Source organism: Methylobacterium sp. J-072, assembly GCF_022829425.1.
Classification (GTDB): domain Bacteria; phylum Pseudomonadota; class Alphaproteobacteria; order Rhizobiales; family Beijerinckiaceae; genus Methylobacterium.
On sequence record NZ_JAKSYK010000150.1, the window covers coordinates 1 to 56,361 of the forward strand.

The 56,361-nt window shown below is 69.2% G+C and carries 52 protein-coding genes and 3 pseudogenes (1 of these 55 only partly in view); 20 read left to right on the plus strand and 35 right to left on the minus strand.

The window, feature by feature from the left end:
• On the minus strand, positions 1-1,055 hold a 1,055-nt coding region (locus tag MKK67_RS17355), incomplete at its 3' end, for a glycosyltransferase family 4 protein (protein WP_243966444.1).
• Complete coding sequence (locus tag MKK67_RS17360) at positions 1,055-2,095, minus strand: glycosyltransferase family 4 protein (protein ID WP_313899027.1); 1,041 nt, start codon at positions 2,093-2,095, stop codon at positions 1,055-1,057. The genes MKK67_RS17360 and MKK67_RS17355, both read right to left, overlap by 1 nt.
• Positions 2,096-2,155: 60 nt before the next feature.
• Between MKK67_RS17360 and MKK67_RS17365 the strand changes: the two genes are divergently transcribed.
• The 5 genes from MKK67_RS17365 to MKK67_RS17385 all read left to right on the plus strand — a co-directional run bounded on the left by MKK67_RS17365 (position 2,156) and on the right by MKK67_RS17385 (position 8,497).
• A complete protein-coding gene (locus MKK67_RS17365) occupies positions 2,156-4,210 on the plus strand; it encodes an HAD-IIB family hydrolase (RefSeq protein ID WP_243966446.1) in 2,055 nt (684 codons plus the stop codon).
• Positions 4,200-5,102, plus strand: coding sequence for a glycosyltransferase family 2 protein (locus MKK67_RS17370; protein WP_243966447.1), 903 nt, complete (start codon positions 4,200-4,202; stop codon positions 5,100-5,102). The genes MKK67_RS17365 and MKK67_RS17370 overlap by 11 nt, the downstream gene beginning before the upstream one ends.
• An 8-nt stretch (positions 5,103-5,110) precedes the next feature.
• Positions 5,111-6,247 (plus strand): glycosyltransferase, encoded by a 1,137-nt coding sequence (locus MKK67_RS17375; RefSeq protein WP_243966448.1) that lies wholly within the window; start codon positions 5,111-5,113, stop codon positions 6,245-6,247.
• Positions 6,248-6,503: 256 nt separating this feature from the next.
• Positions 6,504-7,421 carry a glycosyltransferase family 2 protein gene (locus MKK67_RS17380; protein WP_243966449.1) on the plus strand — a complete coding sequence of 306 codons (918 nt, stop codon included), beginning with the start codon at positions 6,504-6,506 and terminating at the stop codon, positions 7,419-7,421.
• Positions 7,418-8,497, plus strand: a complete 1,080-nt coding sequence (locus MKK67_RS17385) for a glycosyltransferase (RefSeq protein ID WP_243966450.1) — start codon at positions 7,418-7,420, stop codon at positions 8,495-8,497. Before MKK67_RS17380 ends, MKK67_RS17385 begins: the two co-directional genes overlap by 4 nt.
• 533 nt (positions 8,498-9,030) lie before the next feature.
• Here the strand turns inward: MKK67_RS17385 and MKK67_RS17390 are convergent.
• The 9 genes from MKK67_RS17390 to MKK67_RS17430 form a co-directional block, all read right to left on the minus strand.
• Positions 9,031-10,575: an ABC transporter ATP-binding protein gene (locus MKK67_RS17390; RefSeq protein ID WP_409568409.1), complete on the minus strand. Its 1,545-nt coding sequence runs from the start codon at positions 10,573-10,575 to the stop codon at positions 9,031-9,033.
• Positions 10,572-11,285 (minus strand): cysteine hydrolase family protein, encoded by a 714-nt coding sequence (locus MKK67_RS17395; RefSeq protein ID WP_409568410.1) that lies wholly within the window; start codon positions 11,283-11,285, stop codon positions 10,572-10,574. The genes MKK67_RS17390 and MKK67_RS17395 overlap by 4 nt, the downstream gene beginning before the upstream one ends.
• Positions 11,282-12,310, minus strand: coding sequence for a formamidase (locus MKK67_RS17400; protein WP_243966452.1), 1,029 nt, complete (start codon positions 12,308-12,310; stop codon positions 11,282-11,284). The genes MKK67_RS17395 and MKK67_RS17400 overlap by 4 nt, the downstream gene beginning before the upstream one ends.
• An 11-nt stretch (positions 12,311-12,321) precedes the next feature.
• Positions 12,322-13,245 (minus strand): ABC transporter permease, encoded by a 924-nt coding sequence (locus MKK67_RS17405; protein WP_243966453.1) that lies wholly within the window; start codon positions 13,243-13,245, stop codon positions 12,322-12,324.
• A gap of 10 nt (positions 13,246-13,255) precedes the next feature.
• Positions 13,256-14,413: an ABC transporter permease gene (locus MKK67_RS17410; RefSeq protein ID WP_409568411.1), complete on the minus strand. Its 1,158-nt coding sequence runs from the start codon at positions 14,411-14,413 to the stop codon at positions 13,256-13,258.
• A gap of 61 nt (positions 14,414-14,474) precedes the next feature.
• Entirely contained in the window at positions 14,475-15,587 is a 1,113-nt protein-coding gene (locus MKK67_RS17415; RefSeq protein WP_243966454.1) for a BMP family ABC transporter substrate-binding protein, read from the minus strand.
• Positions 15,588-16,039: 452 nt separating this feature from the next.
• Positions 16,040-16,297, minus strand: coding sequence for a hypothetical protein (locus tag MKK67_RS17420; RefSeq protein ID WP_243966455.1), 258 nt, complete (start codon positions 16,295-16,297; stop codon positions 16,040-16,042).
• 498 nt (positions 16,298-16,795) lie between these two features.
• Positions 16,796-17,638, minus strand: a complete 843-nt coding sequence (gene pucL, locus MKK67_RS17425; RefSeq protein WP_243966456.1) for a factor-independent urate hydroxylase — start codon at positions 17,636-17,638, stop codon at positions 16,796-16,798.
• Positions 17,639-17,670: 32 nt separating this feature from the next.
• Positions 17,671-19,074 carry a nucleobase:cation symporter-2 family protein gene (locus tag MKK67_RS17430; RefSeq protein WP_243966457.1) on the minus strand — a complete coding sequence of 468 codons (1,404 nt, stop codon included), beginning with the start codon at positions 19,072-19,074 and terminating at the stop codon, positions 17,671-17,673.
• Between the two features lie 191 nt (positions 19,075-19,265).
• Between MKK67_RS17430 and uraD the strand changes: the two genes are divergently transcribed.
• From uraD to MKK67_RS17445, 3 genes are all read left to right on the plus strand, one after another.
• Positions 19,266-20,150 carry a 2-oxo-4-hydroxy-4-carboxy-5-ureidoimidazoline decarboxylase gene (gene uraD, locus MKK67_RS17435; protein ID WP_243966508.1) on the plus strand — a complete coding sequence of 295 codons (885 nt, stop codon included), beginning with the start codon at positions 19,266-19,268 and terminating at the stop codon, positions 20,148-20,150.
• Positions 20,151-20,214: 64 nt separating this feature from the next.
• Entirely contained in the window at positions 20,215-20,448 is a 234-nt protein-coding gene (locus tag MKK67_RS17440) for a hypothetical protein (protein ID WP_243966458.1), read from the plus strand.
• 68 nt (positions 20,449-20,516) lie between these two features.
• On the plus strand, positions 20,517-20,783 hold the full coding sequence (locus tag MKK67_RS17445; protein WP_243966459.1) for a hypothetical protein: 267 nt from the start codon (positions 20,517-20,519) through the stop codon (positions 20,781-20,783).
• Between the two features lie 68 nt (positions 20,784-20,851).
• Here MKK67_RS17445 and MKK67_RS17450 read toward each other — a convergent pair whose 3' ends face one another.
• Genes MKK67_RS17450 through MKK67_RS17470 form a run of 5 tightly spaced genes read right to left on the minus strand, consistent with a single transcriptional unit; the run spans position 20,852 to position 26,622 of the window.
• On the minus strand, positions 20,852-21,913 hold the full coding sequence (locus tag MKK67_RS17450) for a BMP family ABC transporter substrate-binding protein (protein ID WP_243966460.1): 1,062 nt from the start codon (positions 21,911-21,913) through the stop codon (positions 20,852-20,854).
• 33 nt (positions 21,914-21,946) lie between these two features.
• Complete coding sequence (locus MKK67_RS17455; protein ID WP_243966461.1) at positions 21,947-22,873, minus strand: ABC transporter permease; 927 nt, start codon at positions 22,871-22,873, stop codon at positions 21,947-21,949.
• Positions 22,870-23,946, minus strand: coding sequence for an ABC transporter permease (locus tag MKK67_RS17460; RefSeq protein ID WP_243966462.1), 1,077 nt, complete (start codon positions 23,944-23,946; stop codon positions 22,870-22,872). The genes MKK67_RS17455 and MKK67_RS17460 overlap by 4 nt, the downstream gene beginning before the upstream one ends.
• A 15-nt stretch (positions 23,947-23,961) precedes the next feature.
• Positions 23,962-25,584 carry an ABC transporter ATP-binding protein gene (locus tag MKK67_RS17465; protein ID WP_243966463.1) on the minus strand — a complete coding sequence of 541 codons (1,623 nt, stop codon included), beginning with the start codon at positions 25,582-25,584 and terminating at the stop codon, positions 23,962-23,964.
• A 30-nt stretch (positions 25,585-25,614) separates the two neighbouring features.
• Positions 25,615-26,622, minus strand: a complete 1,008-nt coding sequence (locus MKK67_RS17470) for a hypothetical protein (RefSeq protein WP_243966464.1) — start codon at positions 26,620-26,622, stop codon at positions 25,615-25,617.
• A gap of 244 nt (positions 26,623-26,866) precedes the next feature.
• Here MKK67_RS17470 and MKK67_RS17475 point away from each other — a divergent pair, with 244 nt between their 5' ends.
• The 4 genes from MKK67_RS17475 to MKK67_RS17490 all read left to right on the plus strand — a co-directional run bounded on the left by MKK67_RS17475 (position 26,867) and on the right by MKK67_RS17490 (position 30,892).
• A complete protein-coding gene (locus tag MKK67_RS17475; protein WP_243966465.1) occupies positions 26,867-27,568 on the plus strand; it encodes a cysteine hydrolase family protein in 702 nt (233 codons plus the stop codon).
• Between the two features lie 302 nt (positions 27,569-27,870).
• On the plus strand, positions 27,871-29,220 hold the full coding sequence (locus MKK67_RS17480; protein WP_243966466.1) for an NCS2 family permease: 1,350 nt from the start codon (positions 27,871-27,873) through the stop codon (positions 29,218-29,220).
• Positions 29,221-29,227: 7 nt separating this feature from the next.
• Positions 29,228-30,568 (plus strand): guanine deaminase, encoded by a 1,341-nt coding sequence (guaD, locus tag MKK67_RS17485; RefSeq protein ID WP_243966467.1) that lies wholly within the window; start codon positions 29,228-29,230, stop codon positions 30,566-30,568.
• Positions 30,569-30,649: 81 nt separating this feature from the next.
• Entirely contained in the window at positions 30,650-30,892 is a 243-nt protein-coding gene (locus tag MKK67_RS17490; RefSeq protein ID WP_243966468.1) for a hypothetical protein, read from the plus strand.
• A gap of 152 nt (positions 30,893-31,044) precedes the next feature.
• On the opposite strand, the gene MKK67_RS17495 is transcribed toward MKK67_RS17490, so the two are convergent.
• Positions 31,045-31,704, minus strand: a complete 660-nt coding sequence (locus tag MKK67_RS17495) for a GntR family transcriptional regulator (RefSeq protein ID WP_243966469.1) — start codon at positions 31,702-31,704, stop codon at positions 31,045-31,047.
• Between the two features lie 161 nt (positions 31,705-31,865).
• Between MKK67_RS17495 and MKK67_RS17500 the strand changes: the two genes are divergently transcribed.
• Positions 31,866-33,218, plus strand: a complete 1,353-nt coding sequence (locus MKK67_RS17500; protein ID WP_243966470.1) for a nucleobase:cation symporter-2 family protein — start codon at positions 31,866-31,868, stop codon at positions 33,216-33,218.
• A gap of 80 nt (positions 33,219-33,298) precedes the next feature.
• Positions 33,299-35,122, plus strand: a complete 1,824-nt coding sequence (gene atzF / locus MKK67_RS17505) for an allophanate hydrolase (RefSeq protein WP_243966471.1) — start codon at positions 33,299-33,301, stop codon at positions 35,120-35,122.
• A gap of 561 nt (positions 35,123-35,683) precedes the next feature.
• On the opposite strand, the gene MKK67_RS17510 is transcribed toward atzF, so the two are convergent.
• Positions 35,684-36,082 carry a hypothetical protein gene (locus tag MKK67_RS17510; protein WP_243966472.1) on the minus strand — a complete coding sequence of 133 codons (399 nt, stop codon included), beginning with the start codon at positions 36,080-36,082 and terminating at the stop codon, positions 35,684-35,686.
• A gap of 397 nt (positions 36,083-36,479) precedes the next feature.
• A pseudogene (locus MKK67_RS17515) lies at positions 36,480-36,767 on the minus strand (DUF1236 domain-containing protein); the annotation flags it as partial.
• Positions 36,768-37,035: 268 nt separating this feature from the next.
• Between MKK67_RS17515 and MKK67_RS17520 the strand changes: the two are divergent.
• From MKK67_RS17520 to MKK67_RS17545, 6 genes are read left to right on the plus strand one after another with little or no spacing between them, the layout of a single operon-like run.
• The gene (locus MKK67_RS17520) at positions 37,036-37,884 is read left to right on the plus strand and encodes a transporter substrate-binding domain-containing protein (protein WP_243966474.1); all 849 of its coding nucleotides are present in this window, start codon (positions 37,036-37,038) and stop codon (positions 37,882-37,884) included.
• Positions 37,885-37,900: 16 nt separating this feature from the next.
• The gene (locus tag MKK67_RS17525) at positions 37,901-38,644 is read left to right on the plus strand and encodes an amino acid ABC transporter permease (protein WP_243966475.1); all 744 of its coding nucleotides are present in this window, start codon (positions 37,901-37,903) and stop codon (positions 38,642-38,644) included.
• Between the two features lie 56 nt (positions 38,645-38,700).
• On the plus strand, positions 38,701-39,423 hold the full coding sequence (locus MKK67_RS17530; RefSeq protein WP_243966509.1) for an amino acid ABC transporter permease: 723 nt from the start codon (positions 38,701-38,703) through the stop codon (positions 39,421-39,423).
• A gap of 17 nt (positions 39,424-39,440) precedes the next feature.
• On the plus strand, positions 39,441-40,235 hold the full coding sequence (locus MKK67_RS17535; protein ID WP_243966476.1) for an amino acid ABC transporter ATP-binding protein: 795 nt from the start codon (positions 39,441-39,443) through the stop codon (positions 40,233-40,235).
• A complete protein-coding gene (locus MKK67_RS17540) occupies positions 40,235-41,569 on the plus strand; it encodes an MmgE/PrpD family protein (protein WP_243966477.1) in 1,335 nt (444 codons plus the stop codon). The genes MKK67_RS17535 and MKK67_RS17540 overlap by 1 nt, the downstream gene beginning before the upstream one ends.
• Before the next feature lie 38 nt (positions 41,570-41,607).
• Positions 41,608-42,909 (plus strand): LLM class flavin-dependent oxidoreductase, encoded by a 1,302-nt coding sequence (locus MKK67_RS17545; protein ID WP_243966478.1) that lies wholly within the window; start codon positions 41,608-41,610, stop codon positions 42,907-42,909.
• A 127-nt stretch (positions 42,910-43,036) separates the two neighbouring features.
• On the opposite strand, the pseudogene MKK67_RS17550 reads toward MKK67_RS17545, so the two are convergent.
• The 16 genes and pseudogenes from MKK67_RS17550 to MKK67_RS17625 all read right to left on the minus strand — a co-directional run.
• Positions 43,037-44,072: pseudogene (locus MKK67_RS17550) on the minus strand (biotin-dependent carboxyltransferase family protein).
• Entirely contained in the window at positions 44,069-44,791 is a 723-nt protein-coding gene (locus MKK67_RS17555) for a 5-oxoprolinase subunit B family protein (RefSeq protein ID WP_243966479.1), read from the minus strand. The pseudogene MKK67_RS17550 and the gene MKK67_RS17555 overlap by 4 nt, the downstream one beginning before the upstream one ends.
• Positions 44,788-45,549 carry a 5-oxoprolinase subunit PxpA gene (locus MKK67_RS17560; RefSeq protein ID WP_243966480.1) on the minus strand — a complete coding sequence of 254 codons (762 nt, stop codon included), beginning with the start codon at positions 45,547-45,549 and terminating at the stop codon, positions 44,788-44,790. The genes MKK67_RS17555 and MKK67_RS17560 overlap by 4 nt, the downstream gene beginning before the upstream one ends.
• A gap of 52 nt (positions 45,550-45,601) precedes the next feature.
• Positions 45,602-46,309, minus strand: a complete 708-nt coding sequence (locus MKK67_RS17565) for an ABC transporter ATP-binding protein (RefSeq protein WP_409568412.1) — start codon at positions 46,307-46,309, stop codon at positions 45,602-45,604.
• Complete coding sequence (locus MKK67_RS17570; RefSeq protein WP_243966481.1) at positions 46,299-47,042, minus strand: ABC transporter ATP-binding protein; 744 nt, start codon at positions 47,040-47,042, stop codon at positions 46,299-46,301. The genes MKK67_RS17565 and MKK67_RS17570 overlap by 11 nt, the downstream gene beginning before the upstream one ends.
• 3 nt (positions 47,043-47,045) lie before the next feature.
• Complete coding sequence (locus tag MKK67_RS17575) at positions 47,046-48,086, minus strand: branched-chain amino acid ABC transporter permease (RefSeq protein ID WP_243966482.1); 1,041 nt, start codon at positions 48,084-48,086, stop codon at positions 47,046-47,048.
• Between the two features lies 1 nt (position 48,087).
• A complete protein-coding gene (locus tag MKK67_RS17580) occupies positions 48,088-48,966 on the minus strand; it encodes a branched-chain amino acid ABC transporter permease (protein WP_243966483.1) in 879 nt (292 codons plus the stop codon).
• Between the two features lie 40 nt (positions 48,967-49,006).
• On the minus strand, positions 49,007-50,251 hold the full coding sequence (locus tag MKK67_RS17585; protein ID WP_243966484.1) for an ABC transporter substrate-binding protein: 1,245 nt from the start codon (positions 50,249-50,251) through the stop codon (positions 49,007-49,009).
• A 40-nt stretch (positions 50,252-50,291) separates the two neighbouring features.
• Complete coding sequence (locus MKK67_RS17590) at positions 50,292-51,098, minus strand: putative hydro-lyase (RefSeq protein ID WP_243966511.1); 807 nt, start codon at positions 51,096-51,098, stop codon at positions 50,292-50,294.
• Between the two features lie 110 nt (positions 51,099-51,208).
• On the minus strand, positions 51,209-52,105 hold the full coding sequence (locus MKK67_RS17595) for a LysR family transcriptional regulator (RefSeq protein WP_243966485.1): 897 nt from the start codon (positions 52,103-52,105) through the stop codon (positions 51,209-51,211).
• Positions 52,106-52,452: 347 nt separating this feature from the next.
• Positions 52,453-53,652, minus strand: a complete 1,200-nt coding sequence (locus tag MKK67_RS17600; RefSeq protein ID WP_243966486.1) for an alcohol dehydrogenase catalytic domain-containing protein — start codon at positions 53,650-53,652, stop codon at positions 52,453-52,455.
• A gap of 68 nt (positions 53,653-53,720) precedes the next feature.
• Positions 53,721-54,020 carry a putative quinol monooxygenase gene (locus tag MKK67_RS17605; protein WP_243966487.1) on the minus strand — a complete coding sequence of 100 codons (300 nt, stop codon included), beginning with the start codon at positions 54,018-54,020 and terminating at the stop codon, positions 53,721-53,723.
• Positions 54,021-54,337: 317 nt separating this feature from the next.
• Complete coding sequence (locus MKK67_RS17610) at positions 54,338-54,661, minus strand: chaperone modulator CbpM (protein ID WP_243966488.1); 324 nt, start codon at positions 54,659-54,661, stop codon at positions 54,338-54,340.
• A gap of 13 nt (positions 54,662-54,674) precedes the next feature.
• Positions 54,675-55,550, minus strand: coding sequence for a DnaJ C-terminal domain-containing protein (locus MKK67_RS17615; protein WP_243966489.1), 876 nt, complete (start codon positions 55,548-55,550; stop codon positions 54,675-54,677).
• Positions 55,551-55,606: 56 nt separating this feature from the next.
• Entirely contained in the window at positions 55,607-56,215 is a 609-nt protein-coding gene (locus MKK67_RS17620; RefSeq protein WP_243966490.1) for a nucleotide exchange factor GrpE, read from the minus strand.
• 28 nt (positions 56,216-56,243) lie between these two features.
• A pseudogene (locus tag MKK67_RS17625) lies at positions 56,244-56,361 on the minus strand (AAA family ATPase) (its annotated part continues 374 nt past the right edge of the window); the annotation flags it as partial.

Here is a 56,361-nt window from a genome sequence, read left to right on the forward strand (position 1 = left end):
CGCAGGAGCGGGCGCAGGGCGTCGGCGAGCGCCGGACCGGTCGCCGCCTGCGCCAGCGGCCCCGCTCCCGGGACGCCCACGAAGGCCCGGGCGCTCGCATCCTCGGCGCAGGCCACCACCGGCCGGCCATAGGCCAGGGCCTCCTGGTAGACCAGGCCGAAGCTCTCGTAGCGCGACGGCGCCAGCACGACCTGCGCGGACTCATAAGCCTCGGCCAGCGCTCGCGAATCGACCCGGCCATGGGCGCGGATGCCGCTTCGGACGGCCTCCGACAGGTCCGCGGGCAGGTCGCCCTGGGGCACGCCGACGAGGTCGAGCGCGAAGGGCGGCAGCGCGCCCCGCGCCTGCTCCCCGGCCAGGATCGCCACCGCGTCGAGCAGGGCGTCAAAACCCTTGCGCGCCTCCGCCCGGCCGACGAACAGCAGGCGCACCGGCCCCGGCCCGTCCGGGTAGGGAGCCGCCCGGGCGGCGGCCGCGATCTCCGGCGGCAGGCTGAGGCCGATCACCGCCTCCGGTTGGCGGCCCGGCAGCCCGTACGCCCCGGCGATCACCTCGGCATGGGCCTGCGTGTTGGCGATCAGCCCGGCGCTGCCCCGGGCCTGCCAGCGCTCCAGGTGATCGGCGGCGGCGCCGTCGAGGCGGTCGCGCAGGCCGGGGCGCCCGTCGCGGGTGAAGGCGGCGGGTGTCGAGTTGCGGGTCACCAGGGGCAGGTCCCGGCGCCCTGTGAGCAGGCAAGCCGGGGCGTACCAGTTCGTCGCCTCGACCACGGCGAACGGCGTCCGGGCATGCTCGGCCAGGACTGCCCTGCGGAAGGCCAGCGGCGCCGCGAGATGGCCGACCGTTCCCCACCGGCGCAGCCGCGCCAGACCACTCACCGGCGGCAAAGCGATACCGACCACGGTGACGCCGCCGAGCCGCTCGCGGCCGGTTCGGTCGAGGGTGAACACCGTCACGTCGGCGCCGACCCCGACGAGGCTCTCGGCGATCTCGCGGGCCGCCGTCGACAGGCCGCTGGGTGCCGGCGGGTAATCCCAGGCGACGAGGGCGGTGCGCATCAGGCGGCGAGGAGGCGGTGGTAGAGGGCGAGGTATTCGCGCGCCATGCGCTCGGCGGTGAAGCGCTCTTCGAAGCGCCTGCGAATGGCCGCGCGGTCCAGGCTCCCGACGCGGCGCAACGCCGCCACCGCCGCGACCTCGGATTCGACGACGAACCCCGTGACGCCATCGTCCACGATCTCCGGCACGGAGCCGCGGTTCCAGGCGACCACCGGTGTGCCGCAGGCCATCGCCTCGATCATCACGAGGCCGAACGGCTCGGGCCAGTCGATTGGGAACAGCAGCGCACGGGCGCTGCCCAGCAGTTCCCCCTTCTGAATGTCATCGACCGGCCCGAGATAGGTCGCGTCGGGCCCGAGCAGCGGACGCACCTGCCGGTCGAAATAGTCCGGGTTGCCGACATCGATCGTGCCGCCCAGCCGAATCGGCATCCCGGCCGCCCGGGCGACGCGGATCGCGGTGTCCGGGCGCTTCTGGTCGGTCATGCGCCCGACGAAGGCGAGATGCGCCTCCGGCTCGGCCTGGAAGGCGTAGCGGTCCCGAGCGATACCGTGATGCACGATCCCGGCCCGGTTGGCGGCCGGGATGCCGGCTTCCTGCGCCGCCGAGATCGCCGCCACCGGCAAGTCTGGGAAGCCGGCAAAGAACAACGCCCGGTCGAGCTCGTCCACCCGCCAATGCACCGTGGTCAGGCTGCGCCGCCGGGCCGCACCGAGCAGCGCCGCGTGGGCGAACTCGCCATGGCAATGCACGATGTCGAACTCGGGCAGCCGCAGCCGCAGCGCCTCCAGTTGCAAGGCATCCAGGGCGGCCGGAACCCCGGCCGCGACGCGCCCGTGGCGCTGCTCGAGAGCCGCGAGACTCGGGTAATCGCCGACGCGCGGTAAGTCTGTCGCACTGTCCGAGGGTGCGAACAGTGTTACTTCCACGCCCAAGCTTCGCAGCGCCGTGCTGAGATCATGCACAACCCGCTCGGTGCCGCCGTGATGGTTTGGGGGAACGGGAAAAATGTTCGGTGCGACCTGGGCTACACGGATCACGGCGCTCTCTTCACATACGTTAATTTTGCGGGAGCGGCTGACAGCTTCAGCAAACGCCTGATGTTCGTCCTGCACGTCGCCCTGCAGGGCTGCCTGCGCGGGCGCGATGTCGTCTACGGCCTCACCGCCGATACCGGCGGCCACATCCGCTACCTGCTGGATCTCGTCGCCGCCTCGGCGCAGGATTTCGGCGTGGCCGAGATCGTCGTGGCGACGCGCTTGTTCCACGGTCCGCCCGGCCCGGATTACGCCGTGCCCGAAGAGCGGATCTCCGACAAGGTCAGGCTGGTGCGGCTCCCGAGCGCGGCGCCGGGCTACCGATCCAAGGAGGCGATGCATGAAGAGGTCGCGCGTTTCGCCGAGAACCTCGTCGCCTGGATCGGCACTCAGACGCGCGCCCCTGACCTGATCCACGCCCATTACGCCGACGCCGCCGCGGTGGCGGCGATCGTCGAGGCGCGGCTCGGGATCCCGTTCGTGTTCACCGCCCACTCGCTCGGGCGGGTCAAGGCGGCGATGCTCGGCGGGGACGCCGCCGAGGCCCCCGACCTAGCGCGCCGGATCGCCACCGAGGAGGCGGCCCTCGCTCAGGCCACCCTGGTCATCGCCTCCTCCCGGGACGAGGCCGAGGTCCAGTATGCCGGCTACGACGCCTACAATCCCGGCCGCGTCCGCGTCGTGCCGCCGGGCAGCGACCTCGCGCGCTTCGCCGCCGCCGAGCCGCATCCCCGGGTCGATGCCCTGATCGACCGCTTCCTGGACGATCCCGCCAAGCCGCCGCTCCTGGCCCTGGCCCGGCCGGTGGCGCGCAAGAACCTCGCGGCCCTGGTCCAGGCCTACGGCGAGAGCCCGGAGCTCCAGGCCCGGGCCAACCTCGTGATCGTGGCCGGAACCCGCGGCGACATCGACGCCCTCGACGGCGACATGGCCGCGACGATGCGCGACCTGCTGGTGCTGATCGACCGCTACGACCTCTACGGCCGCGTGGCCTACCCGAAGACGCACCGGCCCGACGACGTGCCGGCGATCTACGCCTATGCCCGCGCGCGTGGCGGCATCTTCGTCAATCCGGCGCTCAATGAGCCCTTCGGCCTGACCCTGCTGGAGGCGTCGGCGGCCGGCCTGCCACTGGTCGCCACCGACAGCGGCGGCCCCAACGACATCGTCGAGACCTGCGGCAACGGGCTGCTGGTCGATCCCCGCGACCCGGAGGCGATCGCGCGGGCCTGCCTGCGCATCCTGGCCGATCCGGCGCTGCGCGCCCGCTATGTCGCGGGCGGGGCCCGCGCCGCGGCGGCCTACGACTGGGACCGGCACGCCGCGCGCTACCACGCCCTGCTGCGGGCACTGCTCGCCCCGGAGCCGCCCCTCCGGACGCCCTGGCAGCTCCTGGTCTGCGATATCGACAACACCCTGGTCGGCTGCGAGGCGGCGCTCGGCATCTTCCGGCGCTGGCGCAGCCAGCAGGCCGGCCTGGCCTTCGGGGTCGCCACCGGCCGCTCGTTCCACAGCGCCATGGCGGTACTGGAGCAGCAGGCGAGCCCCCGGCCGCAGGTGATGATCACCTCGGTCGGCTCCGAGATCTACCATCTCGACGCCAACGGCGTGACCTACACGGCCGATGCCGCCTGGCGCGCGGCCATCGCGGGCGGCTGGGACCGGGAGGCTTTGCGCGCGGCGCTCGCCGGCATCGACGACCTCCTGCCCCAGGGCCCCCTGGAGCAGCGCCCGTACAAGCTGAGCTATTTCGGCGGGGCCGCCGCCGCCCGCCGGGTGAGCGCGCATCTCGCCGAGGCCGGCCTCGGCGCCCGGGTGATCCACAGCCACGACCGCTACCTCGATGTCCTGCCGCCGGCGGCCTCGAAGGGCACGGCGGTGGACCATGTCCGCGCCCTCTACGGCCTGCCCGAGCGGGCGGTGTTCGTGGCCGGGGATTCCGGCAACGACGTCGAGATGCTGCGCGCCCGGGTGCAGGCGATCATCGTGGCAAACTATTCCGACGACCTCGCCAGCAACGCGGCGCTGCAGCACTCCTACGTCGCCCGGGCCTCGCATGCCCGCGGCATCATCGAGGGCGTGGCGCATTTCCGCCGGATGCTGGCCCATGCCTCCTGACATCCGGCCTCCTGAGCCGCCCTCTGCGAGCGTGCTCACCCTGGTGCGCGGCCGGGCCGGATGCCTGCGCAACCTGATGCGCGGTCTCGCCCGCCAGACCGTGCCGCCGCGCGAGTTGGTGATCGCCTGGATGCAGCCCGAGCCGGCTCCCGGCCTGCCCGATCCCGGCTGCCCGGTGCGCCATCTTCACGTCCCGGGCGAGCCGATGCCGCTCGCCGCCGCGCGCAACCGCGCCGCCGAGGCCGCCGCCGGCGACCTGCTGATCTTCCTCGACGTGGATTGCATCCCGGCTGCCGGCCTGGTCGGCGCCTACGCGGCGGCCGCCTCCGGGGCGGAGGGCCTGTTCCTCGGCGAGGTTCTGTACCTGCCGCCGAAGGCCGGCCCCGATCTCGACGATGCCCGCCTCGACGAGCCGGCCCTCGACCGCCTCGGCCGCCCCCATCCGGCTCGGCCGCCGGTTCCGGAGACGGGCCTGCGCCGGGAGCCCGATCCTGGCCAGCTCTGGGGGCTGTCCTTCGCCCTGCATGCCCAGGCCTGGCGCTCGGTCGGCGGCATGGACGAGGAGTTTGCCGGCTATGGCGGCGAGGAGACGGACTTCGCCGCCCGCCTCGCCGCCACCGGGTTGCCGACCTATTGGGCGGCGGGGGCGCGGGCCTACCATCAGCACCATCCGGTCCATGTGCCGCCGTTGCAGCATTTCACGCCGATCCTGGCCAACGCCGCGCGCTTTCGCGCGCGCCACGGGCGCTGGTGCATGACCTACTGGCTCGACCAGTTCCGCGCCGCCGGGCTGATCGACTGGAACGACGACGCCCCGGCGATCCGCCTGATCCGCCCGCCCACCGCCCCGGAGATCGCCGCGGCGCTTCGGCCCGGCGCCCTGTTCTCGTGAAGCAGACCATGAAGAAGCCGATCGCGTTCTTCGTCCATCACCAGGGCCGGGGCCACGCCAACCGCACCATGGCGGTCGCCGCCGAATTCGCCCGCGATCGCCCGGTCTCTGTGCTGACCGCCGGCCCGCACCTGTTCGACGGCTTCGCCCGCGACATCGAGATCGTGCCGCTGCCCGACATGATCGGCGCCGCCGTGCCGACCCCGCGCCTCTACGCCGAGCCGACCCCGCAGGTGATGCATTGCGTGCCCCTGGGCCTCGCCCCCATGCGCCGGACCATGCGGACCATCCTCGACCATCTCGACGACCGCGCGGTCGGCCTGTTCGTGGTCGACGTCTCGGCCGAGATCGCGCTGCTCGCCCGGATCGCCAGCGTGCCGGCGGTGCAGATCCGGATGCACGGCGACCGCTCCGATATCGGCCATGTCGGCGCCTACGAGGCCTGCGTCGGGATGCTGGCGCCGTTCGATGCCCGGCTGGAGCAGGCCGACTACCCGTCCGCGCTGCGCGCCAAGACCTTCTACAGCGGCGGCCTGTGCACCAGCCTCGACCGCATCCCCGACCGCACGGAGGCGCGGGCGAAGCTCGGCCTCGACCCGCAGCGCGAGATCGTCGTTGCCGTGACCGGCGGCGGCGGCAGCGGCACCCCCTACGCGCCGCTCACCGTGGCGGCCCGCGCCGAGCCCGACGCCCTGTGGCTGACCCTCGGGCCGACCCACCGGGAGGGCCACGAGACCGATTTCGCCAACCTGCGCGAGCTGGGCTGGGTGCCCTCCGTCACCGACTACCTCGCGGCCGCCGACATCGTGATCGCCTCGGCGGGTGACAACACGGTCCACGAGGTCGCCCGGGTCGGCGGCCGCCTGATCGTGATGCCGGAATGGCGCTATTTCGCCGAGCAGACCCGCAAGGCCCAGGCCCTGGTCCGGCTCGGGGCCGCCGTCCAGGCCCCCGCCTGGCCGGGCGACCTCCAGGGCTGGCGCGACCTCCTGGCCCGCGCCCGGGCGCTCGACGGCGCCGAGCTGCGCGGCCTCTACGCCCCGGACGCCGCCCGGCGCGCCGCCGGCTGGCTCGAAGGGCTGACCGACGAACTCTGGCAGGGCGCCGAGGAGCCCGGCACGCCGCGCGTCGCCGCGCCTCCGTGATCGGCGCCCCTCTGGGATCTGCAGCCGACATAGGTTCGAGGCGCAATCGCCTTTGCAGGTCTCGACGCGCCCCCTCTCCCGCACGGGAGAGGGTTGGGGTGAGGGACCAGGTCTTTCCGGAAAACGCGCATCCCTCTCCCTGTCCCTCTCCCGCACGGGAGAGGGGACCGGCGCCCTTCCTGGGCAACGTCAAAGCCCGATCGACGACGAAAACCCGTATCGCCCCCGTACCCATCAGCCGGAGCCCGACCGTCGCATGTCCACCGTTTCCGTCGTGACCCTGGCCAAGGGTCGGCCGGCGCATCTGCGCAACGTGCTGCGCGGCCTGGAGCGCCAGACGCAGGCCCCCGCCGAGTTCATCATCGCATTCATGCAGGACGAGCCCTACGACCTGCCCGAGACGGCGTTCCCGGTCCGCCAGATCCGGGTTCCGGGCCGCGAGCTGCCGCTCGCCGCCGCCCGCAACCGCGGCGTGGACGCGGCCATCGGCGACGGCATCGTCTTCCTCGACGTCGACTGCATCCCGGCCCCCGACCTCGTGGCCGACTATGCGCGCGGGCTCGCCGAACTCGACGGCCTGCTGATGGGCGAGGTTCTGCACCTGCCCGAGCGCGCCACCGCGGGCGCCTGGCGCTACGCCGACCTCGCTGCGAGCGCGGAGCGGCATTCCGACCGCCGCGGCCCCCCGGCCTCCGGCATCGAATTGTGCAACGATTACCGCTGCTTCTGGTCGCTCAACTTCGCGATCCGGCGGGATACCTTCCGGGCGCTGGGCGGCTTCGACGAGCGCTATACCGGCTATGGCGGCGAGGACACCGATTTCGGCAAGATCCTCGACCAGAGCGGCACCCCGATCGCCTGGATCAAGGGCGCGCTGGCCTATCATCAGTACCACCCGCACCACATGCCGCCGATCCACCACCTCGACAGCGTCGTGCGCAACGCCGAGCTGTTCGAGGCCAAGTGGGGCTACCGGACCATGGGCCACTGGCTCTACGCGTTCCGGGTCATGGGCCTGATCGACGACACGCCCGACCGGCCGATCCGGATCCTGCGCCGCCCCGATGCCGACGACCTCGCCCTGACCGGGCAGCAGAGCCACCAGCCCTACACCAACTCCGCCTCCGTCATCCGGTATCTGGAATCCCGGGTCGGCGCGGCGGCGACCGCGTGAGGATCGCGCTCTTCGCCCATATCCGCCACCCGGTCGCGCCGCCCTTCACGGGGGGCATGGAGGCCCATAGCTGGCACCTCGCCGAGGGTCTGACGGCCCGCGGCCACGACGTCGTGCTGTTCGCCTCCGGCGACAGCGATCCGCGCTTCGCGATCGACGCCGTGGTCCCGGTGCATCACGAGCGCGTCTTCCCGGGCCTCGAGCATCGCGGCGATCCGGGGCTGCGGGCCCATGTCGATGCCGGCTACGCGGCGGCCTGCGACCGGATCGCGGCGGGCGGGTTCGACGTGCTGCACAACAACAGCCTGAGCCGGCTGCCCCTGGAGCGCCGGCGGACCGGACAGGTCCCCACCGTCACCTCGCTGCACGTGCCGCCCTACGACGCCCTGCGCGGCTTCGTGCACGCCAGCCCCGCCCCCGGGCACCGGATCACCGTGACCTCGCAGGCCCAGCTCCAGACCTGGTGGCCGGAGGGCGCACCGCCGGAGGTGTCGGTGCTCCACAACGGCGTCGACCCCGCGGCCTGGCCGTTCCGGGACCGGGGCGACGGCAGCGCCGCCTGGTCCGGGCGCCTGGCGGCGATCAAGGGCGCGCACCACGCGATCGCGGCGGCCAGGGTGGCCGGTATCCCGCTGACCCTGTACGGCCCGATCGAGGAGCCCGATTACTGGGCGGATCGGATCGCCCCGCAGCTCGGCGGCCCGATCCGCTACGGCGGCCATCTCGACGGCCGGGCGCTCGCTGCCGCGATCGGCAGCGCCTCCGTGTTCCTGTTCACCCCGTGCTGGGACGAGCCGTTCGGGCTGGTGGCGATCGAGGCGATGGCCTGCGGCCTGCCCATCGCCGGCCTCGCCAACGGCGCCGCGCCAGAGGTGGTCGGCGAGGCCGGATGCCTCGTTCCGGGAGGGGATGAAGCCGATCTGGCCCGGGCGATCGGCGTGGCGCTCGCCATCCCGCGAACGGTCCCGCAGGCCCGGGTCCGGCGCTTGTTCAACCGCGACCTGTGGCTCGACCGTTGCGAGGCGCTCTACGCGCAGGTCCGCGCCGGAACCGCTCCGGCCGCGCGGGTCGGCTGAAGCTGCCCGGATTGCGTTACAACGTACGATCGCTCTTGGGCATCGGGGACGACAGTCGGGATGACGAGGTTGGGCGCGAATCCGTCATGCGTCGCGATCTGAGCGAACGTCCGGTTTCTTGACTTTGCTTCCCGGAAGCGGACTGGCGGAAAGCCACCCGACCCAGCCATTTAGAAGCGCCCATCGACTGAACTGGAACTCGCCGAGAGCGGAATGGCAGCTTCAGCGCAGATCAACCAGAAAAGAAGACTTGATAGTTGGGCCGCGACGAAGCCCGAAGACTGCGCCGGCGGAGATGCCGGCGGGTGCGGTATAGCACTGAGCCTCGGCGGCCGTGTTGGCCGCTCATGAAAAGGCGAGGACGAAGGCGGCGAGCAGGCAGTTCAAAGTAAGCTCCATCGATCCGGTGGGTGACGGCCCGTCGCCGTGATCTGATGCCGTCACGATGGTCCTGTCCCAGCCCCGCCAGAACCCGAAACGAATGGATGGACACGTTCGAGAACATCGAAACGCCGGAAGGCGCTCCTTGCGCCTCAATGGTGCCCGGCCATGTGTCGGCCGATCGTTCCGATCTCGGCCGTCGCGGCCGCCGTCTCGTAGACCAGGCGCCCGTCCGACATCACGACGATCCGGTCCGACAGTTCCAGGATCTCGTCGAGGTCTTCGCTGATCAGGAGGACCGCCGCGCCGGCATTGCGGGCGGCCACGATCCGCGTGCGGATCTCCGACACCGCCGCGAAGTCGAGGCCGAAGCAGGGGTTGACCACGATCAGGAGATCGACCGGGTCGGTCAGCTCGCGTGCAAGCACCGCGCGCTGCACATTGCCGCCTGACAGAGTCGCGATCGGCGCCTCGGAGGAGGCGGTCTTCACCTTGAAGCGCGCGATCAGATCCTTGGCGCGCCGGGTCATCGCCCCCCTGTCGAGCCACAGGGTCGGCGGTCCGGACGGGTCCTCGCCACGCCGGTCGAAGGCGCGGAAGGCGAGATTCTCCGCTACCGACATCCGCGGGGCGCAGGCGTTGCGCAGGGGCTCCTCCGGGATGAAGCGCACGCGCCGCGCCCGGCTCTGCGCGCGCCGGCCGGTATAGGGCTCGCCCGCCACCGCGACGCGCCCGCCGGCTGCGCGGATCTGGCCGCCGAGCACGTCGGCGAGCTCCTTCTGGCCGTTGCCGGAGACGCCCGCGATGCCGACGATCTCCCGCGCCCGGACGCGCAGGTCCGCGATCGCGATGCGGCGCAGGCCCGAGGCGTCGGTGGCGTCGAGCGCCTCGATGCGCAGGATCTCCCGCGCCGCGTCCGGCTCGCCGATCCGGGCCGCGATCGGGCGCACGACCCGCTCCCCGATCATCATCGCCGCCATGTCGTCGCGCGAGAGATCGCCGACCGCGCCGCCGCCCACGAGCCTGCCGCGGCGCAGGACGCTCAGCGAGCGGGCGAAGGTCTCGACCTCCCGGAATTTGTGGCTGATCATCAGCACGGTGAGGGCGCCGCGGTCGGTCATGGCGCGCAGGAGACCCAGCACCTCCTCCGCCTCGTCGGGCGTGAGCACCGAGGTCGGCTCGTCGAGGATCAGGAAACGGGCCTTCAGATAGAGCTGCTTGACGATCTCGAGCTTCTGTTTCTCGCCTGCGGCAAGTTCCGCGACCGGCCGGTCGAGGTTCAGCCGAAACGGCATCCCGGCCATGAAGGCCGAGAGCGCCGCGCGCTCGGCCTTCCAGTCGAGGATCGCCGGCGCGTCGGCGCGGCTGATCACGAGGTTCTCCGCCCCCGTCAGAGACGGCACCAGCGTGAAATGCTGGTAGACCATGCCGAGGCCGCGCGCCTGCGCACCCTTCGGATTGGTGATCTCGGCCTCGCGCCCGTCGACCAGGACGCTGCCGGCGGTCGGCGCGTAGAAGCCCATCACGCATTTGACCAGGGTCGACTTGCCGGCGCCGTTCTCGCCGAGCAGGGCGTGGAAGCCGCCGGCCTCGATCTTCATCGACACGTCGTCGAGTGCCGCGAAGGCGCCGAAGCGCTTCGTCATACCGATCGTCTCGACGCCGATGGCGCCGGGCGTGGTGTCCATCGCGCTCACCCCATGGCCTGGAGGATCGCCGCGGAGGCGGCGACCGCCCCGAAGACGCCGCCCTGCATCGTCACCATCCGCAGCGCCGCCTCGTGGTTGCTGCGATCGGTGGCGGCGGTGCCGTCGGAGACGATCACGCACTCGAAGCCGCGGTCGTTGGCCTCGCGCATCGTGGTGTGGACGCAGACGTCGGTGGTGATGCCGGTCAGGATCAGGTTGCGGATGCCGCGCTGGTTGAGGATCAGTTCCAGGTCGGTCGCACAGAACGAGCCCTTGCCGGGCTTGTCGATGACCGGCTCGCCGGGCAGCGGCGCCAACTCGGCGATGATCTCCCAGCCCGGCTCGCCGCGCACCAGCACCCGGCCGCAAGGGCCGGGATCGCCGATCCCCGCCCCGATCCGGCGCGAGCGCCAGCGCTTGTTGGCGGGCAGGTCCGCGAGGTCCGGGCGGTGGCCCTCGCGCGTGTGGATCACGTGGTAGCCGTGGGCCCGCGCCGCGGCGAGCAGTTCCGCGATCGGGCCGATCGGAGCGCGGGTGAGCGCGAGGTCGTAGCCCATGGCGTCGACATAGCCGCCCGGCCCGCAGAAGTCGGTCTGCATGTCGATGATGACCAGCGCCGTGTTCCCGGAGCGCAGGTCGCCGTCATAGGGCCAGGGGTAGGGCTCGGACGCCACGTAGGTGCCGGCGGCGGTCTCGCTGGCGAGCGGGATCACGCTCACTCCGCCGCCTCCCGCGAAGCCGGCGTCTGCGCCGCGCCGTAGGAGCGGGTCGGCGCCGGGAAACCGCAGCCCGTGCCGTCGACGACCTTCACCGCGTCCTCCCACGGCAGCGCGTACCGGCCCGCGGCGAGGTCGTGCATGTAGGTGTAGGGGCAATCCTGGGCGCCGCCCTTCACGGCCGTGTAGCCGCGATGGCCGAGCTGGTAGATGTTGTTCTCGACTCCCCAGTGAATGCGCGCCTCGCGCACGAGATCGGGCCGTACCTCGGCCGTGATGATCTCGTCGACGCGGCCCGTGGTCCCGTGGGCGATCACCGACCCGTCGAAGTTGCAGATCATGCCTTCGCCCATCGAGTCGAAGGCACCATCCGAGCCGCACATGCAGACGCTGGCGGTGATCATCAGGTTGCAGAAGGCGTTCGACTGGTTGGTGAAGCGCCAGGATTCCCGGATCGGCGCCGTGTAGCCGGCCGTGCGGATCATGATCTCGGCGCCCTTGTAGGCGCATTCGCGCGCCATTTCCGGGAACATGCCGTCGTGGCAGATGATCAGGGCGATCTTGGCGCCCCGGGGACCCTCGATGACCGGGATGCCGATGTCGCCGGGCTCCCACGGCTCGACCGGCACCCACGGATGCATCTTGCGGTAATAGAGCTTCACCGCGCCGGCATCGTCGATGATCAAACCGGAATTGAACGGGCTGCCGTCCGGGTTGGCCTCCATGATGGAGAAGCAGCCCCAGATCCGGTTATCGATGCAGGCCTGCTTGAAGGCCGCGACCTCGGGACCGTCGAGACGGCACAGGATCTCCGGATCGGTGTCCATCGACAGGCCGTGCAGGGCGTATTCGGGGAAGACGACGAGGTCCATCGTCGCGAGGTTGGTCCGCGCCTTGGCGACCATGGCGACGATGCGGTCGGTCTGGGCGGCGAGGTCGGCCTTCGTGGCGATCCGCGGCAGCTGGAGCTGCACGAGACCGATCACGACGCCGTTGGGGGATTTGTTCAGTCCGCCGAGTCCGTTCATGGCGGCGCTCCTCACTTCGACAGGGACAATTCGCCCGGAGCGCCGGCCAGCGCCCGGTCGGGCGAGGAGGTCGCCACGAGGAGGGCGAGGGTGAGCACGTAGGGGGCGGCGTAGAACAGGTAGTAGCCCTGCGAGACGCCAACCGATTGCAGCGCGGGACCGAGCGCCCCCGCACCGCCGAACAGCAGGGCGGCGCCGAAGCAGGCGAGCGGGTTCCAGCGGGCGAAGATCACCAGCGCCACCGCCATCAGGCCCTGACCGGACGAGACGCCCTCGTTCCAGGAGCCCGGATAGTAGAGCGAGAGGTAAGCCCCTCCGATGGCGGCGAGCACGCCGCCGATCCCGGTCGCCAGCAGCCGGACACGGTCGACATCGTAGCCCATGGCGCGGGCCGCGTCCGCGCTGTCGCCGACGACGCGCAGGACCAGTCCGGCCCTCGTGTTGCGCAGGCCCCACCACAGGGCGACGGACAGCGCGGCGCCGGCCAGGAACAGCACGTTGACGCGAAGCGCCGCCTGGACCTGCGGCAAGTCCGACCACGCGCCGAAACCGATCGCCGGCAGCGGTGGGGCCGAGGGCTGGATGAAGGGCTTGCCGAGGAAGAAGGCGAGCCCCGACCCGAACAGCATCAGCGCGATGCCGATCGCGACGTCGTTGACCCGGGGGAACTTGCAAACGAAGCCGTGCAGCAGGCCGAACAGGCCGCCCGCGAGCCCGGCCACCGCGACACCGGCCCAGGGCGAGCCCGTCATCACGGCGGTGGCGTAGGCCGCCATGGCGCCGAAGACGAGCGTCCCCTCCAGTCCGAGGTTGATCCGGCCCGAGCGCTCGGTGATCGTCTCGCCGAGGCTCACGAACAGGAACGGTGTCGAGACGCGGATCGCTCCGCCGATCACCGCAAGCGGCACCGTCCAGAGGCCGAGATCGTCGCTCATTTAGCGATCCTCATGCCGGGACCGGCCCTTGGGGCACCGGCGCGCGCTTCTCGGCCCAGAGATGCGGGTTGAACAGCTTGAACCGGCCGTAGAGCGTCTCGCTCATCAGCACGATCAGGAACAGCAGACCTTCGAGCACGAGCACGGTGGCGTCCGGCAGCTGCATCCGCCGCTGGATCAGCCCGGAGGACGCCTCGATGCCGCCGAGCAGGAACGCCACCGGCACGATCGCGATCGGGTTCTGCCGGGCGAGGAAGGCGACGAGGATGCCGGTGTAGCCGTAGCCTGCGGCGAGGGTGCCGTTGGCGGTGCCCTGGACGGCCACGACCTCGAAGAAGCCCGCCAGCGCCGCGAAGGCGCCCCCCAGCGCGGTGAAGCCGACGATGAGCCGGCCGACCGGCAGGCCCTGGATCTGGGCCGCGCGGACGTTGCCGCCCGCGATCCGGGCGGCGAAGCCCAGCGTCGTGCGGTCCATCAGCCCGTAGGCGATCAGGCAGGCGATCACGCCGCAGCCGAGGCCCCAATGCACGCCGATCACCGGCATCGGCCCGAGCATGAACGCGTCGCCCACGGGCAGGGTCGAGGGCTTGTTGAGGCTGGTCGAGTCGCGCAGCGGCCCCTCGATCAGGTGGTTGGCGAGCGCGATCGCGATGTACGACAGGAGCAGGCTGGAGATCGTGGCGTTCACCCCGCGATAGGCCTGGAGCCAGCCGACCGATCCGATCCAGACGGCGCCGACCAGGGCGGCGGCGCAGGCCATCAGCGGCACCGCCAGCAGGGCGGGCAGCGCGGCCAGCGGCTGTGCCGCCGCGGCGGCGGCGAGGCCCCCCAGCACGATCGCGCCCTCGCCGCCGATTACCACGAGGCCGAGCCGGGCGGGCAAGGCCACGCAGAGCGCGGCGCACAGCAGGGGCGCCGCCCGCTGCAAGCTGTTGCCGAGCGCGAAGGGTGAGCCGAACCCGCCGCGCCAGACGATGTCGACGAGCTGCACCGGCGACTTGCCGAGCGCCGCGAGGAACAGGCCGAACAGGAGGAAGCCGAGCGCCGCGGCTCCGACGGGGATCGCCACGGCCTCCGAACGGCGCGCAAGCCACGCGCGGATTCGGAGGAATGCCGAGGATCGCGAAGGCGCGACGGTCAGGCTCGATGGGGCTGTGTCCGCGACCACGTCTCAGGGCCCTCCGGATGGGTCGGCGCCGAGCGGCCGGCAGAAACCGTGCCAGCGCGGCTCAAACGGAGCCCTTCACCCCGGCGACGAGGTAGTTCGTGCTCTCCAGTTCCGCCGCCTTCTCCGGGTAGGCCTTGCCCGCCGGCAGGACCTCCTTGCCGGCGTTGTCCTTGAGCGGGCCCTTGATGATCGCGTAGCCGCCCTTCAGCATCTCGGCCTTGACCGCGTCGGCGTTCTTGCGGGCCGCTTCGCCGACGCCGGGCCCGTAGGGGCTCATCTTGACGTAGCCGTCGGCGAGGCCGCCGCGCACGAAGTTCTCGGGGGTCTTGCCGGCCTGCATCGCCTCGATGAAGCCCTTGTAGATCGGAAGCCAGTTCCACTCGGCGCCGGTGAGATATTTCTGCGGCGCCAAAGGCGACTGGTCGACGTGATAGCCGCACACGAAAGCGCCGCGGCGCGCGGCGGTCTCGACCACCACCTTCGGGCTGTCGACATGGCAGGTGATGACGTCGGCGCCGCCGTCGATCAGGGCGTTGGTCGCCTCCGCCTCCTTGACCGCGAGCGACCACTCGCCGGTGAAGATCACCTGGCAGGTCATCGCCGGGTCGACGCTCTGTGCGCCGAGCAGGAAGGCGTTGACGTTGTTGAGCACCTGCGGGATCGGCTTGGCCGCCACGAAGCCGATCTTCTTCGACTTCGACGCATGGGCGGCCACGATGCCGTTCAGGTATTGCCCCTGCGCGATGTAGCCGAAGTAGGAGCCGGCGTTCTTGGGATCCTTCTCGGTCCAGAGGCCGCCGCAATGGCGAAACTGGATCTTCGGGTTCTTCTTCGCTTCTGAAAGGAGATAGGGGCTGTAATAGCCGAACGAGGTTGGGAGCAGCAGCGTCGCCCCGTCGAGGTTGATCATGCTCTCCATGGTCTTCTCGACGGCGTTCGTCTCCGGGACGCGCTCTTCCTCGGTGATCTCGACGCCGGGCAGGCCCTTCAACGCCTTCGCGGCCTGGGCATGCGCCTGATTGTATCCGTAATCGTCCTTCGGGCCGACATAGATGACGCCGACGGTCAGGGGGCCGGCCGCACGTGCGCGTGACCCCGTGGCGACGCCGAGCCCGAGGAGGGCGCCCGCGCCGAGAAGACGCCTGCGCGTGAGGGGAAGATCTGCCACAGGCATCCGCTTGCTCACGCCATCCGGTCGATGACGCGAGTCAATCTAGAACTTCGTTAGACAGACGGTGAAGCCGATATTTTCAGCATTCGCCAGGATGATTGCTACTACACAGACGGATACGAACCCGCGCGGACGCACAAGAATCGGTCGGTTCGTGCGCGATCGTGCGCCACGGGTGCGTTGCTGTCGCTAATCCTTGACTCAACCGGGAAGCCTTCATCGGAGGCCTGCCGTCAAGCCGATCGGCGGTCGGGAATAACGAACGCCGCCCAATGCGAGAACGCATTGAGCGGCGTTGAGCTGTCCTGTTTCTGAGCCGACGCGAGGAGCCACCTCTTTTGCAAGGAGGCTTGCGACCGAGCCGCTCACGCGGCGCTCGAGCGAAACCGGGCTTTGCTACCGTGAAGGGATCAGCCGGTGTTCGTGTGCGTCGCGTTGCGCGTCGGCGGGCGCCGTCAGCGCGCGCCGCCCGTGTAGTTCTGATGCGGGCGGCGCAAGGCGCCGGTAACCAGATCGTCCGTGGTCTCGTAGGACCGACCGATGCCGACCGTGCGCCCGCGGTCGTTCAGGAGATTGGGTAGGGCCGCGCGCCCTTCCAGGCCGCCCGGCGCGGTGGTGGCGGGGATTCCGGCGGGGGCGGTGTAGCTCTGCGCGAACGCGGCGGTGGACAGGGTGAGGCCGAGAACGGCTCCGAGAAGGATGCGGGTGGTCATGACTCAGGATCCGATGGCGAAGGTGCTGAGCATGGGCTGCCCGCCTTCTGTAGAGTCAAAATTGTGCAGCGCTGCCGAGAAAAACAACAACGCCTGTCCGCTATTTGTGCGCTTGCGCACGATGTGACACCCGCGCCGGAGGCTAGCTCCGCGGGCGGGCGATCGACGCGTCGTAAAAAGATTTACTTCGTCATTGCCTTAGCCGATACCTTCGGATCTGCCATCGCGGTTTGCGCGGTGGCACGTTTCTTTCGCCGATAGACTTCAGCTTGGCCCTGGCAGTCACAGATGCTGTGCTTGTCGAGCGTCGCCTCGATCTGCGCGGCGACGCGATGTGCGGCCGGGTCGAGCGGTGGAATGGACGCGCCGCACGGGCGAGGCGATCTGTGTGACGGCAGCGGCCTGGCCGGGAGGCGTGAAGGCAAGGCTGCCGCGGGCGATCTCCGCGCGGACGTGGGCCAGATCCAGGACGGCGATGTTGGGACCGTGCGCGGCGCCTCAGCCCGTCCGGCGGATCGTCGCCTCGATCTGGCCGTGCGGCTCGTCCGTGGGCAGGAACACGGTACCCGGGTTCTCCAGGCCGAAGGGCTGCAGGTTGATCGGGATGTAATGCTTGTTCGGCATCGCGAAGCCGATCTCGTCGATCTCCGGCACGGCGGCCAGCGCCGCCTCGCCCATCCGGTACATGCTGTCCTGGACGCCGTAGCTGTAGGTGGTGCCGAACACCTCGATCAGGAGCGACAGGATCCTGGCGTTGGCCGCGGCGTAGTCGCTCGGGGCGCCGGCCCATGTCCAGGTGGCGTCCATGCTGGTGGCGGCGATGCGGTCGGTCGTGTCGGGCAGCGTCCGGTAGGCGTCGTCGACGAAATCGGCCCAGCCCGATTGCGTGGTCTTCATGAAGGTGAATCCGCGCAGGCCCGAGCGCAGCACCGAGCCGCCCCGGCTCGCCGCGAGTCCGACATAGCCGAAGCCGTTGCCGTCGAGGATGAAGGTGTGGCCGTGCGGGGTGCCACCGATCTCCTGACGCAGCCAGCGCGTCTCCGTGGCTTCGATCGAGACGTCCTCCACCTGCGGGTAGGTGTCGAGGAAGACCTTGGCCACGGCCTCGGCGAACGCCTCCTTGTCGAGCGAGAGGTTCTTCGCCGCGGTGACGTTGACGATGTTCTTCACGCTGTCGGTGGCCACGCAGGCCCGGTTGTCGCCCGCAGTCCAGGCGGCGTCGAACCCACCCCTCATCAAGACGGTGAGCGTCAGTTCGCGCGGGGTATGGTGGTCGCCGTCGCGGGTCAGGCGCATCACCCGCACCCGGCCCTTGCCGTATCGCGATGCCGTCAGGGCCATGGGGATCTCCGGAAAAGGGCCGAAGGCGTCTCTCAATGCGCCTCGGCGGTCTTGGCTTGGCGGATGGCGGCCTCGCGCGCCTCGTCCGTGCTGCCGAGCCCGTTGAAGAACAGGTTCAGGAGCACCGCCGAGAGCGCGCAGAGCAGGATGCCCGATTCGAGCAGCGGATGCAGCGCCTGGGGCATCTGCCGGAAGAAGCCCGGCGCCACCAGGGGGATCATCCCGAAGCCCACCGAGACCGCGACCACGAACAGGTTGTTGCGGTTGTTGGCGAAATCGACGGCGCCGAGGATGCGCGTGCCGGTCGCCCCGACCATGCCGAACATCACGAGCCCCGCGCCCCCGAGGACGCATTGCGGCACGGCCTCGACCAAGGCGGCGAGCTTGGGAACCAGCCCGAGGCCCAGCATAATGATCCCGCCGACCACCGCGACGTAGCGCGTGCGCACGCCGGTGACCCCGACGAGGCCGATATTCTGCGAGAACGAGGTGTACGGGAAGGTGTTGAAGATGCCGCCGATCACCGTGCCGAGGCCGTCGCCGCGCAGGCCCCGGGTCAGGCGCGCCGCGTCGACCGGATCGGCGCAGATCTCGCTGAGCGCGAGGAACATGCCGGTCGACTCGATCATCACGACGATCATCACGATGCTCAGCGTGACCACCGAGACGGGATCGAAGCTCGGCCAGCCGAACGCGAAGGGGCGCACCACGTCGAACCACGGCGCGCTCGCCACGTGGCCGAGGTCGACCAGCCCGAAGAAGCCGGCCACGACCATGCCGACGATGATGCCGATCAGCACCGAGGCCGAGTTGACGAAGCCGGTGCCGTATCGGGTGATCGCCAGGATCACGCAGAGGACGAAGGCCGCGATGGCCAGGTAGACGGGCGCGCCGTAGGCCGGGTTTCCAACCCCGCCGGCCGCCCAGTTCACGCCGACCCGCATCAGCGAGATGCCGATCACAAGGATGATGGTGCCCGTCACCACCGGCGGGAACAGCGGCAGCAGCCGACCGACCAGCGGCGCGACGAGGAGCGCGAACAGGCCCGCGGCGATCACCGCGCCGTAGATGCCGGCGAGCCCGATCTCGGGATTGCTCCCCATGGCGATCATCGGCGTGACCGCCGCGAAGGTGACGCCCATCATCACCGGCATCCGCACGCCGATCCCGGGCAGGCCCCAGCTCTGGACCAGGGTGGCGAGGCCGCCGGCGAACAGGTCGGCGCTCACCAGCATCGCCACCTGCTCCGGCGCCAGCTTCAGCGCCCGCCCGACGATGAGCGGCACCGCCACCGCGCCCGCATACATCACCAGCACGTGCTGGAGGCCGAGGAGGCCGAGCGCGAGAGGGCCGACCCGGCCCACCGGGGCGGTGGCCGGCCCGAGCGGGACAGGACCGGAGGCTGCGGAAGGCTCTGACCGGACGGCGCTCGACATCGTGGAGACTCTCCCGAGGCGCAGCGGGCCGGCAGCCGAATCGCGGCCCGATGCGCCATGACCTCGGATGCGCAAGCCATATGCCACGCCCCCGTTTCGACGCCCGCCATGGCGGCGGCGACCGGTCGATGGCTGGCGCCTGGCCCGTTGCCTGCTTTACGGTCACCCTGGAGTGGGACGGTGCGGGCGCGATGACGTTTTCCCTCGCAGATCTCGACGGCATGCCGGAGACCGACTTCGTCGCGGCGCTGGGGGCGGTTTTCGAGCACGCGCCCTGGGTCGCCCGGTCTGCCGCGGCCCGGCGCCCGTTCGGCACCGTCGCCGCGCTCCACGCGGCGATGTGCGCGGCGGTCGAAGCCGCGCCGGAGGCGATGCGCCACGCCTTGCTCGCCGGCCATCCGGAGCTCGCCGGCCGCGCCGCCCGCGACGGCGCCATCGCGCCCGACTCGGTCGCGGAGCAGGCGGCGGCCGGCCTGGACCGGCTCTCGGATGCGGAATATGCGCGCTTCGCGGCGATGAATGCCGCCTACCGGAGCCGGTTCGGCATCCCGTTCATCCTCTGCGTGAAACGCCACGGCCGCGCCTCGCTGATGGCCGCCTTCGAGGACCGCCTCGCCTCCGATCCGGAGACTGAGTTCCGTACGGCGCAGGCCGAAGTCTTCCGCATTGCTGCCATCCGCCTCGGCGCCCTGGTCGAGGGGGACGGTGCGTTGCGCACCACCGGCCGGCTTTCGACCCACGTGCTCGACACGATGCTGGGCAAGCCCGCCGCGGACGTCGCCGTCGAGTTGGTCGAGATCGTCTCGGAGACGGAGACCGCGCTGGTCGCGCGCACGCACACCAATGCCGACGGCCGCACCGACGCCCCGCTGATCGGCGGACGCCCGGTCCCGATCGCAGTCTACGAGCTTCGCTTCGCACTCGGCGACTATCACCGCCGGCTCGGTATCGACCTGCCGCGCCCGGCCTTTCTCGACGTGGTGCCCCTGCGCTTCGGTGTGGCGGAGCCGGAGGCGCATTACCACGTGCCGCTGGCAGCGACCCCGTGGAGCTTTCAAACGTACCGGGGGAGCTGAAGGCTACGGCACAGGGTTTGCGGCGAAGCCGGCGAGCCCCGTCGAGACTTCAGGAGTAGATCGGATGCGGATCGTCCGTCTGGGAGCGATCGCGGTGCTGGCTGCGGGCGCGTGGCTCGGCCTGGGAGCCCAATTCGAGGGTGGCCTGCCCGCAATCCCGCCGCCGGCGGCCGCGCAGGGCACCCTGACACCCCCGGCGGGGCAGCCGAGCGTCACGGCGCCCGGCGGCCTGCGCGGTCGCAGCGCCCGCCGCCGCGGTTTTCGCCTCTTCCATAAGCATCCGCATCATCGCCGCTGACACGACGGAACCAGCGGACGACTGCGCCATTCGTCCCGATTACAGAATTCATCGGGAACGAGGCGGCCATGCGAAAGAAGACAACCGTCATACTGGCTCTCTGCGGGCTGCTCGGTACTGCCGGTGCCGCCGCGGCTCAATCCTACGGCGCGCCGGCCGGGCGCGATCCATCCACCGCGCCGGGCGGCACGGAGGGCATCGCCGGACCGCGCAACGAGGCCGAATCGATCCGGTCGGGTGATGCCCTGGAGGTGCCGCCGGGCCGCGGCGGGGTCGCCATCGAGGAGTCCGTCATTCCGCCGCCCCGTACCAACGAGGTGCCCGCAGGCCGCTGACGCCCGCATCGAACGGCGTCGATCCCGAACCGCGTCGGGATCGGCGCGAACCCGCGGTGCCGGCCGCCCTACTGGGGCAGCTTGTCGTCGATGCCCTTCACGTACCAGTTCATGCCGAGGATCATCGGGTCGGGGGCGGTCTCGCCGTCCTTGACCGCGACGGTCCCGTCCTGCTTCGTCACCGGACCGGCGAAGGGATGCGTCCGGCCTGCCGCGATCGCCTTCACGGTGTCCTCGGCCATGGCCTTCACGTCGGCGGGCATGTTGGTGAAGGGGGCGAGCACGACCAGGCCGTCCTTGATCCCGCCCCAGGTGTCGTGGCTCTTCCACGAGCCGTCGAGCACGGCCTTGGCCTCGCTGACGACGTAGCCGTTCCAATCGTCGACGATCGACGTGAGCTGTGCCTTCGGGGCGAAGCGGTACTGGTCGGAGGATTGCCCGAACGCGAGCTTGCCCTGCTTCTCGGCCTCTTGCAGCGGGGCGGCTGAATCGGTGTGCTGGGTCAGGATGTCGGCGCCCTGCGCCAACAGGGCCTTGGCGGCCTCGGCCTCCTTGCCCGGGTCGAACCACGTGTTCACCCAGACGATCTTCACCTTCACGTTCGGGTTGACCGACTGCGCGCCGAGCATGAAGGCGTTGATGCCACTCACCACCTCGGGGATCGGGAACGACGCGATGTAGCCGACCGTCCCGGTCTTCGACAGCTTGGCCGCGATCTTCCCGCAGACGTAACGGCCCTCGTAGAACCGGGCCGAGTAGGTCGAGACGTTGTCCGCGCGCTTGTAGCCGGTGGCGTGCTCGAACTTCACCGTCGGGAATTTCTTGGCGACCTTCAGGGTCGGCTCCATGAAGCCGAACGACGTCGTGAAGATCAGGCCCATGCCTGAGCGCGCGAGCTTCTCGATCGCCCGCTCGCTGTCGGCCTCGGGCACGTTCTCCAGGTAGGTGGTCTCGACCTTGTCGGGCATGGCCTCGGCCAGGGCCTTGCGGCTCAGGTCGTGCTGGAACGAGTAGCCGTAATCTGCCACCGGCCCGACATAGACGAAGCCCACCTTGAGCTTGCCTTCGGCCTGTGCCGGGCCGAGCAGGAGCAGGAATGCACCGAGGCCGGCGCAGAAGGAATGTCGCATGGTCGCTCGTGTCCTCTCCGGTGGACGGCACCGCTAACGGTGCGGGGTGAAGTCGCGCCCCAGGGCGGCGGGTGCGAGCGAGCCGCCCTGCCGCCGCCCGAGGGACAGCAAAACGAGGGCGACGATCGTCGCGAGGTAGGGAAGCGCCGAGAGCACTTGTCCGGGCAGGCCGATGCTCGCCGCCTGGGCGTGGAGTTGCAGCACCGTGGCGCCTCCGAACAGGATCGCGCCGGCCACCAATCGCGCCGGCCGCCACGAGGCGAAGACGACGAGCGCCAGGGCGATCCAGCCGCGGCCCGCGGTCATCGCCGGGGCCCAGAACGGGGTGTAGGCCAGCGAGAGGTAGGATCCGGCGAGCCCCGCACAGGCCCCCCCGAACAGCACGGCCAGGAAGCGCAGCTTGCGCACCGGCAGGCCGAGGGCGTGGGTCGCGGTGTGGTCGTCGCCGATCGCGCGCAGGATCAGGCCGCCGCGCGTCCGCCACAGGAACCACGAGACGGCGACGGTCAGGGCCAAGCCCGCATACACGAAGGCGTCCTGGCCGAACAGGAGCTGGCCGATCCCAGGCAGGTCGCTCAGACCGGGGATATCGAGATGCGGCGCGGGATCCCGCTTCAGGCCGACATACGGGGCGCCGACGAGACCCGATAGGCCGAGGCCGAGGATCGTGAGCGCGAGACCCGAGGCGACCTGATTGGCCGCGAGCCCGACGGTCAGCAGCCCGAACAGGGCCGCCAGGCCCAATCCGGCGCCGGCGCCGGCCAGGGCGCCCAGGAGGGTCGAGCCGGTCTCGATAGCGGCGGCGAAGCCGACGGCCGCCCCACAGATCATCATGCCCTCGACGCCGAGGTTGAGCACGCCCGCGCGCTCGACCACCAGTTCGCCGATCGCAGCGATGATCAGCGGGGTCGCCGCCGTCAGCACCGTGACCAGGATCATCTGGACCATGTCGAGGGTCATCGCGCGCCTCCGGGGACGAGGCGGACCTTGAAGCGGGTGAGGACGTCCGCCCCCAGGACGAGGCCGAGCAGCAAGCCCTGGAAGGCCCGCGTCAGGTCGAGGGGAAGCCTGAGGTCGATCTGCGCCCCCTCGCCGCCGATCGTGGTGAGCGCGATCACCAGGGCCGCGACGAGGATGCCGGGGGGCGAGAGCCGGCCGAGAAAGGCGACGATGATCGCCGTGAAGCCGTAGCCGGGCGAGATCGTCGGCTGGAGCTGGCCGATCTTGCCCGCGACTTCCGCGATCCCCGCAAGCCCCGCCGCCCCGCCCGAGACGGCGAAGGCGGCGAGCGTCAGGCGGGCTTCGCTGAAGCCGGCGAACCGGGCGGCGCGCGGACTCGCGCCGACGACCCGCACCTCGAACCCGAACAGGGTCCGCCCGAGGACGATCGTGGCGAGCACGACGGCCGCGAAGGCGACGAGCACGCCCGCATGCAGGGTTTCCCCTTCCATCAGGTAGGGCAGGCGCGCGGCGGCATCGAAGGGGACGCTCTGCGGGAAGTTGTATCCGGCCGGGTCGCGCAACGGTCCCCGGGCCATGTAGTCGAGGAGCAGTTCCGCGACGTAGACCAGCATCAGGCTGGTCAGGATCTCGGAGACGCCGAGCCGGACCTTCAGCACGGCCGGGATCATCGCGTAGGCGACCCCAGCAAGCGTGCCGGCGACCAGCATCGCCGGCAGGATCCACAGGGTGAAGCCCGCGCTGCCCTGGGTGGCGAGGGCGACGCAGCCGCCGGCGAGGCCCCCGACCACGAACTGGCCCTCGGCACCGATATTCCACAGGTTCGCCCGGTAGCAGAAGGCCAGGCCCGTCGCGATCAGGGCGAGCGGCGCGGCCTTCAGGGCGATCTCCTGCAGGGACCACAGCTCGGACAGCGGCGCGATGAAGTAGGCCGCAAAGGCCGCTGCCGGCGAGACGCCGAGCAGGGCGACGGCCACGCCGCCGAGCAGCACGGAGGCGAGGAAGGCCAGGGCCGGCGCGAGGATGGCGGCGAGCGGCGAGCGGCCGGCGCGCGGCACGAGGTCGAGGCGCATGGTTACGTCGCGTGCTTAAGTTGCATGGGCGGCTCCTTCGCGAATGCGGCCGGGCGGGGCGACCGTGTGGCTCCCCGGGGGCGGGCCGCCGGAGCCGCCCATCAGCAGGCCGACCGCCTCGCGAGAGGTTTCGGCACGCGGCACGGCCCGCGACAGAGTGCCGGCCTGAAGGACCGCGATGGAGCCGGCGATCTCGAACAGTTCGTCGAGGTCCTGACTGATCACCAGGATGGCGCTCCCGCGCGCGGCGAGGTCGATCAGCGCTTGGCGGATGCGCGCGGCCGCCGCCGCGTCGACGCCCCAGGTCGGCTGATCGACGACGAGCACCCCGGGCTCGGCCAGGATCTCGCGTCCGACTACGAACTTCTGCAGGTTGCCCCCCGACAGGGTACCGGCGGCCGGGTCCGGGCCGGCCTTGCGGACATCGAAGGCCTCGATCACCCGGGCCGCCAGCGCCCGGGCCGCCGCCCGGCGCACGAGTCCGAAGCGCGTCAGCGAGGCGGTGGCGTACCGGGAGAGCACCGCGTTCTCCGAGAGGCTCAGGCCGGGCGCCGCGGCATGGCCGTTGCGCTCCTCGGGCACGAAGGCAGCCCCGAGACGCCGCCGCGCGTTGATGTCGAGGCGGCCGGCGGGCGTCCCGTCGATGCAGACGGCGCCGGCCTCCGGCGCTCGGGCCTCCCCCGAGAGCGCCGCGAACAGTTCCGATTGGCCGTTGCCCGCGATCCCGGCGATGCCGAAGATCTCGCCGCCGCGGACACCGAGCGAGATGTCGCGCAGGCCGGTGGCGTGCAGGCCGGGGGCGGGCAGCGACAGCCGGTCGAGGCGCAGGCGCTCGGGTCCCGCCAGCGCCGAGCGTGCGGGGGTCGCCTCGCGTGTCAGCGCGCGGACCTGCTCGCCGACCATCATGGCGGCGAGCGAGCCGGCGCTCTCCGTCCGCGGATCGCAGGCGCCGACGACCCGGCCGCCGCGCAGGATGGTGGCGCGGGCGCAGAGGCGGCGCACCTCGTCGAGCCGGTGCGAGATGTAGAGCAACGCCCGGCCCTCATCCCGCAGGCGCTCCAGCACCGTGAACAGCATTTCGGCTTCGCCGGGCGTGAGCACCGACGTCGGCTCGTCGAGGATGACGAGCTTCGGGTCCTGGAGCAGGCAGCGCACGATCTCGATGCGCTGACGCTCGCCTGCCGACAGCGACCAGACCGGCCGATCCAGTTCGAGGTGCAGGCCATAGGTCCGGCCGAGGGCCGCGATCCGGTCGGCGAGCGCCCTGCGGCCGAGGCCCTTGCCCATCACGAGGGCGATGTTCTCGGCGACCGTCAGGTTCTCGCACAGGGAAAAGTGCTGGAACACCATGCCGATGCCGAGCCGGCGGGCCGCCTCGGGGCTCGCGAGCCGCACCGTCTCGCCGCGATGCGTGACGACGCCCTCCGTCGGCTCCAGGAGGCCGTAGAGGATCTTCATCAGCGTGGATTTCCCGGCCCCGTTCTCGCCGAGCAGGGCGTGAATCTCGCCCGCCCGGATCTCGAGGTCGATGCGGTCGTTGGCGGTGAAGGCGCCGAAGCGCTTCACGATGCCGTAGGCGCCGAACAGCGGCCTCGGATCGTTCGAGGCGGGCGTCGGCTCAGTCGCCGCGATCGTCATCCAGCCGCTCCGCGATTCCAGGTCATCGCCTCAGAAGACGTGGAAGGCGAACCCGGCCAGGAAGCTCTTCTCCTCGGTCCCCTTGAAGGTCGTGGTCTCCACGTTACCGAATTTGTTCAGCCAGTATTGGAAGCCGATGAAGACATCGACCTTGTTCGGCTGGTCGTAGATCAGCTTGCCGAGATCGAGCACGAGGTTCGTGCGCGAGAGAAACTCGAGGCCACGCGGCGGGTTGAACTGGAAGGCCGCGACGTTGCGCACGCCGCGGCCCTTGGGCAGCACGATGTTGTTGAACCCGGTCAGGCTGAGCGGCAGCCCGGTGAACGACAGCGGGAAGTTGTAGACGAGCTCGAATTCCGGAACGGCGTCGAAGCTCTGGTCGCGATCCGGCTGGAGGTTGAAGCCGTTGCGGTTCCACTCCTTGTAGACGTGCGTGCTGAGATTGAGGAATCCCGCCGGGACGTCGAAGGAGAAGTTCAGGCCGCCGACGATATCGCGCTTCTTCGAGCCGAACGCGTCGTTCTGTGAATTGGCGTCGAAACCGAAGGCGAGCGACACATCCTTGACGAGGCCGGGGATCGCGAACGCCTTGGTGCCGGTGAGCGCGTTCAGGCTGAGGGTGCCGCGGTACAAGCCGTAGGCTTCGGTATTGCCGTAATCGGAGAAGGCCGGCGAGCCGACGCTGCCCGGCGGATTGGTGGTGCCGGCCGGGAACTGCGAGCCCGACTTCAGGATGTCGAGGGAGAAGAAGTTCGTGCCGTAGGCCCATGCGTCGGCATGCGCGATGTTGAGGATCTGCTTGGGCGCCTCCCGGGAGACGAAGCTGCCGTCCGCGCGCTGGATCTGGACGCCGGGCGAGACCGTCGGGAACTGGTAGCGATAGCTGACCTGCGTGTCGGCAAAGAGGAAGAACGGCACATCGGCCACGGCCGCGGCATCGGGCGCCTGAGCCTTCTTCCCGGTTTCAAGGTCTGCCGCATGCGCGGCCCCGATGATCAAGGCTGGCACTAAAGCAGCCGCGATTCCGCGCCTGAACATCGTCTCGGTCCCCCGGCTTCGCAAAGCATTGGGAGAGCGACCGCAACCGATATGCCAACGCTCCGGTCCAGAGCGCGGACGGCCGCACGCGTCATAAAATTGCAACAGACGCGGGACCGGCGGACGCGATCCGCCTATGGGTACGATGGGCGTGGCCGGACGGACGCACATGCATTCTCCCTCGACACACAGCATCATTCCCCCGGGAGACCGGTGATTCGGGTGCTCCCCGAGGGTGCCCTCCATGACCTCCGCCACGGCCACGGTGACCCGCCGCCTCGCAGCCGAGCCCTCGCCGCTCGCGTTCGAGCCGGCCGGCACGGCGCTGGTGATCATCGACATGCAGCGCGACTTCCTCGAGCCGGGAGGCTTCGGGGCGAGCCTTGGCAACGACGTCTCGCTCCTGGCCAGCGCGGTCCCGCCTGCGCGGGCGCTGCTCGCGGCGGCCCGCCGCGCCGGGCTGCTGGTGGTGCACACGCGCGAAGGTCACCGGCCGGACCTGTCGGATGCCCCGCCGGCCAAGCTCGCCCGCGGCGAGCCGTCCGCCCGCATCGGCGATCCCGGCCCGATGGGCCGGATCCTGATCCGCGGCGAGGCCGGCCATGACATCGTCCCGGAATTGCGGCCCGAACCCGGCGAACCGATCATCGACAAACCCGGCAAGGGCGCCTTCTACGCCACCGACCTCGCCGGCATCCTGAGCGCCCGGCGCATCGACACCCTCCTCGTCTGCGGCGTGACGACCGAGGTCTGCGTCCACACCACCGTGCGCGAGGCCAACGATCGCGGCTACCGCTGCGCCGTCGTCGCGGACGCCTGCGGCTCGTATATCCCGGACTTCCACGCCGCCGGGCTCGCGATGATCAAGGCGCAGGGCGGGATCTTCGGCTGGGTCACCGATTCCGCTGCCGTCATCGCCGCCCTCGACGGATCGGCACCGCCATAAGCCTCCATCCCGGCAGGCATATTGCTATGCCTGCCGGGATGGAGGCTTCGCGTTCGGGTAGCGATGGACCTTGATACGATCGAGACCGTTCTGCAGCCCCGCCTCCGGACGGAACTCCACGGCTGCGGGACGACGACGCCGGCCGCGCGGTTGGGAGACGGCCGTTCTCCGAGCCGCAGCCCGGATTGCGACGCTTGGTGGACCTCGCCCGCGCCGCTCGCCAACGCGATCCGCGGCGCCATCGGTGCCCCGCTCACGGCGACGGCGTTCGCGCCGGTTCCGGCTCTGAAGGAGGGGTGGACATGGACATGAAGCGGGACGCGATCGAGGGCCCGGAACTCCGGAAGGCCGGCTTGCTGGAGCGCGTGTTCAGGCTCTCCGAGCACGGCACCACCGTGCGCACGGAGATGCTCGCCGGGCTGACCACCTTCCTGACCATGGCCTATATCGTCTTCATCAACCCGAACATCCTGGCGGATGCCGGCATGCCCAAGGGCTCGGTGTTCGTGGCGACCTGCCTCGTGGCGGCGCTGGGCTCGCTGATCATGGGGCTCTACGCCAACTGGCCGGTGGCGCTCGCCCCCGGCATGGGGCTCAACGCCTACTTCACCTACGTCGTCGTGCTGGGGATGGGCTACACGTGGCAGGCCGCGCTCGGCGCGGTCTTCATCTCCGGCTGCTGCTTCCTGCTCGTGACGCTGACAGGCCTGCGGTCGATCATCGTCGACGGCATCCCGCGCTCGATGCGCATCGCCATCACGGTCGGCATCGGGCTGTTTCTCGCGATCATCGCCCTTAAGAACGCGGGCGTGGTGGCGGCAAGCCCCGCGACCTTCGTCACCATCGGCGACCTACACAAGCCGTCCACCGTGCTCGCGGTGATCGGCTTCATCATGGTCGCGGTGCTCTCCGTGCGGAAGGTCAAGGGGGCGCTTCTCGTCTCGATCCTGACGGTTACCGTGCTGAGCTTCCTGGTGGCCGGGAACAGCTTCGGCGGCGTGATCTCCATGCCGCCGTCGATAGAGCCGACGCTGTTCGCCCTCGACATCAAGGGCGCGCTGTCGGGCGGCCTGCTCAACGTCGTGCTGGTCCTCTTCCTGGTCGAATTGTTCGACGCCACCGGGACGCTGATGGGCGTGGCGACCCGCGCCGGCCTCGTCACCGACGGTCATTCGGGGCGTCTCAACAAGGCCCTGATGGCCGATTCCGCGTCGATCTTCTTCGGCTCCCTCCTGGGCACCTCCAGCACCACGGCGTATCTCGAGAGCGCATCGGGCGTCGAGGAGGGGGGCCGGACCGGGCTCACCGCGGTGACCGTCGCCGGCCTGTTCTTGGCGTGCCTGTTCTTCTCGCCCCTGGCCGGCTCGGTACCGCCCTACGCCACCGCACCGGCCCTGTTCTACGTCGCCTGCCTGATGCTGCACGAACTCGTCGGCCTCGACTGGGACGACCTGACCGAGGTCATCCCCGCCTGCGTCACGGCGGTGCTAATGCCGTTCACCTACTCGATCGCCACGGGGGTCTCGTTCGGCTTCATCACCTACGCGCTCCTCAAGCTGCTCACCGGGCGGGCGCGGGACGTGAAGCCCGTGGTCTGGGTGATCGCAGCGGTCTTCCTGTTCAAATTCGTCGAGACCGGCGGCGCACATTGAGGGGGCGATGAAGGCGATCCGCGGACAGGCCGTCAGCCTGCGGGGCAATCCGTTCCTGAGCGAGGACTGCCTCGAACACGTCGCCGACGCGCTCATCCTCATGGAGGACGGGCGCGTCACGGCCTTCGGCCCGTATGCGCAGCTCGCGGGCATGCTCCCCGCCGACGTCGAGGTCGTGGCGTACGAGAACGCCCTGATCCTGCCGGGGTTGATCGACACCCACGTTCATTACCCGCAGCTGCAGATGATCGCCTCCTACGGTGAGCAACTGCTCGCCTGGCTCGACAAGTACACCTTCCCGGCCGAGCTTCAGTTCGCCGACGACGCGCATGCGGAAGCGGTCGCCAAGCTGTTCTTCCGCGAGATCCTGGGCGCGGGCACCACCACAGCGGTGGTGTATTGCACGGTGCATCCCGGCTCGGTCGAGGCGTTCTTTGCCGAATCGGAGCGCTTCAATACGCGCATGGTCGCCGGCAAGGTGCTGATGGACCGCAACGCCCCAGCGGCTCTCCTCGATACGGCCCAGCGCGGCTACGACGAGAGCAAGGCGCTGATCGCGCGCTGGCACGGACGCGGTCGGCAGCATTACTGCGTCACGCCGCGCTTCGCACCCAGCTGCACCGAGGCGCAGCTCGATGCGGCCGGTGCGCTCCTGCGGGAGCACGACGCACTCTTCCTTCAGACGCACCTCTGCGAGAACACCGACGAGATCGCTTGGGTCAGGGAGCTGTTTCCGGAGCGGAAGAGCTACCTCGACGTCTACGCCCATGCCGGCCTCGTCGGTCCGCGCTCGGTCCTCGGCCACGCGATCCACGTGAGCGAGGCCGATTTCTGCACCTGCCATTCCAGCGGAGCGGCGCTCGCCCATTGCCCGACCTCGAACGGCTTCCTGGGCAGCGGCCTGTTCCGGCTGTTCGACGCCCTCGATCCGAAGCGCCCCGTGCGGGTCGGCCTCGGCACCGATGTCGGCGCGGGCACCACGCTCTCGCTGCTCAAGACCCTCGGGGAAGCCTACAAGGTCGCGGCCCTGCGGGGCACCAAGCTCGATGCGGTCCGGGCGTTCTGGCTTGCCACCCTGGGCGGTGCCGAAGCCCTCCGCCTCGACGACCGGATCGGGCGGATCGCGCCGGGCCATGACGCCGACCTCTGCGTGCTCGACCTCGCGGCCACGCCGCTTCTCGGCTTCCGCACAGGCACCTGCAGCGGCATCGAGGAACTCCTGTTCGTGCTGATGACGCTGGGGGACCACCGCACGGTCCGCGCCACCTGGGTGGCGGGGGAATGCGTCTACGACAATCGCCGCCCGGGCGACCCGCTGCGCTATCCCGCGCAAGACGCCATGGCCTGAACGGGCGACCGTGCGCCGCCGGTGAGTATTCGTCCTGGCGCGGCGCTTGCTTAAGCTTAGCTGTCGTTCATAGGGAAGATCATGCGCCGGTTGTATCTCGGGCTCGCCCTTCTCATTGCCCTTCCAGGTGCCGCAGCCGCGCAAAGCTACACCGCGCCCGCGCCGACCGACGTGCCGTCCTCCGGCACCCGGGAGCTGAACAAGGCTGATCGCAAGACCGTCTGCACGCAGGAGGCGGACCGGCGCAACATGCGCGGCCTGCCGCGCCAGCAATACCGCGCCGCCTGTCGCGGCCGCGCGATACCGAAGCGCGTTAAGTCCTGACTTGGTAGTTCCCTGGGCGGCGTACCGTGCCGCGGTCGGACGGGAACGTTTCTCAGGCCGGCGCGCGTGTCGCGAGAGCGATGAGCGCCATCATCTCCGCAGCCTCGCTTGAGCAGACGCGTCTGTGATGCAGGCAGGTCCGCTCGATCGTATCAAGCGGCACGCGTCGCGTTGAGACCGATGAACGTATCTTCCACCAAGCTGACATGGTTCAGCATAGCCGCATGCGCCGTCGCGGCATCGCCCGACACGATCGCCTGCATGATGCGGTCGTGCTCGGCCAGCGAGCGCGGCAAGCGTCCGGGACTCCGGAACTGGGCCCGACGATAGGGGCCGAGGCGCCGGCGCAGGCCAACGGCGATATCCGCCAGGATGCCATTGTGGCTGCCTGCGTAAATCAGACCGTGGAAGGTCAGGTTCGCCTCGATGAACCCGGCGACATCGTCGCTCTCGACGAGCGCGCCCATGCGCTCGTGCTGGTTCTGAAGGCGCCTGCGTTCGATCGGCGTCATGCTCATCGCCGATAGCCGGGCGCAGGTCGCCTCCAGCTCGCCCATCGCGACGAACATGATCTCCAGTTGCGCGGGCGTGATCTCGGCAACGACAGCGCTCCGCCGCGGTCTCAGTTCGACCAGACCCGTGGCGGCCAGGGAGCGGATCGCCTCGCGGACCGGTGTACGCGAGACCGCGTATTGCTCCGCCAGCCGATGCTCGTCGAGGCGCGTTCCCGGCGTCAACACCCCGGAGAGGATCGCGTCGCCGATCTCGGCTGCCAGCTTGTCCGTCTGCGTCTGTTTGTTCGACGACGTCATCGAGCGGTCTCGTTCACGATAGGGATGATCATCGATCCAGCAACTGCCCAACGCAAGTCCTGTATGCAGTCATGATTTGTGCAATGCCGCACAACATTTTGGCATGCAGAACGTAGAAACTGCATGCAATATTGCCGGGTCGCATGCCGTTGGAGAAGGCCATGGCCGAGCCCGTGCACCCTGTCGATGAAGTCCTGCCCGCACCGCGTCTCTTCGCGCTCGGCCTGCAGCACGTCCTGGTCATGTACGCCAACGCCGTGGCCGTGCCGCTCATCCTCGGCGCGGCCCTCAAGCTGCCCAAGGATCAGATCGCCATGCTGATCAACGCGGACCTGTTCGCCTGCGGGATCGCGACGCTGGTGCAGACGATCGGCTTCGGGCCGTTCGGCATTCGCCTGCCGGTCATCATGGGCGTGACCGCCGTCTCGATCTCGCCGATGCTCGCGATGGCCGCCATGCCCGGTGTCGGGCTCAATGGCATCTACGGCGCCGTGATCGTCGGCGGATTGTTCGGGCTGTGCGTCGCGCCGTTCGTCAAATACGTGCTGCGCTTCTTCCCGGCCGTGGTCACGGGCACGATCATCACGATGATCGGCGTCGTGCTCATGCGGGTCGGCGTGAACTGGGCCGGTGGCGGGGCTGCGGCGGCCGATTTCGGCGCTGGCGGGTACCTCGCGGTGGCGGGGCTCGTCCTGGCCGTGATCCTCCTGATCATCCGCTTCGGGACCGGCTTCCTGGCCAATATGGCCGTCCTGCTCGGCGTGACCGCCGGCTACCTCGTCACCATCGCGCTCGGCTGGACCGACTTCTCCGGCATCCAGGACGAGCCTTGGCTGCGCATCGTGCTGCCGCTCCAGTTCGGTTTCCCGACCTTCTACCTGATCCCGTGCCTGACGATGTGCCTGGTGATGACGATCGTGTTCATCGAGGCCACGGGCATGTTCCTGGCACTCGGGGCGATGACCGGCCGTACGGTCGGTCCAGAAGACATCAAGCGCGGCCTGCGCGCGGACGCACTCGGCACGCTGATCGGCGGCCTCTTCAATACCTTCCCCTACGTGTCCTACTCGCAGAACATCGGGCTGGTCGGCGTGACGAACGTCTACAGCCGCTGGGTCTGCGCGGCCGGCGGCGTGATCATGCTGGCTCTGGGCCTCGTGCCCAAGCTCGCCTTCATCGTCGCCTCGGTGCCTCAATGTGTGCTCGGCGGGGCCGGCTTCATCATGTTCGGCATGGTCGCCGCCACAGGCATCAAGATCCTGAAGAGCGTCGACTACGCCAAGGCGCCGCACAATACGATCGTCGTAGCGATCGCGATCGGTTTCGGCCTGATCCCGATCGTCTCGCCGAACTTCTTCCGGATCTTTCCTGCGGAATTGAAGCCGATCTTCGGCGACGGCATCATCCTGACCTCGATCGCGGCCGTGCTCCTGAACGCCTACTTCAACCGTACCACCGAGGACGAGGTGAACGAGGACGCCGTGCTCGCGGCGCAGGGCGCCGGTCACATCTGAACGGGCACCACCCCGAGCGTCTTCGGGGCGGAATGCCGTCGCGGACACGCCTGCAGGCCATCCGTCGCTGGAGAGCGCACATGCCGGTTCCTTCCTTCCCGACCCTGCCTGCACTTCATGCCGCCTACGCCGAGGGTCTCGCGCCCGAGACCGTGATCGCCGAGACCTACCGGCGGATCGCGGAGGTCGACGATCCCGGTCTGTTCCTCGCGCTCGTGCCGGAGGCCCAGGCCCGGGCGGCCGCGCGGGCGCTCGGGGCCTTCGACCCGGTGGCAAAGCCGCTCTGGGGCGTGCCCTTCGCCGTCAAGGACAATATCGATGTCGCCGGGTTTGCGACGACCGCCGCCTGCCCTGCTTTTGCCTACCTGCCGGCGGCGACCGCACCGGCGATCGCGCGGCTGATCGCAGCCGGGGCCATCCTGATCGGCAAGAACAACCTCGACCAGTTCGCGACCGGCCTCGTGGGTATTCGGACCCCCTACGCCGTCCCGAGGAACGCCTTCGACCCGACCATGGTCCCGGGAGGCTCCTCATCGGGCTCGGCCGTCTCGGTCGCGCATGGCCTGGTCACGTTCGCGATCGGCACCGACACGGCGGGATCCGGCCGCGTGCCAGCCGGTCTCAACAACGTCGTGGGCCTGAAGCCGTCCCTCGGCAGCATCTCGACGCGCGGCATGGTGCCGGCCTGCCGCACCCTCGACACCATGTCCGTGTTTGCCGGGACCGTCGGGGATGCCGATGCGGTCTACCGGGTGATGCTCGGCTACGATCCCGACGACCCGTTCTCCCGCGCCTTGCCGGTCCCGCCGCGGCCTGGCGCGTGCCCGCCTGGGCTGCGCGTGGGCGTACCGGATGGAGCGAGCCGGCACTTCGGCGGCGACGCCCTGTCGGAGGCGGCCTTCGAGGCCGCGCTGACCGATCTCAGGACCGTGATGGGCGGTGAGCCGGTGCCGATCGACCTGGCGCCGTTCATGGCTGTCGCGGACCTCCTCTATGCGGGCCCCTGGGTCGCCGAGCGCTACCAGGCGATCCGCACCTTCATCGAGGATCAGCCCGAGGCACTGCATCCGACGACGCGCGCGATCATCGCGTCGGCGACGACACGCTCGGCAGCCGACGCCTTCGCGGGGCTCTATCGCTTGGCAGAGCTGCGCCGCGCGGCCGAGCGAGTCTGGACGCGGATCGACGTGCTGATCGTACCGACCTACCCGCGGCCCCGCACGATCGCCGATCTGACCGCCGACCCGATCGGCCCGAACAGCGAGCTGGGCACCTACACCAATTTTGTGAACTTGCTGGATCTCTGTGCTCTCGCGGTGCCGGGGCGCTTCCGCAGCGATGGGTTCCCCTCGGGCGTGACGCTGATCGCTCCGCGTGGCGCAGACGGTCTGATCGCCGACCTCGGCGCACGGCTGCACGCGGCGGCGGACCTGAGGCTCGGCGTCGGCACCATGCCCGTTTCCCCTCAGACAGCAGGGCAGACGAATGTCGCGCGTGCCCAAAATGACGAGATCGAGATCGCCGTGGTCGGAGCGCATATGTCCGGGCTGCCGTTGAACGGCGAGCTCGTCGGGCTCGGCGGGCGCTTCCTGCGCGCGGTCAGGACGCGGGCGGAGTATCGGCTCCACGCACTTCCGGGCGGTCCGCCGGCGCGGCCGGGCTTGGTTCGAGTCGCGCCCGATATCGGCGCCTCGATCGAGACGGAGGTCTGGGCGCTTTCGACCGCCGGGTTCGGTGCCTTCGTGGCGGCCATCCCGATCCCGCTCACGATAGGAACCCTGCGGCTCTCGGATGGAACGACCCTAAAGGGGTTTCTGGCCGAGGCAGAGAGTGTAGCCGCGGCACAAGACATCACGGAGTATGGTGGATGGCGTCGCTATTTGGAGGCTCAACAGGCGGTGTGACGACAGCCTGCACGAGGCGATGATCTTGCTCTTGGACTATACTCTGTCGGCGAATGAGGTGCCATTCCGGATCGTTATCGACGACCAGAAAACAGGGGTTGCACAGCGGCTTGTGCACGAGCGCCGCTACGAAAAGTCTATACATCCGATCCAAGCTCTACAGATGCTCCTGACAGAACCGCGGTAGCATACTCCATAAGCGCACTTTATGCGAACGATCCGTCCGAGGATCGCAATCCGACCGCGGCGCTGCGTCCGGAAGCGGACGTTCCGTCTCCGACCCTTCCCGGTCGTACAGTCTATTTGAGCACGATCCTGAAACCGGCCATCCGAGCCGCCCACACGATTCCCGTTTCTTCATGTCCAGCAGGCAATGTCCGGCAGGCAATTTCGGGAAAACTCAATCAGGAACATGTTTTGGGAAAGCGGCTCCTTCGGCGGCACCGACACCACCGTCACGCCCCGGTTTGCCCGTTCGACCTTAGTTTGTTGAAAAAGGTGATTTCGCCACTGGCAGCCCCGTGCAATGCCCTGGCACCCCCACTTTTCATAAAGATCGTTTTACGGGAGCCGTGCCTTTTTGATGAGAACTACCGTTTCGTTTTCAATCATCCCGAGTGTTAGCGGGTCACGGTCATAAGCATTGTCTGTCAAGGCACGTGCGATTCCCAGTGTTTCCTGAACGGAGACCATCATACGCATTTCCGAGACGTCATCGAACGCGCGGTGCTGCCTGACCGCGGTCAGAAACCAATCGACGTTCCTGACATGCTCGGAGCCATATCCGTCCGACTGGTGAACGGACATGGTGGTTCGCCGCAGACGCTCGTTCATTGTGTGCCGGGCGAACAACGCATGGTTCATGACGGCCACCTTATCGACATCGGGGGTAGCCAACGCCTCGGCAATTGTTTGGCGACTCTCCTCTAGCATTACAATTGCATTCTTTGGCTTTCTCATCGGCGGCTCGTTTTTGTCGGGCTTTAGGCTAGGCCCCTGTCACCATGCTGCGCTCTACAATGCTCGCCGTTACCATCATGGTTGGGCCGGCCGTCGCCGAACCGTCCCGGCCCGTTCTTGGGGCCAACGCGGCTCCCCTCATAGATCCTGCCACGCGCAAGGTGAACGCGACCGCCATCTGGCGCAGGGATGGAGCGAGCAAGGCTCGGGACGTCGCCTGGGACGCGAAGATCCTATCGAACGATGTGCGGTTTCTGGCGCGACTGCTGAACCAAGTGGATGAATGTGCGATTGGGAAGCCAAACGCCTCACTGACGGTCGCTAACAACGACAGCAGCGCGCCCGCGTTTGCGGGTCGCATCCAGGCTGCGCCGAAGTCGAAGCATCCAGAACCAGCCTACTCGATCACCTCGACGATGCGGCGCGTCTGCGGTTCGACGAGCACGGGATGATCGTTGACGATGGTGTAGTTGTAGTTTGGCAATGCGAATTCGGGTGGCACGTCGTAGTAGACGACGCCGTCTTCTGGCAGCACCATTCCGACCCGCACCAGTCCCGCGTAGGCGAACGATGGACGTCGCTCGCCGATCACGTAGATGCGGAAGCGCTCGCGCCGGTCGATGCCGAGCATGCTGTTGGCGGTACCGACGGCCGCGCCGATCGCCCCGCCGACTACTGCGCCGAGACGATCACGCAACAGTCATAGCACCGTCGCGACCAGCACCAGCGCACGGTCGCCCCAGTCCAGCCTAGCGCATCCCAGGTGGCCCAGGTGCCTGGCCCGGCGGTGCACGCCTATAGCGGACCGACGCTCTGCCTATTTGTACAGCCGGTGGCGATAGCAAATTCTTTTTTGGTTCGGGCGCACTCGGTGTCGCGAAGCGTTCCGGCTTTCCGCGCGTCCTTGTCCCCACTATGGATGGACCCGCCTCGCGCATCACACCGGAGCCGTCATGGCGCGCACCTTATCGTTCAGATCCTGTCTTAACGTCGTCGCGCTGGCATCCCTCGGCTTGGTCACCGGCCGGGCGGCACAGGCGGACGCGACACTCGACCGGATCAAGGGTCGGCAGAAGCTCACGGTCGGCATTATCCTCTCCGGCGCCCCGTTCGGCTACATCGACCCGCAGAGCCGCGCCGAGAAGGGTTTCAACATCGATCTGGCACGAGCGCTGGCCGAGAAGCTCGGCGTCAAGGTCGAACTCGTGACGGTCACGCCGCCGAACCGCGTGCAGTTCCTGCAGCAGGGCAAGGTCGATATCCTGATCGCCAACATGCAGTTCACCGAGGATCGCGCGAAGATCCTGGATCACGTGCAGACCCCATACGACCGGGCCGGCGGTGCCGCGCTCGGCCGCAAGGACAGCGGGATCAAGGACTGGACGGACCTTAAGGGCAAGCCGGTCTGCATCTCGCAGGGATCCAACTACGCGCAGCCTCTAGCCGACACCTACGGCGCCGCGGTGAAGGGCATCCCGAGCCAGCCGGAATCGATGCTGGCGCTCCAGGGCGGCAATTGTGTCGTCGCCGTCCACGTCGCCCCGACGATCAAGCTGCTGCTCGCCGACCGCCCGAGCGATTGGAAGGATTACGCCATCGTCATCCCGACCGAGCTGGAGTCGGCCGACTCGGTGATCTGGCTGCGCAAGGGCGAGCGCGACACCGGCGCGGCCCTCGACACGGCGGTGCGAGAGCTGCACGCGTCGGGGGCGATGCTGGAAATGGCCAAGGCGAACCGCCTGGTCGATCCGACCTTCCTGGAGGAGGCGCGGCGCACATACGCCGCGCCCGCCAAGCCGTGACCGCCTCGCTGCCGGCATGATCGACCAAGCCGTCCGGACCTTCGTCGCCCTCGCGGGTGAGGTCGGCCTGCATTACGATTTCCTCCTGAGCGCGTCCGAGGTCCGGCACTGGATCGCCGGCATGGGCACGACGCTCCTGCTCGTGCTCCTGGCGATCCCGCTGAGCCTCGCCGCCGGCGTGGCCTTCGCTGCAGCCCTGACCTCGGGTCGACCCTGGCTCGCCGGCCCGGTGCGGGCCTATGTCGAGCTGACCCGCAACACCCCGACCCTCGTCCAGCTCATGTTCGCATTCTTTGCGCTCAACATGCTGCTGTCGAAGGCGCTCGGCGGCGCGGCGAACAACCCGTTCACGCCGTTCTTCTGGGTGGTGGCGGTGACCGGGCTCCACATCGCCGCCTTCCACGCGGAGGCTTTGCGCGGCGGGATCGAGGCCGTGCCCACGGCGATGGTCGAGACCGCCCATGCCACCGGCTTCTCCGCCTTCGAGATCCTGCGCTACGTGACGCTCCCGCTCGCCCTGCGCACGGCCATGCCGGCCATCGTGAACAACCTGGTCAACCTCGTGAAGCTGACCACCATCGGGTCGGCGATCGCGGTCGGCGAGGTGACCTACGCGTCGATCATGATCTGGACGCAGCGCGACAACGTCCTCGAGCTGATGATCGTGATCCTGCTGTTCTTCGGGCTGATCAACACGGTGCTGTCGCAGATCGGCCGCTACGTGGAGCGCCGGCTGGCGGTTCCGGGATACGGCGTTTGAGCACCGCGGCGCTCTCCGCGCGCGGCCGCGCCGCCCTCGGCCCGGCCTGGGCCTGGCTGGCGCTCGCCGCAGCCGGCTGGCTCCTGTGGTTCATGCTTGACGCGCGGCTTGCCCGCGATCTGCTCGACTGGTTGCCCTACCTCGCCTCGGGCTTTGCCATGAACATCCTGATCAGCGTGCTCGCCATGAGTGCTGGCACGCTCGCGGGCGTTACGCTGGGGACGATGGAGCTATCCACCTCGCGGCTCGTGCGCGGGCCGGCTGTGGCCTACGTCCAGGTCTTCCGCAACGCGCCGCATCTCGTGCTGATCTTCGCCACCACCTACATCTTCCCGTTCGAGATCGTTGTGGCCGGCAACTACCTGCCCTTTCCCGATTGGCTGAAGGCGGTGCTCGGGCTCGCGATCCCGGCGAGCGCCTATGTGGCCGAGATCGTCCGCGGGGCGATCCAGTCGGTCCCGACCACGCAATGGGACGCCGCCAAGGGCGTCGGCATGTCCCGCGGCCAGACCCTGCGCTGGATCATCCTGCCCCAGTGCCTGCGCCGCGCGCTGCCGCCCTGGATGAATCTCTACGCCTCGATCACCATGAGCACGGCGCTGGCCTCCCTGGTCGGGGTCCACGAGCTCCTGCACGCCGCCACCGATGCGAGCACTGCGGTGCGCCGCGACGACTTCACCATCGCGATCTACCTGACAGTGCTCGCGGCCTTCTTCCTCTTCTGCTTCCCGATCTCGCGCCTGACGCGGCGTCTCGAACGCCGCTTCGCCCCGCGCTGAAAGCTGAACGCCGCCCCATGGCACAGGACCACATCCCTCGGCCGATCCTCGTCGAACTCCAGGACGTCCACCTGTCCTTCGGGGCAGCCGAGGTGCTCAAGGGCATCGATCTGACGGTGGCGAAGGGGGATGCCGTCTCGATCATCGGTCCGTCCGGATCGGGCAAGTCCACGATCCTGCGCTGCATCAACGGCCTCGCCCAGCCGAAGGCGGGGCGGATCACGGTGGCCGGCACGCGGGTCGACACCCTGCGCACCGAGGCCGAACGGATCGCCCTGCGCAAGCGTATCGGCATCGTGTTCCAGCAATACAACCTGTTCCCGCACCTCACGGTGCTGGAGAACATCACGATCGCGCCGACCCGCATCCTCAAGGTGCCGCGGGCCGAGGCCGAAGCCCTGGCGCGCGACCTGCTCGCCCGGGTCCGCCTCGCCGACAAGGTCTCGGCCTATCCGGGCGAATTGTCCGGCGGCCAGCAGCAGCGCGTCGCCATAGCCCGGGCGCTGGCCATGCGGCCGGAACTGGTCCTGTTCGACGAGGTCACGTCCGCTCTGGATCCCGAGATGGTCGGCGAGGTACTCGCCGTCATCCGCGAGCTCGTCCGCGATGGGCTGACCAGCATTCTCGTCACCCACGAGATGCGCTTCGCCGAGGAGATCAGCGACACGATCGCATTCACCGAGAACGGCCGGATCGTCGCCCAGGCACCGCCCGCGGAGCTGTTCTACCGGTCTGGCAATCCGCGCATCCGCCAGTTCATCGGCGGCTTCCAGGGCTATCGGGACGCCGTGCAGGACCGGGAGGGAATCTGATGGCGAACCCGCGCACCGCCGCCCTCGCCGAGGCGATCGTCGCGTCTCGCCCGGAGACGGACCCCGCCGCCATGCGTGCGGCGCGGATCGCCCTCGTGGATTTTCTGGCCTGCGCGCTGGCGGGCAGCACCGACCCGTCGCTCGCGACGCTGCGCGGCGTGTTCGGCGATGCGCCCGGCCGCGCCCTGGTGATCGGCGCTGCGCAGCCGGCCGACCCGTTCCTAGCCGCCCTCCTCAACGGCCATGCCGGCCACGTGCTCGATTACGACGACGTGCATGCCAGCGTGCGCGGACACCCGACCACGGTGATCGTCCCGGCCCTGCTGGCCGCTCTCGATCCGGACGCGCTCCCCACCGCGGACGCGTTCCTGGCCGCCTACCTGGTCGGGCTGGAGACCATGGCGCATCTCGGACGCGCGATCGGCGCTGCCCATTACGAGCGCGGCTTCCACGCCACCGCCACCCTCGGACCCCTGGGGGCCGCGGCGGCGATCGCGCATCTGCGCAGCTTCAGCGTCGGGACGACCGCGATCGCCCTGGGGCTCGGCGCGACGCAGGCGGCGGGCTTACGGCTGCAATTCGGATCCGACGCGAAGCCGCTCCACGCCGGGTTTGCCGCCCGCAACGGCTTGGCGGCGGCGCGCCTGGCCGAAGCCGGCCTGTCCGGCGCGGACGACTGTCTCGACGGCGCGAACGGGTTCCTGCAGGCCTACGGCTTCGGCGAAGAGGCGCCCGAGCGCGTGCTCGAAGGTTGGGGCGCCCCCTGGCAGATCGTCAGGCCCGGCCTGACCCTGAAGGCGTTCCCTTGCTGCACAGCGGCCCACCCCGTGGCGGTGGCCGGCCTCGCCCTCCACCGCGAGGGCATCCGCGACCTGACGCGGGCGACGATCACCTTCCCACCGGGGGGCGACGCCGCCCTGGTGGTCCGGACACCGCGCACCGGCATCGAGGCCCGGTTCAGCCCGGAATACATCCTGGCCGCCGCCCTCGTGGACGGGGCGGTCCGGATCGACCATTTCGACGCGCGTCCGGTCCGCCCCGACCTCGCGGCCCTCGCGGCACGGGTCGAGCGCCAGACCGATCAGGCCACCCGCCGCCTCTCGTCGGATCCGAACACGCGCTTCGTCGTGGTGGAGATGACGGACGCCCAGGGCCAGACGCACCGCCGGCGCATCGACGGCCTGCCGGGGCTCACAGATCCCGACGACAAGTTCCGGGACGCGACCGCCGGATCCGAGGCGTTGCGTCCGGTGCCCGACCTCGTGCGCACCATGCACGACGTCAACGATCTCGGCCGCCTCCTCGGCCTTCTCGCGCAACCGCGGCAGCCGTGAGCCCCGGTCGCCCCCGAACACCGTCCGTGAGCCTGCCCATGACGACGACCCCACGACAGATGCATCTCGGCTTGTTCCTGCAGGGAGCCGGCCATCACGTCTCGGGCTGGCGCCACCCGCGCGCCGAGGCCGGCAGCGAGAATTTCGATCTCCTGCGCCGGGTGACGCAGATGGCCGAGGACGCCAAATTCGACATGGTTTTCCTGGCGGACGGCCTGACCAGCGCCGTGGACGCCCACCCTTCGATGATCGCCCGCTTCGAGCCGCTGACGCTGCTGAGCGCGCTGTCCATGGTGACGAGCCGCATCGGCCTCGCTGCGACCTCCTCGACAACCTACGGCGATCCCTACCACACCGCCCGCGCCTTCGCGTCGCTCGACCATTTGAGCGGCGGACGCGCGGCGTGGAACGTCGTCACCACCTCGTACGCACGCACGGCCAACAACTTCTCCAAGGAGCATCCGGCGCATGACGAGCGCTACGCCGTCGCCGAGGAATTCGTCGACGTAGTCTGCGGCCTCTGGGACAGCTGGGACGACGACGCCTTCGTGAAGGACAAGACGCGCGGCGTCTACGCCGACCCCGCGAAGGTGCGGGTGCTCGACCATGTCGGCCGCTACTTCCGCGCCAAGGGCCCGCTCAACATCCCGCGCTCGCCGCAGGGCCACCCAATCTTGATCCAGGCCGGCTCGTCCGGGCCGGGCCAAGATCTCGCCGCCCGCCGAGCCGACGTGGTGTTCACCGCGCAGCAGACCATCGAGGAGGCGCAGACATTCTACGCGAGCCTTCGGCAGCGCGTCGCCGGCTTTGGCCGCGATCCGTCCACGGTGGCGGTCATGCCGGGCCTCCTGCCGGTCATCGGCCGGACGCTGGAAGAGGCGAGCGCCAAGCTGATCGAGCTGGACCAATGGACCGATATCGCCAGCGCGATGCCGCTTCTCGAGGAACGGCTCGGCCACTCGCTGGCACGCTACGATCTCGACGGCCAGCTCCCGGACCTACCGATCTCGGATCAGCTGCGCAGCCGGGCCGAACTCCTCACCGAGCTGGCCCGCCGGGAAAAACTCACGATCCGGCAGCTCGCCCTCCGGGTGGCGGCCGGACGCGGACACCACATGATCGTCGGCACGGCCACCGACGTCGCCAACCGGATGCAGGCCTGGTTCGAGGGCGGTGCGGCGGACGGCTTCAACGTGATGCCGCCCTTCTTCCCGGACGGACTTAGCGACTTCGTGCGTGAGGTGGTGCCGCTGCTTCAGGAACGTGGCTTGTTCCGGACGAATTACGAAGGCTCGACCCTGCGAGCGCACCTCGGCTTGTCTAAGCCGGAGCCGAGGTAGCAGGTGGCTTACGTGGGAACGTGTTCCTAGTCCATGCGCTGGCTTCATCCGAAGTGCCCGGCATGGCAGCCTGATCTCGCTTCGGAACACGGCGGCGGCACACGAGTAAAACCGGACTGAGACACGCCTATCGATGATCGTATCCCCAACCCCGCCCGTCGGTGACGCCGTCGACGAGGTTGAGGCTGAGCAGGAAGTCGGACGAGAAATCGGTCCGCACCACCGGCTCGCGCGGGACCGGGCCATGCAGGAATTCCACCTCGGCGCGCCGGGCCGCGACCGCATCAGCGACCGATACCGCCCGGAAGGCGATCCGCGTGCCGCCACGGACCTGGGCCAGACGCCCGAGATCGGGGCCGATCACCGTGGCGATCTTCGGATAGCCGCCGGTGGATTGCCGGTCCGCCATCAGGATGATCGGCAGGCCGTTGCCGGGCACCTGGATCGCGCCCATCGCGACGCCGTCGGAGACGATGTCGTGGCCCTTGCCGTGCTTGAGCGGTGTGCCGTCCAGAAAGCAGGCCATGCGGTCGCCGCGGGGCGAGACGGTCCAGGGACCGGCGAGGAAAGCGGCGATCTGGTCGGAAGCGAAGTAGTCATCCTGGGGGCCGAGCCCGACCCGGATTGTTTTGGGGATTCCGGTCGAGCCAGGGGACGATCAGGCGATGTGGCGAGACCTCGCCGTCCCGGGGCTCGGCCACCGGGAGGCGGTCGCCGGCAGCCAGCCCCCGCCCATCCAGGCCGCCGACGCCGGAGCGGGTGTGAGTCGCCAGTGAGCCCAGCACCGGGGCGAGGTCGAGCCGACCCTGGACGGCGAGGTAGCCCCAGGACCCGATGTCTCCGGCGCGCACGACCAGGCTCCGGCCCGGCTCCAGCGTGAGCACGACGGCGGGCGGCAGCGGCTCACCGTCGAGGGCGATGCGGAACCCCGTGGAGGCGAGCGCCAGCCCGAGGGGGCCGCCCTCGACCGCGACCGTGACCCCGCCGGTGGAGATCTCGATCGCCGCCGCGTCGAGGGGGGCGCCAGCTGCCCGGTTGGCGGTGGCGTGCATCAGCGGGTCCATCGGCCCTGCGGCGGTGAAGCCGTAGCGCAGGTAGCCGTGCCGGCCGCCATCCTGCAGGGTGATGGCAGGGCCGGCGGCCTCGATGACGAGGGCGCTCATGCGCCGCTCCCCTTCCGGGCCACACGCTCGCCCGCCGCCTCGCGGGCTGTGAGTGCGTCGAAGGTCGCCGCGTCAACCGGCTCGAACCGGATCGCGTCGCCGGCCGCCACGAAGAAGCTCTCCGCGCGTTCGGGGACGTAGAGCCGGGATGGCGTAGCGCCGACCACGTACCAGCCGGTGGGCATCGGCACGGTGGCGACCGCGGCGAGGCCGCCGCCGACCACCACGGCGTTGCGTGGGTGCGGCGGGCGCGGACTCGCGCGCCGCGGCGTCGCGAGGTCCTTCGGAAGACCGCCGAGATAGGCGAAGCCCGGAGCGAAGCCGTACATGTAGACCCGGTAGGTCGCCCCGGCATGGAGCGCGACCACCGCCTCGGGCGACAGCCCGGCACGCCCTGCGAGTTCGGCGACGTCCTCCCCATGCGGGGCGTCGTAGCAGCAGGGCAGCGTCCATAGGGTGGCCGCTCCTGCGCGCTCCGCCGCGTTCCCGGCCAGCCGCAGCACGTGGTCGGCGAGCCGCGCGCGGTCGAGAACGAGAGGGTCGTAGTGCAGCATCAGGGAGCGGTAGGTCGGCACCCGCTCGCGCAGACCCTGTGGCGGATGGGCGCCGAGCGCCTCGTCGAGCGCCAGCACCCGGTCGCTTAGCGCTGGATCGACCGTGGTGCCGAACTCCACGACCAGGGCCGCCTCGCCCGCGTCGAGGAGGCGGGGGGCGCTCATGGCCGGAACGGGGCGAGCGTCACGCCGCCGCCCTCCAGAACGGCGCGGACGGCACGCGCAGTGGCCACCGCGTGGGCGGTGTCCCCGTGGACGCAGATCGAGCGGATCGGGGTCGGCAATTCCCGGCCCGACGCGGTCAGGATGATGCCCCCCTGAACCATGCGCAGCACCCGGTCGGCCGCCAAGTCCGGGTCCGTGACGAAGGCGCCGGGCTGGCTGCGCGGGATCAGCAGCCCATCCTCGGTGTAGCCGCGGTCGGCGAAGATCTCCTGGTGGACCTCGAGCCCCGCGGCATCCCCCGCCGCCACCTGCGCGCTCAGCGCGATGGCGAGCAGGGCGAGGTTCGGATCGACGGCCTTGACCGCGCGCGCGACCGCGTCGGCCACCGAACGCTCCTCCGCCGCGACGTTGCCGAGCGCCCCATGCGTCTTGACGTAGGTGAGCCGGTGCCCGGCATAGGCCGCCAGTGCCTGGGCGGCGCCGACCTGATAGGCCACCAGCCGCTCAATCTCGCCCGGGCTGAACGGGATGCGGCGGCGGCCGAAGCCCCACAGGTCGGGGAAGCCCGGATGAGCGCCCACCGCGACTCCCCTCTGCTTCGCCAGAGCGAAGGTGCGGGCCATGATCTCGGGATCGCCCGCGTGCAAGCCGCAGGCGACGTTGGCCGAGGTGACGACGTCGAGGATCGCCGCGTCGTCGCCGCAGGCATAGGCGCCGTAGCCCTCGCCGAGGTCGGAGTTGAGGTCCACGCTGGTCATCGAACGGGCTCCCGACTTACCGTGTGCCGGCGATGCCGGCAGTGGGACGCTATCAGATTCCGAGATAGGCCCGCCGCACCTCAGGATCGTCGCGCACCTGCGCTGCCGGCCCGGAGAGGATGACGCGCCCGGTCTGGAGGACGTAGGCGCGGTCGGCGATGGCGAGGCTCTCGGCGAGCCGCTGCTCGACCAGCAGAACGGTCACGCCGGCGTCGCGGATCGCCGTGACGGCGGCAAAGATCTCGTCGACGAGCTTGGGCATGATGCCCTGCGAGGGCTCGTCGAGCATCAGCAGCCGGGGGCGGGTCATCAGCGCCCGGCCGATGGCCAGCATCTGCTGCTCGCCGCCAGAGAGGGTCGCGGCTCGCTGCGACAGACGCTCCTTCAATCGGGGAAACAGCGCGAAGACCTGGGCCAGCGGGGCCTCACGATCGTCCTTGCCCCGGTGCAGGTAGCTGCCGAGGCGCAGGTTGTCGGCGACCGAGAGGCGCGGGAACAGCCGCTTGTTCTCGGGGACGTAGGCCACGCCACGGGCGGTGATGACGTGGCCGGGCAGGCCGTCGAGGCGGGCGCCGTCGAAGGTCACGGCGCCGTCCCGTGGGCGTTCCAGGCCGGCGATCGACTTAAGCAGGGTCGACTTGCCCGCCCCGTTGGCGCCCGCCACCACGACGATCTCACCTTCGGCGACGGCGAGCGACACGTCCTGGATCGCCAGCAGCCCCTGGTAGGCGGTGGAGAGACCCGCGACCTCAAGCAGCACGGTGACGCTCCCCAAGATAGGCGGTGATCACCGCGTCGTCCCGGACCACCTCGGCCGGAAGCCCCTGGGCCAGCACGCTGCCGAGGTGGAGCACCACCGCGCGGTCGACCAGCGGCATCACCACCTCCATCACGTGCTCGACCATGATCACGGTGACGCCGGCTTCCGCCACACGCCGGATCAGCCCCACGCCGGCCTTGGCCTCGGAGGGCGTGAGGCCGGTGAGCACCTCGTCGAGGAGGAGCAGGCTCGGGCCGGTGGCGAGCGCCCGCGCGACCTCGAGGCGGCGCTTCTCCGGGGGCGTCAGCTCCCCGGCCACCGCCTCGGTGCGGTGGGTGAGCTCGACCCGTTCCAGGGTCTCCAAAGCGGCACGGCGGGCGGCAGCGGCGGTCGGATGGCGGGCCAGCGCGCCGACGGTGACGTTCTCCAGCACGTTCATCGAGTCGAAGGAGCGCGGCACCTGGAAGGTGCGGGCAATTCCACGCCGGCAGCGCTCGGCCGGGGGCAGCCGGGTGATGTCGGCGCCCTCGAACAGGATTCGGCCGCGGTTCGGCCGGTAGACACCGGAGATCAGGTTGAACAGGGTCGACTTGCCGGCCCCGTTCGGGCCGATCAGCCCGAGGATCTCGCCGCGGGCCACGTCGAGGGTCACGTCGCGGTTGGCGACGAGGCCGCCGAAGGCCAGCGTCACGTCGTCGACGCGCAGGATCGGGCCGCTCGTATCCGCGCTCACCGGTCAGACCTCCGCGTTGCGCGCCTTGCGCGTGCGCTTGAACAGGCTCAGCACGCCCTCGGGCCGGGCCAAAGACACGATCATCACGAGGGCACCGTAGAAGATCAGGTCGATCCCGCTGCCGGTGCCGCCGAGATAGGAGCGGCTGATCTCGGTGATCGGGATGAGGATCACCGCCCCGACCAGCGCGCCCCACAGCGTGCCGACCCCACCAAGCACCGCCGGCAGGGCGAAGAGCAGGGAGAAGCGGAAGCTCATCACGCTCTCCGGGTCGATATAGGAGACGTAGGCCGCGTAGAGCCCGCCGCCGATGGCCGTGAAGAAGGCCGAGATCGCCGCCGCCGCCATTTTCGAGCGAAACACCTCGACACCAAGGCTCTGGGCGGCGGCCGGGTCGTCCTTGACCGCCCGCCAGCCGTAGCCCCAGCGGGATTCCGCCACCCCGTAGGTCACGAGCCAGGTGGCGACGAACAGGCCGAGGGCGAGATGGACGTAAGGGACCTTGTCCCGGGCGAACTGGAGTGTCGCCCAGGCATCGGGGTTGAACTGCCATTGCACGCCCATCGCCCCGCCGACGAAGTCCCAGTTCTGCACCAGCAGCAGCCCGGCCTCGGCGATGACGATGGTGGCGATGGAGAAGTAGTGGCCGCCGAGGCGGAAGCAGGGCCAGCCGATCGCCAGGGCCACCAGGGCGGCGATCACCGCGCCGAGCCCCAGCCCTGCCCAGGGGGTGATCCCGTAATTCACGAACAGGATGCTGGTCGCATAGGCGCCGATGCCGAAGTAGAGCGCGTGGCCCAGCGAGATCTGGCCGCAATAGCCCCCGAGGATGTTCCAGCTCTGCGACAGGGCCGCGTAGAGCAGGGTCAGCACCAGCACGTTCTGGAGATAGACGTCCCGGATCGCGTAGGGCAGGGCGGCGAGCGCCGCGAAGACCACCGCGCCCACATAGAGGCTGCGCCGGCGCTTGGCGGTAAAGCGGCGGGCGGATTCGTCCAGGGGTGGCGATCCGGTCGGGGCTGCGGTGATCGTCGTGCCGGCCATCTCACAGCCTCCCGAACAGGCCCTGGGGCCGCACCAGAACCACGAGGAGGTAGAGGGCGTAGACGCCCACCGACTTGAGCGAGGGGGGCAGGATCAGGGCGGTGGCCGCCTCGACCAGCCCGACGATCAGGCCCGCTGCCAGGGCGCCGAACACGCTGCCGAAGCCGCCGAGCGCGACGGTGACGTAGGCGATCAGCGCGAAGGCGCCGCCGACGCCGGGATGGATGTAATAGAACACCGCGAGCACGGCGCCCGCGAGCCCGACCAGGGCGGCGCCCAGTCCCCAGCCGAGGGCGAAGACCCGGTTGCGGTCGATGCCGACCAGGGCGACGGCGCCCTGGTCCTCGCGGGTCGCCTCCAGCGCCCGGCCGAAATCGGTCCGCGTCATCAGAAGGAACAGGCCACCGAAGGCAGCGAGCGACACCAGCGCTCCGAAGATCTGCGGCCAGGGCAGGTAGATGCCGCCGAGGTTGAGGGTCTTGCCCCCGAGCCAGGAGTTGGAGAGGCTGCGGTAATCCGGGGTGAAGAGGTATTGCGCGACGCCCTGGAGCAGGGTCGCCAGCCCGAAGGTCGCGAAGATCTGAACCATGCCCTGGTTGGCCCGGGCGCGCATCGCGAAGCGGACCACGCCGACATAGACCGTGCCGCCGAGCACGAACATCAGGGCGGCGACCAAGGGCATCAGCACGACGGGATCGAGGCCAGAGACCATCACCAGCCCGAAGGTCGCGTACATGGCGAGCATCAAGAATTCGCCATGGGCGAAGTTGACCACGTCCATCAGGCCGAAGATCAGCGACAGGCCGACCGCGACGAGGCCGTAGATCAGCCCGGTGAGCAGGCCGCTCGCCAGCACCTGCACCAGCGCTTGCATCGTCATCGGTGGGTTCCCGCGGCTGCCGAGGGGGTGAAGCGTCCGCTCAAGCGTTCATGGGCCAGACGGCCGGGGCGACGGCCGCGGATTCGGGGAACACCGTCACGAACTTGGTGCCAACGTACTGGATCAGCACCGGCGTCGCGTCCGGGTTTTGACCGCCGGCATCGAAGGCCACCTTCTTCCAAGGCATGATCGTGCGCGTGCCGGGGATGTCGGTGGCCGCCAGCGCCGCGCGCAGCTTCGCGCCGTCCGTGGAGCCAGCCCGGTTAAGGGCGTCGGCCAGCACGAGCATCGCGGTGAACTGGCGCGAGGTGTTGTCATTGAGGTCGCGGTCGGCCCGCTTGCGGAACATGTCGTTGACGATGCCCACCGACGGGCGCTTGGCGGCCAGATCCAGCGAGAAGCTCGCTCGCGAGATCAGCCCCTGCAGCCGCTCGCCCACTGCATCAAACACCGACTTCTCGGAGAAGCCCGCGGCCTGGGCAATCATCGCTTTCGGCTTGTAGCCGAGCTCACCCATGGTCTTGGTGAGGAGGATCGCGTCGTTGGTGTAGCAGGTCGGCAGCAGCACGTCGGCGCCGGCAGTCTTGAGCGCCTGCACCTCGGCGGTCAGCGAGGGGGAGTTGCTCTTGTACTTCACGTCCGCGGCGACCTTGTAGCCGCGCTCGTTGGCGAGCTTGCGCTGCACGTTGGACGAATCGATGCCGTAGATCGTGTCCTCGTAGAACAGGGCCACCGAGTCGATCGCCGTGCCCTGCTTGCGCAGGCCGTCCATGAAATCGAACATCGCCGCGGAGAACATCTCGTCGTTGGCGGCCGGGCGGAAGATGTATTTCAGGTTCCGCCGGGTCAGGCTCGGCGAGGAGGAATCGGCGCAGACGAAGGGCACGCCGTAGCGCTCGCATACCGCGCTCACCGTGGCCGAGACGCTGGACTGGTAGGCGCCGACGATCGCCACGACCTTGTCCTGGGTGATCAGGCGCTCCGCCTCGGCGCGGCCCTTCTGCGGGTCGCCCTGGTGGTCTGCGATGACCAGGCGGATCTTGGCGCCACCGAGACCTTCGAGGCCGACGCCCTTGGCGGCTGGCAGGTCGAGGTCGTGGCTCTCGTTGATCACGTCGAGGGCCGTCTCGAAGGCGCGGCGGGCATCGACGCCGTTCTGGGCGCTGGCGCCGGACAGGGCGTAGAGCACGCCGACCACCACCTCGTCGGCAGCGATCGCGCGGTTGGACCCGAGGCCCGCGAGCGCCAGGGCGCCAGCGGCCAGAATTTCGCGACGACGCAGCATGGGGCGTTCTCCGAGAGGTGCGGGAGCCGGAATGCGGGAATCACGCCATCGCAAATTCGGCGTTGAGTCGGTCGGTGATGAGCATGCAGCCCGGCGCATGGGTGATCGCGAAGTCCGGGCGCGCCGACGCGATCACCGACTGGGGAGTGACCCCGCAGGCCCAGAACACCGGAATCTCGTCCGCGCAGATCCGCACCGGGTCGCCGTAATCGGGGGCGCTGAGGTCGCGGATGCCGATCAGGTCTGGCCGGGCAAGGTGGACAGGGGCGCCGTGCACCCGGGGATAGCGGGCGGTGATCTCTACTGCGCGGATCGCCTGCGCGGGGGTGAGCGGGCGCATCGAGACCACCATCGGCCCCGCGAACGGACCGGCCGGGGTGCAAGGAATGCTCGTCCGGTACATCGGCACGCGCACGCCCATCTCGACGTGTCGCAGGGGCAGTCCGCCCTCGACGAGGGCCGCCTCGAACGAGAACGAGCAGCCGATGACGAAGGCCACTAGGTCGTCGCGCCAGAGGTCGGCGACCTCCGTCCGCTCCCCGACCACCGTGCCATCGCGCCAGACGCGGTAGCCTGGCACATCGGTGGCGAGGTCGAGGTCGAGACCGAGTTCATGGATCGTGCGGCTGCCGGGCTGCGACTCGCCGATCACCGGGCAGGATTTCGGGTTGCGCTCGGCGAACAGGCGGAAATCGTCGGCCAGTCGCTCGGGGAAGACGGCAAGGTTTCCCTGTACGTAGCCGTCGGCGACACCCGCGGTGCTGCCGGCGATCGTTCCAGCGCGGCAGGCGAGTCGGCTGTCGCGCCCGCTCCACGTCGCCCGGGCTGCCAGATCGCTCGCGCGCATTGTCGCCGTGGACGCCATGTTCAGCCTCCTCTGCCTCTCTATGCGGCAAGCCTATCCTTTAGGCAGCGGAGGTCGAATTATCTTTTCTCATCGAAATTCATAAACCTGGCTTATGGGTCTCCAAACCAGTCGAGGGCGATGTCGCGTGCGATCTCGGCGGCCGCCGCCGCGAGGCGGTTGTCCGGCACGTTCTCGTAGGTCGCGGTAAAATCGATGTCTGGCAGGCGCACGGCCGTCTCGACGACGCGCAAACGCCCGTCCGCCAGTTCAGTCCGCACGGTCTCGGCCGGGATCACCCCGACGCCGATGCCCTCCACCGCCATACGTACAATCGTCGAGAGCGAGGCGCTGCTGTAGAGCCGCGGCGGCGGCAGGTTCGAGCGCGCCAGGAGCTCGCGCAGCTGAGCATAGGGATTGGTGTTACGGGGGTAAGTGATCACGGGGTGTCGGACCAGTTCCGCCAAGCCGATCTCGCCGTCGCCGAAATCGAGGCCGGGCGCGGCGATCCAGGCTATCGCGAATCGGCAGAGCGGGACGTTGATCAGGTTCGGCGCCGTGATGGGCCCAACGAGGAAGGCGAGGTCGAGTTCGTGCCGGGCGAGGGCGTCGCGCATGTTTGGCGAGACATCGACCGAGAGGTCCACGGCCACGCCGGGATAGGTCCGGCTCATCGCTTCGATGAACCGCATGAGCCAGGTGTGGACCAGGGTCTCCGAAGCACCGAGCCGCAGCACACCGGTCGTCGCCGTGGGATTGGCGACCGCGCCCATCATCTCGGTGCGTAGGCGCAGGAAGCGCTCGGCATAGCCCAGGAGTTCGCGGCCCTTGGGCGTGAGGACGACGGCACGGGCGCCGCGCTCGAACAGCGGCAGGCCGAACTCCCGTTCCAACGCGGCGATCCGCTGTGAGACCCCGGGCTGCGTCATGTTCAATCGCTCGGCCGCGCGGCTGAAGCTGCCGAGGGTCGCGGCCCAGTAATAGACGTCGAGGCTTTTCAAATCCGGCATGGCGCTTCGGATGCAGGGCGTGGACCATTCAGGACGCTCACTCATCGAACATGTGCGATGCAATCCCCGCATCGTCGGCTTGTCTATGGATCCGCGCCCGCTACGACGTGCCTGACGCCATCGCGACCTACGCCACTCGGATGCCGCCACTCGGATGCCGCCAGCCCGATCAGCCAGCCTCGAAGGCTTTCATGACCTTTCCAGCAACGGTATGAGGCGTCGAGTTGGCAAGTGACGACCTGACCGGCTGGCCTTGGACCGGGCTGATTGAGAGGATCAGCTAGGACCAGAGGAGCAGGTCCAAAATACCGGTCAGGTCAGAGGCGCCCTCGGAATCCGCCGGTAACTCAGGCCGACAGTTTCGTCGTGTTGTGCGGATCGATGACGAACTTCTTGGGCGAGCCCTGGTCGAACATCCGGTACGCGTCGGGCGCTCGTTCGAGCGGGATGACCTCGACGTTCACGACCTTTCCGAGATACGGCATGCGATCCCAGAGGATCGCCATCATCAGATCGCGGTTGTAGTGCATGATGGGTGCTTGGCCCGCCGAGATGTGGGGCGACTTGATCCAGGCCTTGCCGAAATCGATGCGATACGTACCGGCTTTGGCCTCCGGGTCGACGGCCTCGGGATCGCCCGCGGTATAGATGCCGGGCGCGCCGACGGCGCCGTTGGCCCGAACGACCGTGATCATCGCGTTGAGGACGGCGGCCGGATCCTCTCCGGCGCCCGGTCCATTCCCGTGCGCCTCGAAGCCGACGGCATCGACGCCGCAATCCACCTCCCGTTCGCCGAGGATCGCCTCGATCTGGTCGGCGAGCGGTGTTTCGGAAGACAGATCCACGGTCTCATATCCGGCGCCCTTCACGAGCGCGAGACGCTTGCTGTTGGTGTCGCCCACGATGATGCAGGAGGCACCGAGGAGGTGGGCGGAGGCGGCGGCGCACCGGCCGACGGGGCCTGCGCCCGCGATATAGACCGTCGACCCGTATTTGACGCCGGCCTGAATGCAGCCGTGAAAGCCGGTCGGCAGAATGTCGGAGAGCAGGGTCAGGTCCTTGATCCTGGCCATGGCCTGATCCTTGTCGGGAAAGCGAAGCAGGTTCCAGTCGGCAAACGGGACCATGAGATAGTCCGACTGTCCGCCCTGCCACCCGCCGAGATTGAATCCGTAGGCGCCGCAATCGACCGCATCGTTGACGTTCATGCAGGTGTCGGTATGGCGCTCCTTGCAATTGCGGCACCGCCCGCATGAGACGTTGAACGGGACCGAGCACAGGTCGCCTTTCTTGATGAAATGCACGTCCGGCCCGGTTTCGATCACTTCGCCCGTCATCTCGTGGCCGAGCACCATGCCCGCGGGAGCGGGGAACCTGCCGCGGTAGATATGCTGATCGCTGCCGCAGATGTTGGTGGTCACGATCTTGAGGATCGCCCCGTGCGGCGTCTTGTTGCCTTTGGGGTCGACGAGCTTCGGATATTCGAAGTTTTGGACCTCGACTTTTCTCGGACCCATGTACGTGATGACGCGATTGCTTGATGCCATGACGGTTTCTCCTTCTCTCAGTTCTGGATCGAACGGTTAGGGTTCAGCGCTCCCCTCGGCCCGGCGTCTCAGGGCAGCTTCGCCGCGAGCACGTCGAGCGCTTCGATCCGGGGGGGCGAGGCGAAAAGCTCGGGCGTCCGCTCGCTCAGGGCCGCCGCCAGCAGGCCGGAGAGGTGCGCTTGCCGTCCCGCTTCATCGGGAAACGCGTCGAAGATCCCGAACGTCGAGGGGCCGAAGCGGACGCCGAACCACGCGACGGTTCCCGGTTCGTTTTGAACGATGGGCTGGCCGTTTCTCAGAAACGCCTCGACCTCGGCTTCCTTCCCGGGCTTGGCGGCAAGGATGACGAGCAATGCTGACGTGACCATGTGCGTATTCCTTCCGGGTGGGCCGGTGGAAAGCAGGCGTGAACGCCGTTGTGGCACCACGTCGGGACTGGTCCTGGGGCCGCCAGAATGCCGAACACGATTGCGATGACGCCCCGGATAAAGATCGCGCACCGGTTCTAAGCCGGCGAATGCTTCACGATTGCCGGATCGGACGATGTCCGGCCGACACGTGCGGGTCCGGGGCCTCCGCCAGCCTTGCAGAATTCGTCCCGGCTCGTGTCCTCGGTCGGGGCGGCGGAAGAGCGTTGGATTAGGAGATCGAGCGCATCGCAGCCCTGACGCCGATCAGTTTGACTTCACGTTCGATCATGCGCCGCGCAGTCATCGGCAATCTGCCGGCGGATCGCGGCGGGCTGTGCCCGCAAGGCTCGCAGAACCGCCTGCAACACGTGCCGCAAGCCGCCGACCTGATCCACGAGGTCGAGCACGACCGCGATGCCCTCGTCGTTGATCCCAAGATCGTGCTGCAGATCCTGGATCAGCTGGACCCTGGCCAGATCGATCTCGACATAATGCAAAGCGCCCTCCCGGAACGCCGGTGCGAGCCAGCCGGTTTCGAGCCAGATCTGAAGTCGATCGGGGCGCAGGTCCGCCCGGGCCAGGAATTCGCGCTCGTCCATACCGTCCCCCTCCTCACACACGCCGATGCCACGCGGCGACCACGCGTTCGAGCTCGGGATCGGGCCTGTCCGGCAGCTTGATCAGCAACTTGACGTAGGCGTCGCCGGCTGTGCCGTCCGTCCGCGGAACGCCCTTGCCCTTGAGGCGAAGCACTTTTCCGGAATCGCTCCACTTCGGGATCGTCAGGGTCACCGGCCCGGCCGGGGCCGACACCGCGATCCGGCCACCGAGCACCGCCGCGTGCAGCGGAACGCCCTGTTCGAAATGGATGTCGTCACCCTCGCGCCGGAAGACCGGATGTGGGCGGACGCCGATCTCGATCAGGGCATCGCCAGGCGGCGCGCCGCCCTGGCCCGGTTCCCCCTTGCCGCGCAGGCGAAGCGTCTGCCCATCGCGTGTGCCCGGCGGGATCCGGACATCGAGCGTCGCGCCGTCCGGCAGCGTCACCGCGTGGGTGGCGCCGTTGACCGCATCGAGAAAATCGAGGCTCAGGTGATAGCGGAGATCGGCGCCCTGGCGCCTGAGATTCGACCGACCCCGGCGTCCGAAGAACTCGGAGAGGATGTCGTCGGCATCGAAATCCGCAAAGCCCGCATCGCTCGTATAGGCGTGGTCGGCTGATGGCTCGGCAAAGTCGCGATAGTAGCGCTGTCGGGGCCGTTCAACGCCAGAGATGTCGATCTCGCCACGATCGAAGCGGGCGCGCTTCTCCGGATCGTTCAACAGATCATAGGCGCGCGACACGTTCTTGAACTGCTCTTCTGCCTCCGTGTTGCCCGGGTTCAGGTCGGGATGCAGTTTGCGCGCGAGCTTGCGGTAGGTTTTCCGGATCTCATCCGGAGCGGCATCGGTCTTCACGCCGAGAATTGCATAGGGATCGTCGCTCAACGCTTCCTCCCTGCGCCGTCTTGTGGCGAGCCGCGCAACCCGCCGGGCAAGACGCCTTACGGCTGCTGCTGCGATGAATGGGGCTCTTGATGATCGTCCCGGGACGTTCCGCGGCGGGTGACGATGACGCGGGCAGGCCGCAGCAGCCGGTCGTGAATGACGTAGCCCTCCTCCATGACGTCAGCGACGGCCCCAGGCGTGGTCGACGGGTCGTCGACCTCCATGATCGCTTCATGCCGCGACGGGTCGAACGGCGCGCCGAGGGCATCGACCCGCTGTACGCCGACGCGCTGCAGGACCCCCATGAGTTGACGCTCCGTGGCCCGCACACCGTCGATGAGCGACGCGCCCTGAGATGACGTCTGCTCCGCCGCGACGATGGCCCGGCGCAGATTGTCCAGGACGGGCAGAAGCTCGCGGGCGAGGCCTGTCACTGCGAATTGCCGCTCGTCCTCTAAGTCGCGCTTCGCTCGACGCCGCGTATTCTCGGCTTCAGCCAAGGCCCGCAGGGCGCGGTCCTGAAGCGCAGCATTCTCGGCCTGCAGTACTGCGGTCTCGCCCGTGCCCGGCCCGGGTGCCGCGCTCGCTTCGGGAGCCTCCAGAGGTAAGGGCTGGCGGGCGGATGCGGGCGGAGAGCTCGCGTGATCCAAAGGCTTCTCAGCCATCCCATGCCTCCTTCCAATGCTGGTGATGTCAGGCTGCCTGCGCCAAGCTCGAGCCGTTGACGGTGAGCTGTCCGTTCAGGATCAAAACCGGGACCGTGCCACCGTCCTTGATCGCACCTGTGAGAAGCATCTTGGCCAGCGGGTTC

Excerpts from the sequence above, each read along its gene's own strand:
- MKK67_RS17420 (WP_243966455.1), bottom strand. The coding sequence starts at position 16,297 with ATGACCACCCGCATCCTTCTCGGAGCCGTTCTCGGCCTCACCCTGTCC.
- pucL (WP_243966456.1), bottom strand. The coding sequence starts at position 17,638 with ATGGCCCTGACGGCATCGCGATACGGCAAGGGCCGGGTGCGGGTGATG.
- MKK67_RS17380 (WP_243966449.1), top strand. The coding sequence starts at position 6,504 with ATGTCCACCGTTTCCGTCGTGACCCTGGCCAAGGGTCGGCCGGCGCAT.
- MKK67_RS17465 (WP_243966463.1), bottom strand. The coding sequence starts at position 25,584 with ATGACGATCGCGGCGACTGAGCCGACGCCCGCCTCGAACGATCCGAGG.
- MKK67_RS17595 (WP_243966485.1), bottom strand. The coding sequence starts at position 52,105 with ATGCCGGATTTGAAAAGCCTCGACGTCTATTACTGGGCCGCGACCCTC.
- MKK67_RS17555 (WP_243966479.1), bottom strand. The coding sequence starts at position 44,791 with ATGAGCGCCCCCCGCCTCCTCGACGCGGGCGAGGCGGCCCTGGTCGTG.
- MKK67_RS17575 (WP_243966482.1), bottom strand. The coding sequence starts at position 48,086 with ATGGCCGGCACGACGATCACCGCAGCCCCGACCGGATCGCCACCCCTG.
- MKK67_RS17490 (WP_243966468.1), top strand. The coding sequence starts at position 30,650 with ATGCGCCGGTTGTATCTCGGGCTCGCCCTTCTCATTGCCCTTCCAGGT.
- MKK67_RS17525 (WP_243966475.1), top strand. The coding sequence starts at position 37,901 with ATGATCGACCAAGCCGTCCGGACCTTCGTCGCCCTCGCGGGTGAGGTC.
- MKK67_RS17610 (WP_243966488.1), bottom strand. The coding sequence starts at position 54,661 with ATGGACGAGCGCGAATTCCTGGCCCGGGCGGACCTGCGCCCCGATCGA.
- guaD (WP_243966467.1), top strand. The coding sequence starts at position 29,228 with ATGAAGGCGATCCGCGGACAGGCCGTCAGCCTGCGGGGCAATCCGTTC.
- MKK67_RS17480 (WP_243966466.1), top strand. The coding sequence starts at position 27,871 with ATGGACATGAAGCGGGACGCGATCGAGGGCCCGGAACTCCGGAAGGCC.
- MKK67_RS17540 (WP_243966477.1), top strand. The coding sequence starts at position 40,235 with ATGGCGAACCCGCGCACCGCCGCCCTCGCCGAGGCGATCGTCGCGTCT.
- MKK67_RS17600 (WP_243966486.1), bottom strand. The coding sequence starts at position 53,652 with ATGGCATCAAGCAATCGCGTCATCACGTACATGGGTCCGAGAAAAGTC.
- MKK67_RS17375 (WP_243966448.1), top strand. The coding sequence starts at position 5,111 with ATGAAGAAGCCGATCGCGTTCTTCGTCCATCACCAGGGCCGGGGCCAC.
- uraD (WP_243966508.1), top strand. The coding sequence starts at position 19,266 with ATGACGTTTTCCCTCGCAGATCTCGACGGCATGCCGGAGACCGACTTC.
- MKK67_RS17620 (WP_243966490.1), bottom strand. The coding sequence starts at position 56,215 with ATGGCTGAGAAGCCTTTGGATCACGCGAGCTCTCCGCCCGCATCCGCC.
- MKK67_RS17430 (WP_243966457.1), bottom strand. The coding sequence starts at position 19,074 with ATGTCGAGCGCCGTCCGGTCAGAGCCTTCCGCAGCCTCCGGTCCTGTC.
- MKK67_RS17560 (WP_243966480.1), bottom strand. The coding sequence starts at position 45,549 with ATGACCAGCGTGGACCTCAACTCCGACCTCGGCGAGGGCTACGGCGCC.
- MKK67_RS17585 (WP_243966484.1), bottom strand. The coding sequence starts at position 50,251 with ATGCTGCGTCGTCGCGAAATTCTGGCCGCTGGCGCCCTGGCGCTCGCG.
- MKK67_RS17545 (WP_243966478.1), top strand. The coding sequence starts at position 41,608 with ATGACGACGACCCCACGACAGATGCATCTCGGCTTGTTCCTGCAGGGA.
- MKK67_RS17475 (WP_243966465.1), top strand. The coding sequence starts at position 26,867 with ATGACCTCCGCCACGGCCACGGTGACCCGCCGCCTCGCAGCCGAGCCC.
- MKK67_RS17470 (WP_243966464.1), bottom strand. The coding sequence starts at position 26,622 with ATGTTCAGGCGCGGAATCGCGGCTGCTTTAGTGCCAGCCTTGATCATC.
- MKK67_RS17440 (WP_243966458.1), top strand. The coding sequence starts at position 20,215 with ATGCGGATCGTCCGTCTGGGAGCGATCGCGGTGCTGGCTGCGGGCGCG.
- MKK67_RS17365 (WP_243966446.1), top strand. The coding sequence starts at position 2,156 with ATGTTCGTCCTGCACGTCGCCCTGCAGGGCTGCCTGCGCGGGCGCGAT.
- MKK67_RS17445 (WP_243966459.1), top strand. The coding sequence starts at position 20,517 with ATGCGAAAGAAGACAACCGTCATACTGGCTCTCTGCGGGCTGCTCGGT.
- MKK67_RS17400 (WP_243966452.1), bottom strand. The coding sequence starts at position 12,310 with ATGAACGGACTCGGCGGACTGAACAAATCCCCCAACGGCGTCGTGATC.
- MKK67_RS17510 (WP_243966472.1), bottom strand. The coding sequence starts at position 36,082 with ATGAGAAAGCCAAAGAATGCAATTGTAATGCTAGAGGAGAGTCGCCAA.
- MKK67_RS17460 (WP_243966462.1), bottom strand. The coding sequence starts at position 23,946 with ATGCGCCTCGACCTCGTGCCGCGCGCCGGCCGCTCGCCGCTCGCCGCC.
- MKK67_RS17450 (WP_243966460.1), bottom strand. The coding sequence starts at position 21,913 with ATGCGACATTCCTTCTGCGCCGGCCTCGGTGCATTCCTGCTCCTGCTC.
- MKK67_RS17370 (WP_243966447.1), top strand. The coding sequence starts at position 4,200 with ATGCCTCCTGACATCCGGCCTCCTGAGCCGCCCTCTGCGAGCGTGCTC.
- MKK67_RS17605 (WP_243966487.1), bottom strand. The coding sequence starts at position 54,020 with ATGGTCACGTCAGCATTGCTCGTCATCCTTGCCGCCAAGCCCGGGAAG.
- MKK67_RS17580 (WP_243966483.1), bottom strand. The coding sequence starts at position 48,966 with ATGACGATGCAAGCGCTGGTGCAGGTGCTGGCGAGCGGCCTGCTCACC.
- MKK67_RS17520 (WP_243966474.1), top strand. The coding sequence starts at position 37,036 with ATGGCGCGCACCTTATCGTTCAGATCCTGTCTTAACGTCGTCGCGCTG.
- MKK67_RS17535 (WP_243966476.1), top strand. The coding sequence starts at position 39,441 with ATGGCACAGGACCACATCCCTCGGCCGATCCTCGTCGAACTCCAGGAC.
- MKK67_RS17495 (WP_243966469.1), bottom strand. The coding sequence starts at position 31,704 with ATGACGTCGTCGAACAAACAGACGCAGACGGACAAGCTGGCAGCCGAG.
- MKK67_RS17405 (WP_243966453.1), bottom strand. The coding sequence starts at position 13,245 with ATGAGCGACGATCTCGGCCTCTGGACGGTGCCGCTTGCGGTGATCGGC.
- MKK67_RS17455 (WP_243966461.1), bottom strand. The coding sequence starts at position 22,873 with ATGACCCTCGACATGGTCCAGATGATCCTGGTCACGGTGCTGACGGCG.
- atzF (WP_243966471.1), top strand. The coding sequence starts at position 33,299 with ATGCCGGTTCCTTCCTTCCCGACCCTGCCTGCACTTCATGCCGCCTAC.
- MKK67_RS17500 (WP_243966470.1), top strand. The coding sequence starts at position 31,866 with ATGGCCGAGCCCGTGCACCCTGTCGATGAAGTCCTGCCCGCACCGCGT.
- MKK67_RS17590 (WP_243966511.1), bottom strand. The coding sequence starts at position 51,098 with ATGCGCGCGAGCGATCTGGCAGCCCGGGCGACGTGGAGCGGGCGCGAC.
- MKK67_RS17415 (WP_243966454.1), bottom strand. The coding sequence starts at position 15,587 with ATGCCTGTGGCAGATCTTCCCCTCACGCGCAGGCGTCTTCTCGGCGCG.